This window comes from Pseudomonas sp. AC532 (genome assembly GCF_979258965.1).
The window spans coordinates 2530138-2586465 of record NZ_OZ409888.1 but is presented as its reverse complement, the minus strand read 5'-3'; the positions used below and the strand labels follow the sequence as shown (position 1 = coordinate 2586465).

Here is a 56328-nt window from a genome sequence, read left to right as displayed (position 1 = left end):
CGTCATCGATGCGCAGCACCGCGTGCGGGTTCCCCATGGATACCGCCGCCAGCTCGTGATCCTGGCCGTCGACCTCGACGGCGTAACTCAGGGCCTCGGCCTCGGCCTGGAAAGGGATCTGCTCGGGCACCAGGCGCGGTGCGCCCATGTCCACGGTGATCAGGCCATCGGCGCGCACGTTGAGTTCGATGATGCCGCCCTTGGTTTCCACGCGGATGCTCTTCTTCACCGTCAGGCGCTTGTCCAGCACGAAGCGGGCGAAGCAGCGCGCGCCATTGCCGCACTGTTCCACTTCGCTGCCATCGGAATTGAAGATGCGGTAGCGGAAATCCACGTCCGGGTGCTGTGGCGGCTCGACCAGCAATAACTGGTCGAAGCCCACGCCGGTGTGACGGTCGCCCCACTGCTTGGCGTGCTTGGGCTGAATGTGGGCATGCTGGCTGACCAGGTCGAGGACCATGAAGTCGTTGCCCAGGCCATGCATCTTGGTAAAGCGCAATAACATGGGCATCACTCCGGCAGGCGGCTTTCGCCCGCAAAGAGCTCGTCCAGGGTTTCGCGGCGGCGCACTTCGTACGCCTGGCCGCCGTCGACCATTACCTCGGCGGCGCGACCACGGGTGTTGTAGTTGGAGCTCATCACGAAGCCATAGGCACCGGCCGAGCGCACGGCCAGCAGGTCGCCTTCGGCCAGGGTCAGGTCACGCTCTTTGGCGAGGAAGTCACCGGTTTCGCAGATCGGCCCTACGATGTCGTACTGGCGGCTGGCGCCGTCGCGCGGCTGCACCGGCACCACCTCCATCCAGGCCTGGTAAAGGGCCGGGCGGATCAGGTCGTTCATCGCCGCATCGACGATGGCGAAATCCTTGTGCTCGGTGTGCTTGAGGTATTCGACGCGGGTCAGCAGCACGCCGCCGTTGGCGACGATGAAGCGGCCCGGCTCGAACACCAGGGCCAGGTCGCGACCTTCGATGCGCTGGCGCACGGCTTTGATGTAGTCGCCGGCCAGCGGCGGCTGTTCGTCACGGTACTGCACGCCCAGACCACCGCCGAGATCGAGATGGCGGATGCGAATGCCCTGCTCGGCGAGGCGGTCGACCAAGGCCAGCAGGCGGTCGAGGGCATCGAGGAACGGTGGCAGGCTGGTCAATTGCGAGCCGATGTGGCAATCGACGCCGACCACGCTCAGGTTCGGCAGCGCCGCGGCGCGGGCGTATACCGCCTCGGCGTCGGCGATGGCGATGCCGAACTTGTTTTCCTTCAGGCCGGTGGAAATGTACGGGTGGGTGCCGGCGTCCACGTCCGGGTTGACGCGCAGCGAGATGGCCGCGGTCTTGCCGAGCTCGGCTGCGACCTGCTGCAGGCGCTCCAGCTCGTCGGTCGACTCGACGTTGAAGCAGTGCACGCCTACTTCCAGCGCGCGGCGCATGTCGTCACGGGTCTTGCCGACGCCGGAGAAAACGATCTTGTCCGCAGTGCCACCAGCGGCCAGCACCCGCTCCAGCTCACCGCGCGACACGATGTCGAAGCCCGCACCCAGGCGCGCCAGCACGTTCAGCACGCCGAGATTGGAGTTGGCCTTGACGGCGAAACACACCAGGTGCGGCATACCGGTCAGCGCGTCGGCATAGGCGCGGTACTGCGCTTCGATGTGCGCACGCGAGTAGACGTAGGTGGGCGTGCCGAAGCGCTGGGCAACGGCGGACAACGCCACACCTTCCGCGAACAGCGAGCCGTCGCGGTATTCGAAGGTGTTCATGAGCTGTCCTTATCTGTCTTGCGCGGGCGCGGACTGGGTATCATCCGGCAGGTACAGCGGGCCTTTCTGGCCACAGCCGCTGAGCAGGGTGGTGACCGCGACGAGCGCGATGAGGGCAGTGAACAGCCGCTTCATGGTCAAATCCTTGTAATAAAGCATAATTGCACCGGAGTATACCGACCCCCCGGCATGTTGCCTATGCAGCGCGGTTCCCGTCCGGCGGGGCTTTGCCCTGGTGTGCGAACGGGGCGCGGCGAGCGGTTCTTTTGCGTACGATGGTGCCGAATCTTTCATGAGGTAAGTGCAATGAGTTTGACCGAAGCCCGTTTCCACGACCTGGTCGATACCGTGCAACAGGCGGTGGAAGACATCTTCGACGACAGCGATCTGGATCTCGATCTGGAAAACTCGGCTGGCGTGCTGACGGTGCGCTTCGAAAATGGCTCGCAGCTGATTTTCAGCCGCCAGCCAGCCCTGCGACAGCTTTGGCTGGCTGCCCGCTCCGGCGGTTTCCACTTCGATTACGACGAGGACAACCAACGCTGGATCTGCGACACCAGTGACGAGCTGCTCAGCGAGATGCTCGAACGCATCGTCTCCGAGCAGTCGGGTGCCAGCCTTGAGTTCGATGAGATCTGAGCCTGCCGTCGCTGAGTCGCGCCTGGCTACGGTGCCGGTCGCGTCGCCCTGCAGGCGGCGTTGCTGCCTGAACGAGGCCGACCGGTGCCTGGGCTGCGGGCGCTTGCTGGCGGAAATCCTCGAATGGGGAACTGCCAGCGAGGAGCTCCGCCTGATCATCAGCGCGCTGGCCGAGAGGCGCCTGGCGGTGCCTTGAGCCTGCTCTTGTTTATTTGGGTGGCTGTGTTACGGTCGACTCAACTTCTGCAAAAACCCCGTCGTTTCGATGGGGTTTTGCTTTTTTTGGCGTCCAGCAAAGGAGATATGCCCGCACCATGGCCAGCACACCGTCCATCACCATTACCCGCCTCGACCTGCAGCGCCTGGAGCAGTTGCTCGACAGCCTCGATGACTTTGGCCCGACCGCCGAGGCCCTGCAGGCCGAGCTCGACCGCGCCGAGGTGGTCGGCCACGACCAGGTGCCGGCGGGCGTGGTGACCATGAATTCACGTGTGCATTGCCGTGAAGAGGGCAGTGGCAAGGACTATCACCTGACCCTGGTGTATCCACAGGACGCCGGCGGCGAAGGCAAGGTGTCGATCCTTGCCCCGGTGGGCACGGCCCTGCTGGGTCTGAGCGTGGGTCAGCACATCGACTGGCCGGTACCCGGCGGCAAGCGGCTCAAGCTGACCCTTTTGGCCGTCGAGTATCAGCCCGAAGCCGCTGGCGAGTACGCCCGCTAGTCATCACGTCCCCTGGTTCGGCCATTGCGCGTCGAGTCATCGAGCACCCCCGGGTCGAGCGCAGCGACGCCCGGGAGCCTGTCGGCCGGCAACAGCGTCTGTTTGCCAGCCGTCTTGCCCTGTCCTCACGTCGCCTCTGCCGCTGAGCGCACTCGCGCTGGCGAGGCTGCGCTGATTCTAGCTGCCTGCCAGGCCGCTGTTGCGCAACGATGTCTCCCGCCGGAAGCTAGAGCGCGCGTAGCGCGTTGTTCAGCGCATCTTCCAGGCTGGCCTTGTAGCGCAGGTGGTGCACCACCGAAGGCTGGCGGTCGCCCAGCAGCGCGGAGAGGTCGAGGTCGGTGATGTAGCAGGGGTAGCGTTGCGTCTCGCTGCGTTGCGCGAGGATGTGGCTGGCAACGCTGCTGAACAGCGCGTCGCCGTATTCCAGTTCGGAGAATTCCCGGTGGTTGCAGTACAGGCTGATGCAGGCGCGCTGCCCGTTGCCGGGCTCGACGATGGCCTGGACATCGTAGAACGGCTGGCTGACCGGACTCTGTGGCGCCGGACGTGGTTCCAGGCGTTGCGCACGCAGCGGAGCGGCAGGCTGCAATTGGTGGTAGGTGACGTCCAGCACCGGTTGCGCGCCGTCCAATGCCTGCGTGGCATTGCGTCGATACAGCAGTGACTGCAGGAAACGCTGCAGGGGCGTGAGCAGGCTGGTTTCGTCGTGAAACTGCGCCTGGCTGCGCCACACCGCGCCCAGTTCGTCGAGCACGGTGATCTGCGCCTGGCTCTCGGTTTCGTGCAGGCGATAGAACACCTGGATGCAGCCCGGTTTGCTGGCGCTGAGGATCAGCGCCAGGTCGTCGCCCTCCAGCGCATTGCGATCGAGGCGTATAGGGCTGTACGCGGCGCGGTCCTGAGCAAGGTGTTCGAGCAGTGCGGGCAGGTCGTCCAGGGTCGTGTGCCGGACCTGGCCGGGCATCAGGTCGAGCATGTGATAACGCCGGGTGATCTGCAGCAGGTAGCGCTGCGGCGCGTTGTCGAGACCGGCGAGCAGTTCGCGCAGCAGTTCCTCGACCCGCTCGGCGATGGCCACCGCACGATTGCGGCAAAAGCAACGCACCAGCACGCCGGGCCGCTCGCCGCTGGCAGGCAGCGTGTTGAGCAGATCGGCCAGGCAGTCGAGCAGGGCGTTGGGACCTTCGTAGCGCTCGACCAAGAGTTCGTTCCAGCTGTTGAGGGTAATCCGGTCGAGGGTCAGGATCAGGTTTTCGCGCACGCCTGAATAGCCCAGAGGATCGGTGCGCTCGCTGGTCATGTGCACGTTCATCTGGCTGTGCTGCCTGAGTGGGTCGAGGCCCACGTTGACCAGCAACAGCACCTTGCTCGGTTGCCGGGCGCGCAGCAAGGCTCGTTCCTGCACGCTGCCCAGGGGCATGGGCAGCGTCTGGGCCAGGCAGTTGAGCAGGTGGTTGAGCTCGAATTCGCCGAGGTCGCTGTCGCCGGGGTGCAGCGACAGGCGGGTTGCACTGTCGATGACGCCGTTGCGGTGGCTCCAGGCGAGCAGCTTGATCAGGCTGCGGGCTTGTTTCAGGGGGGCGAAATCCAGCCATTCCTGGGCGCCAAGGCTGCCGTTGAACAGGGCCCAGCGCTCGCCTTTGGGTTTCGGGCAGTAGACCAGGGTCAGGGTGTCTTCGCCGAGATCGGGGGCGATCCCCGGATTGATGAATTCGACCTTGCCGGCGCGCCGCTCGAAGGCCGCGTACAGGCGCCTGCCCAATACCGCCAGCTCGCGGGTATTGGTCGCTGCCTCGCTGGCATGCTCGCGTGCGAACTGGGTCAGAAAGCGGTAGCTGTAGTTGAGTTCGTTGACCAGCGCCTGGCGTTCGGTGCTGACCTGGCGAACCTTCCACTGGCTGCGGCTGTCGAGCATTGCCAATTGCCGTTCGCTCCAGCGCCACTCTGTGGTGAGGCGCTCCAGCAGCAGGCGCTGCCAGCTCTTGGCGCGGTTGCGTGGCGGCTTGCTGACCTTCTTGTTGACCTTCAGGTACAGGCAGCGGCGCATGAGTTCCAGGCGCTGCGGCTCGTCGCGTGCCTGCAGGTATTGCTCCAGGCGACGGTAGATCAGCACGTACGGGTCGAGCTCGTCGAGGTCCAGCTGGCCGTCGTATACCGCCTGCTTGAAGCGCAGCGACAGGCATTCCACGCGCGGATGCTCGCTGGCATAGACCTCGGTGAGCAGCAGCTTGAGGGCTGATTTGTATGGCGACTCGATGCCCTTGAACAGTTGCCACATGCCGGCGCCGATGAATTCCCCGGACGGCACATGGGCGAGGTGGCCCAGGTCGAGGACCTCGTCGTCACGAATGAAACGCTTGCTCAGCAGCGTCGCAGTGAAGCGCTCGTAGCGGTGTTCGTCGAGCGCCGGTACCAGCCACCAGAGGGGCGTGCGCCCGCCAAGCCAGATTGCCGTTCGGTAGAACTCATCGAGCAACAGGAAGTGCTGCGTGGTGCCGCAGTCGTCCGAGGTCAGGCGCGCCTCGCGCTCACCGGTGCGAAATCGCTGGGGGTCGATCAGGAAGAAGTGCGCCTCGGTACCCAGGCTAGCGGCCCAGGCTTGCAGCAGCTCGCACTTGCGGCGCAGTTTGCCGCGCGCGGCGGTGCCGAGTTCGCTGTCGTGACAGACCCAGAAGTCCATGTCGCTCTGCTCGGCCTGAGCCACGGTGCCCAGGCTGCCCATCAGAAACAGGCCGTGAATCGGCGTAGGAGTCGGGCCATGGGCTGGCTTGTAGGCGAACGAGCGGGTCAGCCGCTGGGCTTCGGCGAGCAGCGCGGCGCTGGGCTCGAAGCCGCTGAGGCCGGCGGGTGTCTGCGCACAAACGTAACCGGGCAGCAGGGGATGGTTGACGTGAAACAACAGCGGCAACAGTGTCAGCACCCGCTGCTGACGGCTCGACAGGGCCTGCATGGCGCGCAGCTCACGGCCGTGGTTGACGCGCATGAAACGCGCACGCAACTGGGTCAGCACCTTGCGGTCGATGCCGTCGTCGATATTGGGGCGCAGGGGCAGGTGGCGCGTCATGCTCGGGCTCGACCGGGTGATGAGCAAGACTACAGTCGCGCAGGGCGGCGTCGCAATCGTTGGCTGACGGGGCCTGCCGCCAACCGGGGCGGCAGGCGTGCCGAGGGATCAGGCGGGTTGTTGGGCGCTGAGAATCGCCCGCAGGCTTTGGGCGTGCTCGGCTGCTTCATGACCCAGGCGGGTCAGGTAGCCGCCATCGACTAGGCTGATCAGCCCCTTGTCGTGCAGGCGCGCAGCAGCGGCGACGGCAGTGGGTGCGGCATCGTGGTGGATCTTCAATCCCTCCTGACCATTGCCCAGGTTGAACAGCAAAAGGATTTCCAGTTCGGCGACCAGTTCGGCGGTGAAGGCCATAGTGACTCCTGCCTGTTGTTATCGTGCACGGCGTAGCCGTGGGCTCCGGGGGTGTCTGGCGCCCCGCAGACGGAGTGTAGTCAAGCCGGCGTCAGTTCGCCGAGTGGTGCTGCCACTGTTGGAGAATCCGCTGGTAGCGGCCGTTGCTGTGGATGACCTGCATGCCCTGCTCGAAACGGCCCAGCATCTCGGTGGCATCCGGGTGCCGGCGTGAAAAACTCAGGTACAACGCGGGGCGGTGCAGGGTGGTCACGGAGACGAACTGATCCTGTAGCTCGGGGTGTTCCTCGAACAGCGCCTGGGCGGTGCCGCGGTAGGCGGCGACGAAGTCGACACGGCCATGCTGCAGCATCAGGAACCCGCTGATATCGCGGCGCACTGGCACGCGAATTACCCCTTTGTCGTCATCCAGGAGGGGGCCGTACTCGTAGCCGATGGTCACGGCGACCCTGCGTCCGGCGAGGCGTCCGGGCGGTGGCGTGGCGGTGCTGCGCAACGACCAGAGCAGGATGTCATCACTGAACAGGGGCGAAGGGGGAATCAGGAAGTCGCTATCGATGCGCCTGTCGGGCGAGGTGTTGAAGCAGGCCGCCAGTTGCCCGTCGTGGGCCATCTGCATGCAGCGTGAATAGGGGTAGGGCACCAGTTCGATGGGCGTTTCGCTGACGGCGAAGGCCGCCTTGACGATATCCACCGACATCCCCTGGATCGTGCCGTCGCGGTAAGCGGTGTAGGGGTACCAGTCGTCTTCGGCGCCGATGCGCAAGGCTTCCTGGCTCCGCGCACTGGCGCTCAGCGCGATAAGCAGCGCCAGGCAAAAACGGAGAAAGGTCGAGTGGCGCATCCTTAACTACCCACGACGGATCGTCGCCACACCTTAGCAGCGCACCACGTGTGCGAGAAGGCCGCCGGGCGCTTGGGCGCCGGCTCAGTGTTCCTCAGGCAGCGTTGGCAGCACGCGCAGCGCCCGCTCGTAGCCCTCGGCATCGAAGGGGCGATCTTCGCGCAGCATGGCGTCCACTTCGTGGGCGAGCACCATGGCCATCATCTCCACGATTTCTTCGCGCGCGTAGCCGACCAGGATCAGTTTGTTGAGCACCGACTGGGCGAACGCCGGCTCGCCGGATTCCAACTGGTTCTCGATGGCCTGGACCAGGGTGTTCTCGGTGAAGGCGTCATCATCGTGCTCGTCGGTGGTGCTCATGGTGCAGGTCCGGTGGCGGGAAGGGGCACCAGTTTGCCAGCGGCCGTGGGCGTTGGCCATGCCAAGGTCCTGCAGGTGAGTGGCTCCTATAATATGGGAGTTGGTTTCGCATATTGAGAATTGATAAAAAGCCGATTAGAGTCCGGTGCCAGGAGAGCCCCATGCCCGACAAAACCAACACATCGGCACCCACGGGTGCCCAGGCCCTGTTCAGAGGCCTGGCCGTGATCGACGCCGTTGCCCAGGGTGCCAGCAGCCTGGTCGACATTGGCGCGACCATTGGCTGTACGCGCAGCACCACCCATCGGCTGATCGCCGCCCTGGTGCAGGCCGGCTATCTGCGCGCCATTGGCGGCAGCGCCGGTGGCTATCAGCTTGGCCCCAAGCTCATCGAGCTCGGCTACAAGGCCCGTGCGCAGATGCCTCTGGCCAACGTCGCGCGGCCCCATCTGGAAGCGTTGGCGCGGCTTACCCAGGACACCGTGCACCTCGGCGTGCGCGACGACGGTGATGTGCTCTACATCGAGAAGCTGCCGAGCAGCCGTGGCCTGGAAATGCGTTCGCGAATCGGCCTGCGCATGCCGCTGGCGCTGACCGGTATCGGCAAGTCGCTGATGCTCGACCTGCCTGAAACGCAGTGGCAGGAACTCTACCAGCAAGGCCTGCAGCGCCGCGCCGGGCAGTCTGGCCTGCGCGAGGAATTCACGCCCTGGGCCGATTTTCGCAGCCTGATGAGCGGCTATGCCGACGGCGGTTTCAGCTTCGACCTGGAAGAGAACGAGCTGGGCGTGCGCTGTGTCGCCGCTCCGGTTCGTGATGCCAGCGGGCAGATCGTCGCCGCGCTGAGTGTCGCAAGCGCCATTCCCTATATGCCGGAGGCGCGCTTGCACGAGCTGCGCCCGGACGTCATGGCCTGCGCGCTGGCCATTTCCCGAGAGCTGGGCTGGAGTGCCTCATGACCGAACGTGTTGCCCCGTCGCTGATCGCCCTGGACTGGGGCACCTCATCGCTGCGCGCCTACCTGCTGGGCAACGCCGGCCAGGTATTGGCCACCCAGAGCCGCCCGTGGGGCATCCAGCACACGCCGGACGGCGACTTCGCCCGTGCTTACGAGCAACTGGTCGGTGACTGGTGCCGGCAGTGGCCCGGCCTGCCGGCGCTGGCGTGCGGCATGATCGGCAGCCGCCAGGGCTGGCGCGAAGTGCCGTATGCACAGTGCCCGGCCACGGCACGTGATCTGGTTGCCGGGCTGCTGGCGCTGGATACCACCTGCGGCACGCTGCACCTGGTGCCCGGCGTGCTCGATGCCGGTGCGCTGCCCAATGTGCTTCGCGGCGAGGAAACCCAAGTGTTCGGCGCCCTGCAACTGGCGCCGGCGTTGCGCGACAACGCCCTTCTGGTGCTGCCGGGCACCCACAGCAAATGGGTCACGGTGCGAGACGGGGCGATAAGCCACTTCGCCACCCACATGACCGGCGAACTGTTCGCGGTCCTGCGAGACCATTCAATCCTTGGTCGGCCGGCGCGTGAGCAGGGCAGCGAGCGCAGCGACGAAGCGTTCCATCGCGGGCTCGACGCGGCTCGCCACAGCGCCGCTGAAGGCATCTCTGGCCGGTTATTCAGTACCCGCAGCCTGCTGCTCACCGAGCGCCTGAGCGCAGCGGCGAGCCTGGATTACCTGTCGGGCCTGCTGATCGGCGAGGAGCTGCGCAGCGTGCTGGCCGGCCTTGGTGGGAGCGACTGCCCGCCACTGGTATTGATCGGCGATGCTCAGCTGTGCGAGCGCTACCGGCTGGCGCTGGCGCGTTTCGGTGTCACCGCCGTGCGCACGCTGGAAAACGCCGGAGTCGCCGGCCTCTGGCACCTGGCCTGTGCCGCCGCCCTGATCACCGCAACGCCCACCGCCGTTTCGAGGAGTGCCCAGCATGCCTGATACCTATCTGCAGCACCTGCCGCTGATCGCCATTCTGCGCGGCGTTACCCCCGATGAGATCGTCCCCGTCGGCCTGGCGCTCTACGAGGCCGGTTTTCGCTTGATCGAGATTCCCCTCAATTCCCCCCAGCCGCTGCAGAGCATCAGGCTGCTGGCCGCCGAGCTGGGCGACCGTGCGCTGATCGGTGCCGGCACCGTGCTCAGCATCGCGCAGGTCGAGGACGTGGCCCAGGCCGGCGGGCGGTTGATCGTGTCGCCCAACTGCAACCCCGAGGTGATTCGCGCCACCCGCCGCGCCGGGTTGTTCAGTTCACCTGGGGTCGCCACGCCCAGTGAAGGCTTCGCCGCGCTGGAAGCCGGTGCCCAGGTGCTCAAGCTGTTTCCCGCCGAGCAGTTCAACCCGACCATCGTCAAGGCCTGGCGCGCGGTGTTCTCCCACGATATCGCGCTGCTGCCGGTGGGCGGTATCACGCCCGCTGGCATGGCCGCTTATGTCGAGGCGGGTGCCAGTGGCTTCGGCCTGGGCTCGGCCCTTTACAAGCCAGGCATGAGCGCGGCGGATGTTGGCGACAACGCGGCGGCATTCGTGGCGGCCTGGAGGGCTACACAACAACACTGAATTCGCTGCACCCGATCCCCCTGACAGACGCACTCGACAATAATAAAAGGAGAGCTCGTTATGCTCGTTAACCATGCACCTCGCACGTCGCAGTCATCCACCCTCGGCAAGTTGCTGAGCCGCGCCGGTTGCACACTGGCCGCACTGACCCTGGCGCTCGGCCTGGCCGTGCCAGCGATGGCGGCCGAATGGCCGAGCCGCCCGGTGAGTATCATCGTGCCGGCGGGCGCCGGCGGCGGTTCCGATGGCACGGCGCGGATCCTCTCCAAGTACCTCAAGCAGGAGCTGGGCCAGCAGTTCAACGTCATCAACCTGGGGCAGGGCGGTGGCGTGGTCGGTATCCAGAAGATCATCAGCTCCAAGGCCGACGGCTACACCCTGGGCATCCTGTTCAACTACGCGCACTACAAGGAAATGGGCCAGGCCGACTTCAAGGCCAGCGACTTCACGCCTATCGGTCAGTACAACTTCGACCTGGCCGGTTTCCAGGTCAACACCGACTCGCCTTTCACCAGCCTGCGGCAGGCGCTCGATGCGCTGAAGGCCGACCCTGCCAAGTACACCATTGCCTGCGCGGGCGGTTGTGGCGGCTCCTGGCCAATGGCAGTGGCCGGCTTGCTGGATGCCTGGCAGGTCGACTTGCAGAAAATCCGCATGATTCCCGGTCAGGGCGCCGCAGCGGCGATGCAGGACCTGGCGGCTGGAGGGGTCGACTTCGTGCCGTGCTCGCTGCCCGAGGCCGACGCGCTGCTGCGCTCGAACAAGGTGCGCAGCCTGGCGGTGTTCGGCTCCGAGCGTCAGGCCGCCTACCCGGACGTGCCGACCCTGAAAGAAGAAACCGGACTGGATCTGGAACTGGGCTCGTTCCGTGCCCTGGTGGCGCCTGCCGGCCTGCCGGACGACATCAAGGTCAAGCTCGAAACGACCTTGGAGAAAATCTACAACGACCCCGAGTGGCGCAAGGAAATGGAAGCCCGCGGCTTCCGTCCGCAGTGGCGCAACGCCGAAGCCTTCGCTCAGTACCTGGAGCAGCACACCCGCGACGTCCAGGCCTTGATCGGCAAGCTCAATCCTTAACCGGCGCAGCGCTCGCCCGTCTCTGGCGGGCGGCGTTGCTGATCGACAGGAGCGCACAGCATGAAATTCAGCGACATCACCCTTGGGGTGCTCTTCACCCTGCTTGGGCTGGGCGTTTTGGTGCAAGGCCAGCAGATGAAAACTTCGCCGTTCTTTCAGTATGGCGCCGGCTTTTTTCCTTCGATCATCGGTGGCCTGCTGGCAGTCTGCGGGGCGATTCTGCTGGTCAAGGGCATTCGCCTGGCGCTGGCTCAGCAGGACGGTTTCCGGCTGGTGCAGGCGGGCCCCTGGCTACGTGATCGCGAGCGGCTGATCAATGTCCTGCTGGTGCCAGTGCTGGTGGTGGCATTTATCGCTGCGATCGAAACCATCGGGTTCCCGCTGTGCTGCGTGCTGCTGGTCGGTGTGCTCTGCCAGCGCTTCAGCGGGCGCGCGCTGTTGTCGTGGGTCACCGCCGTGCTGGTCACGCTGTTTCTCTACCTGTTCTTCCAGCAGGTGATGAGCGTGCAGCTGCCCATGGGCTTTCTGACCGATTACCTGGGGGGCTGAGCGTGGACGCGATAATCAATGCATTCGGCATGGTGATGACCTTCGAAGTCCTGGCGGTGATGGTGATCGCCGCGCTGTACGGGTTGTTCGTCGGTGCCATTCCCGGCCTCACTGCCAGCATGGCAGTGGCGCTGATGGTGCCGGTGACCTTCTTCATGGACCCGGTGCCGGCGATTGCCGCCATCGTCACCATGGCCGCCATGGCAATCTTCTCCGGCGACCTGCCCGCCGTGTACATGCGCATGCCCGGTACGCCGGCCTCCGCGGCCTACACCGAGCCCTGCTACGGCCTGGCACAGCGTGGCCTGGGCGAATACGCACTGAGCATGAGCGCGGTGAGCTCGGCCATTGGCGGCTGCGTCGGGGTGTTGGCGCTGATGCTCTGTGCGCCGTTTCTCGCCGAGTTCGCGCTGAATTTCAGTTCGTTCGAATATTTCTGGCTGGCCTGCATGGGGCTGACTGCCGCCATCGCGGTATCCGACAGCTCGCCGGTCAAAGGCGCGGTGTCGCTGCTGCTCGGCTTGCTGGTCGCCAGCGTCGGGCTGGATCCGGTTTCCGGCGAATCGCGGTTCACCTTCGGCAATGCCGATCTGCTGGGTGGCCTGGGCTTCATCCCGGTGATCATCGGCCTGTTCGCCGTCGCCGAGATCCTGCGCTTCTGCACCCGTAACAGCCGCGCCAGCAATTCCCGGCAGGCCGCGTTGGTAGCGCAGAAACCGATGCTGCTGCAGGCGCTGCGCGACATCTTCAAATACAAGGCGGGTGTCGCTCAGGGCTCGTTCGTGGGCGTGCTGGTGGGCATCCTGCCGGGTGCTGGCGCCGATGTGGCGGCATACATTTCCTACGCGATGTCCAAGCGCGCCGCGGCCAGGCGTACCAGCGAAGACGAGATCAACATGGCCAAGGTCGTTCCGGCGACCGCCGCCAACAACGCGGCCGTCGGTGGCAGCTTCATTCCCGCCACGGTGTTCGGCATACCCGGCGATTCGTTGACTGCCATCGTCATCGGCGTGCTGTTCATGAAGGGCCTGAACCCGGGGCCGACGATCTTTACCGAGAACGCCGACATGATCAACGCGGTGTTCCTGGCGTTCCTGCTCGCCAACCTCCTGCTGATTCCCTTCGGTTTCCTTGCCATCAAACTGTTCAAGCGAGTGCTGCAGGTGCCGCAAAGCATCCTCATGCCGGTGATCCTGGCGTTCTCCATCGTCGGTGCCTTCGCCGTGGAAAACACCCTGTTCGCCATCGTCATCATTCTCGCCTTCGGCATCGTCGGCTTCTTCATGGAGGAAAACGGCTTTCCGCTGGCGCCGATGATTCTCGGTGTCGTCCTCGGGCCGATGCTGGAAGAAACCTTCATCACCTCGATGATGCGTGCCCAGGGCGACCTCATGGTGTTCTTCGAACGCCCGGTGTCGCTGGCGCTGGCCATCATCACCCTGTCTCTGTGGATGCTGCCGCTGCTGTTGCGCCTGCTCAAGCGCCGCGCCGGTATCACCCCCGAATCCCCTGCCCATCGTAAAGAGGAATGCACCCAATGACCTTCAACGACCTGCGCGGCAAGCGCGTTCTGATCACCGGCGCCACCCTCGGTATCGGCCTGGCCACTGCCCGCGCCTTCGCCAAGCTGGGCGCCCACGTTGGCATCACCGCACGCAACACGCCGGCCAACCTCGATACGCTGCTCAGCGAGCTGTCGGCCGATGGCGGCCAGGCCGCGTTCTTCGCCGGCGACCTCGGCAAGACCGAGGCCTGTGTGGCCACCGTCGCGGCATTCGTCGAGCGCTTCGGCGGCATCGATGTGCTGATCAACAACGCCGGGGCGCTGCTGGAACGTCGTGGCCTGGAAAGCATCGACGATGCCTTCTTCGACGCCATGACCGACGTCAACCTGCGTTCGGCGCTGATGGTCACTCGCGAGGCCATTCCCCATCTGCGCGCATCGGCCAAGGCCAGCGGGCAGAGCGCCGCGGTGATCACCACCGGCTCGATCGCCGCCCATGGTGGCGGTGGCCCGGGTGCCAGCCTGTACGCGGCGGCCAAGGCCTGGCTGCATAACATCCAGCGCAACTGGGTGCGCGAGTTCACCCCGGCCAACATCCGTTTCAATATCGTCTCACCCGGTACCGTGGACACCGCGTTCCATGCCGACAAGGACGAGGCCGCCCGCGCGGCGGTCAGCACCACCATCCCGATGGGCCGCTTCGGCACCCCGGACGAGATGGCGCCGTCATACCTGTTCCTGGCGTCACACGCCTGCAGCGGCTACATCACCGGCCAGGTGCTCGACGTCAACGGCGGGCAGGCCATGCCATGAGTACGCCTGTCCCGTTGGCCGCCGGCGTGCTGAGCTACGGTACGCCGATTGGCCTGGAGCAGGCGCAGCATGTCGCCGCGGCTGCGCAGCGTGAGGCTCGGGCCAATGGCTGGCCCATGGTGATTGCCGTGGCCGACAGCGGCGGCCATCTGGTGCTGCTGCACAAGCTCGATGAAGCGGCGCTGGGCAGTGTCGAAGTGGCGATCAAGAAGGCCTCCACGGCAGCGCTGTTCAAGCGCTCGACCAAGGGCTTCGAGGAAACCCTGGCCACTGGTGGAGCGGCGTTGCGGCTGCTGTCGATGCACAACGCCATTCTGCTCGAAGGCGGCGTGCCGCTGGTGCAGGACGGCAAGGTCATCGGTGCTATCGGCGTATCGGGCATGCACCCCACCCAGGACGGGCAGGTGGCGCTGGCCGGTGCGGCCGCGCTCGGCTGACGGAGCGCCCGCGCATGCAAGGTGCGCGGGCTTTTTGCTCAGGCGCGGTTGGCGATCTTCTGCAGGTTTTCGTGGATCTTGAACAGCACGATCATCAGCTCGCACCAGATACGTGCGCCGATGGCGCCACCGATCAAGGTGCCGAGGCCGCCGAGAAAACTGCCGTAACCACTGAACATCATGCCAAAACCGCTGACCGCCACGCTGAGCAGCAACAGCCAGTAGACGAAGGTGATGATTTTCGGGGTGAGCATCGCGTCGAAGAAGAACAGGTTCTTCATGGTGTAACTCCAGTCCATGGTAGGGATTCCCGGGCGGTAGAGGCTACCGCATGCGGCGCAGGGAGCGCCCGAGGCGGGCGAGAGTAGCAGCCCAGAGCGGCTGCAGCCAGCTGCCTAGAAGCGTCCATGGCAAAGACCCGTGAATGGCGTTAGCGTGCTCCTCCGGGCGGCGTTTCGCCGGTCTTTTCAGAGGATACCTGTCCATGCTCAGACTCCACGGTTTCGCGGTCAGCAACTACCACAACATGGTCAAACTCGCCTTGCTGGAGAAGGGCGTGCCGTTCGAGGAAGTGCGCACCTACGCTTCGCGTGACGAAGCCTTCCTCGCCATCAGCCCGCGCGGCAAGGTACCCGTGCTGCAGTGCGACGAGGGTTACATCAGCGAGACCTGGGCGATCCTGGAGTACCTGGAAGCGCGGGGACAGGGCCGCCCGCTGCTGCCTGAAGGCCTCTACGAGCAGGCGCGGGTGCGCGAACTGGCCAAGCACATCGAGCTGTACATCGAACTGCCGGCGCGCTCGTGCTACGCCCAGGCGTTCTTCGGCATGTCGCTGGACCCGGCGATTCTCGAGAGGGGCCGCAACGAGTTGCTCGCCGGGATCGACTCGCTCAAGCGGCTGGGGGTATTCGTGCCCTACGTGGCCGGCGACCGCCTGAGCCTGGCCGACCTGTACTTTTTGTACAGCATCGACCTGGCGGCCGCGGTTGCCCACAAGTTGTTCGAGATCGACCTGCTGGCCGATATGCCGAAAGCCCGTGGGCTGCTCGACCAGCTTGCCGCCAACCCCAACGTGCAGCGCATCGCGGCTGACAAGGAGGCGGCGATGGGCCCGTTCATGGCGCACATGCAGGCGAACCTGAAAGGCTGATCAGCCTGCGGCGAAGTCGGTCAGCGCTTCGCCGGCGAGGCGGTAGCCGATCCATTCGTTCTGCGGCTTGGCGCCGATGGAGTCGTAGAACTCGATGGCCGGTGTGTTCCAGTCCAGCACCGACCACTCGAAGCGCCCGCAGCCGCGCGCTACCGCCAGCCTGGCCAGTTGGCGCAGCAGCGCCTTGCCGGCGCCGACGCCGCGCTGCTCCGGGGTGACGTACAGGTCTTCCAGGTACAGGCCGTGCTTGCCCAGCCAGGTCGAGTAGTTGAAGAAATACACGGCGTAGCCGATCGGCTCGCCGTCCAGTTCGCAGATCAGGCCGTGGGCAGTGCTGCCCTCGCCGAACAGGCTGTTCTCGATGCCGGCAACATCGGTCTTCACCTCGTGCTCGGCCTTCTCGTAGATGGCCAGGTCAGTGATGAAGCGCAGGATCAGCGCGGCGTCTTCGCGTACGGCAGGGCGGATGTTCAGGGGCATGAGGTATCTCGTCGCGTTTTTTAGCTGTATGTGACTGTCAGCCACGTCAAGGGCAGGCCCACCAGGCAAAAGAAGCCGAAAGCCGCGACCCATGCACTGCGCGAACCCATTGGGTCGCTTATGCGAAGCGGCAGGTTCGGGTAGTGGCCCAGGGTCAGCAGTCGTAGTGCCAACCAGCCGGTGGTGTAGAAGACGTAGCCGATGATGATTTCAAGTGCGATCTCGGCGAGCAGCATCAAGCCACGCAACAACAGTTCGGGCATGGGAACTCCTTTTCCCGGTTCTCGCTGAGCCGCGTTTAGCGGCTGGCCAGCAGGTTCTGGCCGCGAGCCACCGCTGCACGCACCTGAGCCGGTGCAGTGCCGCCAATATGGTTACGGGCATTCACCGAGCCTTCCAGGGTCAGCACGGCGAACACGTCCTGCTCGATCTGATCGCTGAACTGGCGCAATTCGTCGAGGCTCATCTCGGCCAGGTCCTTGCCGGTGTCCACGCCGTATTTCACCGCATGGCCGACGATCTCGTGGCAGTCGCGAAACGGCAGGCCCTTGCGCACCAGGTAGTCGGCGAGGTCCGTGGCGGTGGAAAAGCCGCGCAGCGCCGCTTCACGCATGATGGCGTGCTTGGGCTTGATGGCCGGGATCATGTCGGCGAAGGCGCGCAGCGAATCGCGCAGCGTGTCGGCGGCGTCGAACAACGGTTCCTTGTCTTCCTGATTGTCCTTGTTGTAGGCCAGCGGCTGGCCTTTCATCAGGGTCAGCAGGCCGGTCAGGGCACCGAACACGCGGCCGGTCTTGCCACGTACCAGTTCGGGCACGTCGGGGTTCTTCTTCTGCGGCATGATCGAGGAGCCGGTGCAAAAACGATCCGGCAGGTCGATGAACTGGAACTGCGCGCTGGTCCACAGCACCAGCTCCTCGGAGAAGCGCGACAGGTGCATCATCGCGATGGAAGCCGCGGCACAGAATTCGATGGCGAAGTCGCGATCCGACACGCCGTCCAGCGAGTTGCCGCCCACGGCGTCGAAGCCGAGCAGTTCAGCGGTGATTTCACGCTGGATCGGGTAGGTGGTGCCGGCCAGTGCAGCGCTGCCCAGGGGCATGCGGTTGGTGCGCTTGCGGCAGTCGAGCAAACGCTCGTGGTCGCGGCTGAGCATTTCGAACCAGGCCAGCAGGTGATGGCCGAAGGTCACCGGTTGGGCAGTCTGCAAATGGGTGAAGCCGGGCATGATGGTCTCGGCTTCACGCTCGGCCTGCTCCAGCAGACCCTGCTGCAGGCGAGTGATTTCGGCGAGGATGACGTCGATCTCGTCGCGCAGCCACAGGCGGATGTCGGTGGCAACCTGATCGTTGCGCGAGCGGCCGGTGTGCAGCTTCTTGCCGGTCACGCCGATGCGGTCGGTCAGGCGCGCCTCGATGTTCATGTGCACGTCTTCCAGGTCGACGCGCCAGTCGAAGGTGCCGGCTTCGATTTCGCCCTGAATCTGGGTAAGGCCGTCGATGATCGTGTCGCGCTCGGCGTCGCTCAGCACACCGGCCTTGGCCAGCATGGTGGCGTGGGCGATGGAGCCCATGATGTCGTGGCGGTACAGGCGCTTGTCGAACTCGACCGAGGCGGTGAAGCGGGCGACGAAGGCATCGACGGGCTCGCTGAAGCGGCCGCCCCAGGACTGATTGGTTTTTTCGTTGCTCATGGATTTGGCTCGGCTGTATGCAGGTGCGGACGGGCCGGAAGCATCCGGCTCGACGGAAAAGTGCGCTGATGATAACAGACGCCGCGCGCCGCGCAGCGGCTAGGGCGAGTGTCGCCTGGATCACAGTTTCACTGCGCTGACCGGCATTTCGGTGGCTTATTTCACCCGCCTGCGAAGGGCTCTCTTGCCGGTTGGCAGGCGCGCGCGGAAACTGCGGCGATGAACGCCAATCGCAACGCCTCGACCCCGACCAAACCCGACGATTTCTTCGTGCCGGAGCTGTGCCAGCCCGAAGCGCTGCTCAGCGCCGTGCTGCTCGCGGAGCTGCTGGTACTGGTGCTGGTGCTCGCCGAGCCGATGCTGCCCGGTTTCGACTGGGTGCGCCTGGCGCTGACGTCCCTGTTCGTGCAGTGGATCGTGCTGCTGTCATCGGCGCTGTTGTGCCGCCTGCGCCCGCTGCTGGCGCGCTTGCAGGCCGTGTGGGCGGGCGCTGCGTGCTGCGCGCTGGTGGTCGGGCTGACCCTGGGTTGCACGGCAGTAGCCGACTACTACGACCTGGGTGGGCCGCTGCCCCACGACGGCGAGGTGAACCTGTACCTGCGCCACGCCCTCATCAGCCTGATCATGTCGGCGCTGCTGCTGCGCTACTTCTACCTGCAGAGCCAGTGGCGGCGCCAGGAGCAGGCGGAGCTGCGCGCGCGCATCGAATCGCTGCAGGCACGGATACGCCCGCATTTCCTGTTCAACAGTTTGAACAGCATCGCCAGCCTGGTTGTCACAGATTCAGTTAGGGCGGAACAGGCCGTACTGGATTTATCCGACCTGTTCCGGGCCAGCCTGGCCAGGCCCGGTAGCCTCGTAAGCTGGAGCGAGGAGCTGGAACTGGCGCAGCGATACCTGTCGATCGAGCACTACCGACTCGGCGAGCGACTACAGTTGCAGTGGGAGGTTGATGATGTCCCCGCTGATTTACCCATTCCCCAGCTGACCCTGCAGCCGCTGTTGGAGAATGCATTGATCTACGGTATCCAGCCACGTATCGAAGGGGGACTGGTGCAGATATCAGCCAATTACATCGACGGGGTATTCAACCTCAGCGTCAGCAATCCATACGAGGACGGCGGCGCGCCTCTGGCGTCACGCGGAACCCATCAGGCGCTGGCCAACATCGATGCGCGTCTTGCGGCGCTTTTCGGGCCGCAAGCCAACCTCAGCGTGGAGCGTCGTGATGGCCGTCACTACACCCGTCTACGCTACCCATGTGCAAGACCCATGCAGGAAGCCAGATCATTATGAATGTCTTGATCGTCGATGACGAACCCCTTGCTCGAGAGCGTTTGAGCCGCATGGTTTCTTCGCTCGAGGGTTATCGTGTTGTCGAGCCCTCTGCGAGCAATGGCGAGGAAGCGCTCGCGCTTGTCGAGAGTCTCAAACCGGATGTAGTGCTGCTCGATATCCGCATGCCAGGCCTCGATGGCCTGCAGGCTGCCGCTCGCCTGTGCGAGCGAGAGGCGCCACCAGCCGTGATCTTCTGCACGGCCCATGATGAATTTGCAGTGGAGGCCTTTCAGGTCAGCGCCGTCGGTTACCTGGTCAAGCCGGTGCGCTCGGAACACCTCGAAGATGCGCTGAAGAAGGCCGAGCGCCTCAATCGCGTGCAGCTTGCTGCGCTCACCCGCCCGGCGGCGGAAAGCGGCGTTGGCCCGCGCAGCCATATCAGTGCGCGCACCCGCAAGGGCATCGAATTGATACCGCTGGATCACGTGATCTACTTCATCGCCGATCACAAGTACGTCACCCTGCGCCATGAGGGCGGTGAAGTGCTGCTGGACGAGCCGCTCAAGGCACTGGAAGACGAGTTCGGTGATCGCTTCGTGCGCATCCACCGCAATGCCCTGGTCTCGCGCGAACGCATCGAGCGATTGCAGCGCACGCCATTGGGGCATTTCCAGCTCTACCTCAAGGGTCTCAATGGCGATGCGCTGGTGGTCAGCCGTCGCCACGTGGCGGGCGTACGCAAGTTGATGAACCACATCTAGCGGCCGGTAACTAGGGCGAAGGGTCGCAGGCCGCGTCCGGCTTGTGACCCTGGAGCCTGTTATCATCGGCGACAGTTCGTTTTCTGGAATTGTCCCATGCCCCGCGAAATACGCATCGCAACCCGCAAGAGTGCCTTGGCCCTATGGCAGGCCGAGTACGTCAAGGCACGCCTCGAACAGGCCCATCCAGGGCTGCAGGTAAGCCTGGTGCCAATGGTCAGCCGCGGGGACAAGCTGCTCGATGCGCCGCTGGCCAAGATCGGCGGCAAGGGGCTGTTCGTCAAGGAACTGGAAACCGCCCTGCTGGAAAATCGTGCCGACATCGCCGTGCACTCCATGAAGGATGTGCCGATGGATTTCCCGGAAGGCCTTGGTCTGTTCTGCATCTGCGAGCGCGAAGACCCGCGTGATGCCTTTGTGTCCAACGATTTCGCCAGCCTGGAGACACTGCCGGCCGGCAGCGTGGTGGGAACCTCCAGCCTGCGTCGTCAGGCACAGTTGCTGGCCCGCCGACCCGACCTGAAAATCCAGTTCTTGCGCGGCAACGTCAACACCCGGCTGGCCAAGCTGGACGCCGGGGAATATGACGCCATCATCCTGGCAGCCGCTGGCTTGATCCGTCTTGGTTTTGAATCGCGCATACGCGCCTCGATCACCGTCGAGCACAGCCTGCCGGCCGGTGGCCAGGGGGCGGTCGGTATCGAATGCCGGGTGGCCGACAGCGAAGTGCAAACCTTGCTCGCCCCCCTCAATCACCCTGAAACCGCCTTGCGGGTAACCGCCGAGCGGGCCCTGAACAGGCACCTCAACGGCGGTTGCCAGGTGCCCATCGCCTGCTATGCGGTGCTCGAAGGTGAGCAGTTGTGGTTGCGCGGCCTGGTCGGTGAGCCCGATGGCGGGCGTTTGCTGCGGGCCGAGCTGCGTGGCGCTGCGACAGACGCCAAGCGCCTTGGGATCGAGGTGGCCGAGGCCTTGCTGGCCCAGGGAGCCGGCGGCATCCTGCAGGCCATCTACCACGAGGATGGCGCCGAGTGAACGGTTGGCGCCTGCTGCTGACGCGGCCCGAGCAGGAATGTCAGGCGCTGGCCGCGACGCTGGCCGATGCCGGGGTGCATGGCGCCTGCCTGCCGCTGCTACGCATCGAGCCTTTGCCGGAAACCCCGCAGCACAGCGCGCTGATCTGCGACTTGCATCGTTACACGGCTGTCATCGTGGTCAGCAAACCGGCGGCTCGCCTGGGCCTGGCGCTACTCGACCGCTACTGGCCACAGCCGCTCGCCGATCAGCCCTGGTTCAGTGTCGGCGCAGGGACCGGGCAGATTCTTGCCGATTACGGGTTGCCGGTATGCTGGCCAGCGAAGGGCGACGACAGCGAGGCGCTGCTCGACCTGCCCGAGCTGCAAAAACCACTGCGCGAGGCACTGTTTCCGCGCGTGCTGATCATTCGCGGCGAGGACGGCCGCGACTTGCTCGCCGAGCGATTGCGCAGCCAGGGCGCAGAAGTGAACTACCTGCCGGTCTACCGCCGCGTGGCGCCAAGCTACCCTGCCGGGACCCTGCAGCGGCTATTACAGGTGGAACGCTTGAATGGGCTGGTGGTCAGCAGTGGGCAGGGCCTGCTGCATCTGCGCGAACTGGCGGCCGATGATTGGCAGCAACTGGCGCAACTACCCGTGTTCGTACCGAGCCCACGCGTTGCCCTGATGGCGCGTGAGCTGGGTGCGGCGAATGTTGTGGACTGCCGTGGTGCTGACACCGCGGCGTTGTTGGCGGCCTTGCGTGCGCAGGCTTCGCCCGACTCTTGAAGCATAGGATGGATACGTGAGCGACGCGACTACCCCGAAAGAGCAGGAGCAGCCTGTACAACCCGCCCTCGAATCTTCTCCGGCCACCGCAGATGCCAGGCCCGCCCCACGGGGTTCTGCCGTGGCGGCGGTGGCGCTGCTGGTCGGCGCGATTGGTGTCGGTGTCGGTGGTTGGAGCGCCTGGCAACTGCGCGCGCTGCAGAGCGATGCGCAGCAGCAGGCGGTGCAGCTCGAACAGGCGCGCAGCCAGTCGGCAGCGCTGTCGCAGCGTACCGAAAGCCTGAGTGGCCGTTTCGAACAACTGCCGAGCGTGCAGGAACTCGAAGAACGGCGCCGCCTGGTGGCCCAGCTGCAAGGCGACCAGCAACTGCTCAACCAGCGGTTGGAGACGGTGCTGGGGGCCAGTCGGCAGGATTGGCGCCTTGCCGAAGCCGAGCACTTGCTACGCCTTGCCAGCCTGCGGCTTTCCGCGCTGCAGGACAGCAACAGCGCCACTGCGCTGGTGCAGGCGGCCGACGAGATACTGCGTGATCAGGATGACCCGGCGGCATTCGCCGCCCGTGAACAGCTGGCGAAAAGCCTGGAAGCCTTGCGCGCCACCGACAACCCGGATCGTACCGGCCTGTTCCTGCAATTGGGCGCCTTGCGTGACCAGGCGGCGCAGCTCAATTCGCTGAACCCCACGTTCGTCGCCGACGGTGGCGTGCTGGGTGAAATCGCCGCGCAGAGTGAGCCCGGCACCTGGTGGGGGCGCAGCCTGCAGACGCTGTCGGAATACTTTCGTCTTGATTTCAATGCCGACCAGAACGTGCGGCCGCTGCTCGCCGGGCAGAGCCTGACCCAGGTGAGGCTGGCCCTGAGCCTGGCACTCGAGCAGGCGCAGTGGGCGGCCCTGCATGGCGAAACCCAGGTCTACCGCCAGGCCTTGCAACAGGCTGGCGAAGTCCTCGATGCCAACTTCAATCGTGATAATCCCGATAGCCGCGCCTTGCGCACCCGTGTCGCGGAACTGGTCGACAAGCCTATCGAAGTCGAGGTGCCCGAGCTCACCGACTCGCTCGATGCCGTGCAGGCCTACATCGAACACAAACAGTCGGCGCGTGAACGCCTGAAGGATGCGCCGCAGGAAGGCACCGGCGATGACCAGGAGCGACGCCCATGAAGCGTGTATACCTGCTGTTGCTCGCCGTGCTGGTGGTCGGGGGGCTGGCACTGCTCGGCCTGGCCATCGCTGAACACAAGGGCTATGTACTGTTCGCCTACCAGGGCTTTCGCTACGAGTCGACGCTGTGGGCGTTCGTGCTGCTGATCGTTGCCGTGTGCCTGGCGATCTGGCTGTTGCGCCTGGCCATTCGCGTACTGCTCACCTCGCTCGGCCTGGTCAATCCCTGGTCGCGCCTGCACCGTGAACGGCGGGTGCGCAGCGCCTCCGAACATGGTTTTCAGGAGCTGATCGAAGGGCGCTGGGCCAAGGCGCAAACGCACCTGAGCCGCATCGCCCGCAATGAGCCACGGCCGCTGATTCACTACCTAGGCGCTGCGCGCGCCGCCAACAACCTTGAGCATTACGAGGAAAGCGACGCGTTGCTGGCCGAGGCACTGGAGCGTCAACCGAATGCCGAGCTGGCCATCGCCCTGACCCATGCCGAGTTGCAACTGGCCCGTGGCGAGGTCGAGAACGCTCAAGAAACACTGCTGGTGATGCAGGATCGCCATCCGCACAACCCTCAGGTGCTGCGCCAGTTGCAGCAGCTGTATGTACTGCGTGGCGACTGGCAGGCGCTGCTCAAGTTGCTGCCGGCCCTGCGCAAGGAAAAAGCCCTGCCGCCTGCCGAGCTGATGATGCTGGAGCGCCGCGCCTGGCGCGAACACCTGACTGGCATCGACCTCAGCGTTGCCGACGAGGGCGCGCTGCCGTCGCTGGCCCAGGCCTGGGAACGGCTGTCCCCCAGCCTGCGCGGCGAGCCCGAGCTGCTGGCCGTTTACGCCGACCGGCTACGTGCGCTGGGTGCCGAACCGGGGGCGGAGGAGTTGCTCAACAAGGCCCTCAATCGTGAATACGACAGCCGCCTGGCGCGTCTCTACGGCTTGTTGCACGGGCGTGACCCAGCCAGGCAACTGCAGGCTGCCGAAAGCTGGCTCAAGCAGCATCCTGATGACGCAGGGCTGCTCTTGACGCTGGGTCGCCTGAGCCTGCACAACCAGTTGTGGGGCAAGGCGCGCGAGTATTTCGAAACCAGCCTGACTTTCGAACGGCATCCGGAAACCTGCGCGGAGCTGGCACGATTGCTCGCCCAGTTGGGCGAAGTGGAACGCAGCAACCGCCTGTTCCAGGAAGGCCTCGGCTTGCTCGATCGCCGCCTGAGTGGCCAGGTCGCCGGCGTGCCGGCGGTATCCAGCGCGGATACCCAGCCTGGGCGCGTGGGCAACTGAACGTTTGCTGCAGCCGCGCGTGGGTCGGCGCCTGCGACGAAGCGCCTTGAAGACGCGTGGCAGCGGGCATAACCTGAGCGCAAATGAGCTCGGACTGTAATGCGAATCATGTTAGTGTCCAGGCTCGGCTGCACGCCCAGGGATCGAGGCGTGACGCGCATCATCGTGGTCGGTGCAAGCGCCGGCTTCACACCAGTAGGACAGCACGGGAACTGCTGCCTGGGGCGATCAGCCAACGTCTTATTCGCGGCAGTGCTGCTGTGCTGAACGATGGTTGTTGCCCGGATGCCCATGTGAAATACGATAAGGGAGATCATCATGCTCGAGAGTTGCCAGAATGCGCAGGAACGATGGGGTGGTGTACACCTGTTGATCGATCGCTGGCTGCAGGAACGTGCCGAATTGATCAAGGCCTACGCGGCCATCGACGACGTGAGCGACAAGCTCGTCATGCAGCGGTTCTGCGAAATCCTCGTCGACTATGTTTCTGCCGGGCATTTCGAGGTTTACCAGCAGCTCACCGAGGAAGCCCGAGCGTTCGGTGACCAACGTGGCCTGGCGCTTGCCAAGCAGATTTACCCGCGCATCGAAGTCATTACCGAAGCTGCGCTGGCCTTCAATGATCGCTGCGATGCCGGCGACTGTGGTGACACCGAGGCGGTGAGTGCCGAGCTCAAACGGCTCGGCCAGATGCTTCACGAGCGCTTCGAGCTCGAAGATTGCTTGATCGAAGTGCTGCATACGGCCCATAAACAGCAGGCGGCCGCTGCCCCGGTATAACCTTCAACGCCGCGATCTTCCGCGGCGTTGTTGTCTCTGCGCTGCCCGCAGATGTGTGCCTGATGTCTGCCACGCAGGTGCTTGCAAAGCGCCACTAGCCGGCGCAGATTCACACGTCTAGTATGGCTCCAACTCATTCGCCAGGAGGCGCGTCATGTCGGCCACGAAAAACGTGAAAAACAAATCGGTCACTACCCCTTTGCACCTGCTTCAACAGTTGTCAGCAAGCCTGCTCGAACACCTCGAAACAGCCTGCTCGCAGGCACTCGTGGATGCCGAAAAGATTCTCGCCAAGCTGGAAAAACAACGTGGTGGTGCGCAGGAAAAACTGCACAAGGCCCGTGGCAAGCTGCAGGCTGCAATAGCGACTGGCAAAGCCAAGGCGCAGTCCAAGGCCCAGGCCGGTGTTGCCGAGCTGGAAGAGGTACTGGACGCACTGCAGGCACGCCAGAGTGAGACGCGCCAGTACATCGTTCAGCTCAAGCGCGATGCCCAGGAAAGCCTCAAGCTCGCGCAGGGCGTTGGCAAAGTTCGCGAAGCGGCCGCCAAGGCTCTTTCCAGCCACTCCGCCAGCGCTGCCAAGCCTGCGGCCAAAGCCGCAGCCAAGCCTGCTGCCAAAGCGGCTGCTAAACCCGCCGCAGCCAAGCCTGCTGCCAAAGCGGCTGCCAAAGCGGCTGCCAAACCCGCCGCAGCCAAGCCTGCTGCCAAAGCGGCTGCTAAACCCGCCGCAGCCAAGCCTGCTGCCAAAGCGGCTGCCAAACCAGCCGCAGCCAAGCCTGCTGCCAAAGCGGCTGCCAAACCAGCCGCAGCCAAGCCTGCTGCCAAAGCGGCTGCCAAACCAGCCGCAGCCAAGCCTGCTGCCAAAGCGGCTGCCAAACCCGCCGCAGCCAAGCCTGCTGCCAAAGCGGTTGCCAAACCAGCCGCAGCCAAGCCTGCTGCCAAAGCGGCTATTAAGCCGGCCGCAGCCAAGCCTGCTACTGCCAAGCCCGCAGCTACCACCGCCAAGCCAGCCAGCACGGCACCTGTTGCGGGAAAACCTGCCAGTGAATCGCCTGCTGTGCCAGCAACCGCTCCCGGCAATGCCAGTGGCGTAACGCCTCCCGGCGTCAGCTGATTGCCAGCATGCCTGCGAATACGCCACTCGTGTGTTCGCAGGCTGCCCGACCCGGCGCAACGCGTAACTCGCGTCCCGTCTTCCCCTATTGAGCGTCAGCCCAGCCTCCTCTCGCCTTCTGTTCCTTTCCCCCCTCCGCTTCCTTGTTGCGGTGCACCAGGCCTGTGCTGCATGGAGCGTCTCCCTGTAGCCCTGAACTACACACCCAGGGCAAATGCAGCTGTGCCGACTGCTTCCGTCTCGCCATCACCGATGCACTGCCTTTATGCCAGGACGCAATGCTCGTCGCGCCCGGAGGCAATCGAAGGCTGATCGGGGTGGCCTGGTTTTCTTCCGAGACCACATACGGATCGGCTACGAAGCGGAACAGCGCGCCAGGAAACAGGTCAATGATCAGGTCGAGGTGGCGAGTGGCCAAACCGACGAAGCCAGAAGCAGAGTGTCCGTTGTGAAGACTAAGGTCGCCGCGCGTATCGAGAAGATCGAGCAGGCCTTCGATTCTCGCGTGGCAGGCGCCCTCGACCGGCTTGGCATTCCCGCTCGGCAGGCCATCCAAATCTGTCTGCTAAGCTGGAGGGGCTGAGCGCGTTGCTTGAGCACGCCGCGCGTACCCATTAAGGAGAGCAGGATGGCTGTCAAAAAGAAATCCGAAAAACAGACCGGCTCGTGGATCGGCGAGGTTGAAAAGTACTCGCGTCAGATCTGGTTGGCGGGCTTGGGCGCGTACTCCAAGGTCAGCAAGGACGGCACCAAGCTGTTCGACACTCTGGTCAAGGATGGCGAGAAGGCCGAAAAGGCTGCCAAGACCGATACCGGCAAGCCGGCCGATGAAATGAAGAGCGCCGGCGATGCATCGGCCAGCACTGCCAAGTCCCGCATGGACGATGTCAAGGACAGGGCCATGGGCAAGTGGGGCGAGTTCGAGGAGGCGTTCGACAAGCGGCTCAATAGCGCCATTTCTCGCCTGGGCGTGCCGAGCCGAAGCGAGGTCAAGTCGCTCAACGACAAGGTCGAGTTGCTGACCCGGCAGTTGGAGGCCCTCACCGGTGTTACCAGCAAGGCAGCCGCCAAGCCTGCAGCGAAAAGCTCCGCTGCGAAAGTCGCGAGCAAGCCTGCCGTCAGCAAGGCGGTGACCAAGCCAGCTGCCAGCAAGGCGACCGCTAGCAAGGCAGCCAGCACGCCCGCGGCGAAGCCGGCAACCAAGGCAGCGGCCGTCAAACGGCCTGTGGCGAAGAAGGCCGTGGCCAGCAAACCGGCCTCGACCGCGAAGCCCGCCGCTGCGGCCAAGAGTCCGGTCAAATCCGCAGCCAAGCCAGCGGCGAAGCCGGTGGCAAAACCTGCAGCCAAAACGGCGCGCAAACCGCCTGCGAAGAAACCGGCAGTGGCCAAGGCTGCGCCGGCTCCAGCGACCAGCACACCCGCACAGGCGGTAACGCCGGGCGCGACCGTGCCACCTGCGCCGGGCAACCAATCCTGAGGTTGTTTGCCATGAGGAAGACGCCCGGCCCCGTGCCGGGCGTTTTCATTTCAGGTTGCGCGCGCCGCCAGAGGGGCGCGCGGCAGTGGATCGTGGTGCGGCTTACAGAGCCTCGTCGGCCCAGCAGACGGCTGTTTTCGAGCGGACGCGCGAGCACACCTTGAAAGAGGGCAGGCGCGGTACGATCAGGGGCTATTCGTTTGCTCGGTGCAGCGCATTTACCCGGGTTCCCTGCCGCCTCAGAGCATCAGGCGAACCACCGATTCGTCGGGGTCACGGGATTGACCGGCAGCGGACAAGGCCTCTAGATAGTCGCGCCACAGGTCATCCTGGCGCAGGGCCAACTGGCGCAGGTAGTCCCAGGTGAATAGCCCGCTGTCGTGGCCGTCATCGAAGGTCAGCTTGAGGGCGTAATTGCCGGCCGGCTCGATGCCGACAAGCGACACGTTGATCTTGCCGGTCTGCAAAATGGGTTTGCCGTGCCCCTGCACCTCGGCCGAGGGCGAATGCACGCGCAGGAATTCTGCTGGCAGCAGGTAGTTGTCGTCGCCGTAGTGCAGTTCCAGTGTGCGTGATGCCTTGTGCAGCTTGATCGAGGTGGGAATGAGCACGGCGGTCTCCACATTGTCCGCAGCCGCAGGGCGCCAGGCTGTTGCCTGAAGCCGCGCGGCTCAACGCCATTTACAGAATATAGCGGGACAGGTCTTCGTCCTCGGCCAGTTCGCCGAGGTGGCTGTTGACGTAGGCTGCGTCGATGCGGATCACCTCGCCATTCTGCTGGCCGGCCAGGTCACCAGCGCTGAAGGACACTTCCTCCAGCAGGCGTTCAAGCAACGTGTGCAGGCGGCGGGCGCCGATATTCTCGGTCTTCTCGTTGACCTGCCAGGCAATCTCTGCGAGGCGCTTGATGCCGTCTGCGGCGAATTCAACGCCGAGGCCTTCGGTCTGCAGCAGCGCCACGTATTGCTCGGTGAGCGAGGCATGAGGCTCGCTGAGGATGCGCTCGAAATCTTCCGGCGACAGTGCCTTCAACTCGACACGGATCGGCAGGCGACCCTGCAGCTCCGGCACCAGGTCACTCGGCTTGCTGAGGTGAAAGGCACCCGAGGCGATGAACAGAATATGGTCGGTCTTGACCATGCCCAGCTTGGTGTTCACCGTACAGCCCTCGATCAGCGGCAGCAGGTCGCGCTGCACGCCTTCGCGAGACACGTCGGCACCACCGGCATTGGCACGCTTGGCCACCTTGTCGATCTCGTCGATGAACACGATGCCATGCTGCTCGACCGCTTCCAGCGCCTTGGCCTTGAGTTCTTCCTCGTTGACCAGGCGGCCGGCCTCTTCCTCGCGCACCAGTTTCAGCGCGTCCTTGACCTTGAGCTTGCGGCTCTTCTGCTTGCCCTTGCCCATGTTGGCGAACAGGTTCTGCAGCTGGCTGGTCATTTCTTCCATGCCGGGCGGGGTCATGATCTCGATACCGGCCGGGCTGTCGGCCACCTCGATTTCGATTTCCTTGTCATCCAGCTGACCCTCGCGCAGGCGCTTGCGGAACAGCTGGCGGGTGTTGGAATCGCTGGGCGCTGCTTCTTCGGCGAAACCGCCGCGAGCCGCTGGCAGCAGGGCATCGAGAATGCGGTCTTCGGCAGCGTCTTCGGCACGATGGCGCACGCGGACGATTTCCTGTTCGCGCAGCATTTTCACCGCGGCATCGGCCAGGTCGCGGATGATCGACTCGACATCGCGGCCCACATAGCCAACCTCGGTGAACTTGGTCGCTTCCACCTTCAGGAACGGTGCATTGGCCAGCTTGGCCAGGCGCCGGGCGATCTCGGTCTTGCCGACGCCGGTCGGGCCAATCATCAGGATGTTCTTTGGCGTGACCTCGGCGCGCAGCTCCAGCGGCAGCTGCATGCGCCGCCAGCGGTTGCGCAGGGCGATGGCCACGGCGCGCTTGGCGTCGTCCTGGCCGATGATGTGGCGGTTGAGTTCGTGGACGATCTCGCGGGGTGTCATGGACATGAGCGGGCTCCGATCCGGACCGGCCTAGATGGCCGAGTCCAGCTCCTCGATGGTCAGGTTCTGATTGGTGAAAACGCAGATGGAACCGGCGATTTTCAACGCAGTTTCGGCAATCTCGCGGGCGTCGAGGTCTTCGCTGCCTTTCTGCAGCAGTGCCAGGGCCGCAGCCTGGGCGAAGCCGCCGCCAGAGCCCATGGCGATCAGGCCGTGCTCTGGCTCGACCACGTCACCGTTGCCGGTGATGATCAGCGAGGCATCCTTGTTGGCCACCGCCAGCATGGCTTCCAGACGGCTCAGGGATCGGTCGGTACGCCAGTCCTTGGCCAGCTCCACCGCGGCGCGCACCAGATGGCCCTGGTGGCGTTCCAGTTGCGATTCGAAGCGTTCGAAAAGGGTGAATGCATCGGCGGTGGCGCCGGCGAAACCGGCGATGACCTGGCCGTGGTACAGGCGGCGAACTTTCTTCGCATTGCCTTTCATCACGGTATTGCCGAGGGAAACCTGGCCGTCGCCACCCATGACGACTTTGCCGTGGCGGCGGACTGAAACGATAGTGGTCAAGGGCATGCTCCTTCGGCAGCTCCGGGGTTGACCTGTTATATGGGGATGGATTGCGCACGGTTCAAGCCGGAAGGCATGAGCGGTCACAAAACGGCTCTGCCTGCGGGCGGCTGGGCTGAGGTGGGAGCAGATACTCACGCCCGTAGGGTGGACAACGCTCTTTTTTGTCCACCAGTGCGATGGTAGTGCGGTGGGCGGATCGGGCCGCGCAGGCAAGCGTCGTCCACCCTACGAGGGGCCACCCCCCGCCACGTTGCTGCCTGCCTACGCTGCAGAGCCGTACGCTGCTTAGCGGCTCTGGCGCTGTTGCAACAAAAGATTGCTGAAGCCGTTGGCAGCCAGTGCCTTTTGCGACTGGGCCAGTTGATCGCGGTTGGCGAACGGGCCGACCAGCACGCGGTGCCAGGTTTCGTCACGCACCGTGCCGGACTCTACGCGTACGTTCTGGCCGAGCAGGGTGATCTGCGCACGCACGCTCTCGGCGTCATCCTTGCGGCGAAATGAGCCGGCCTGCAGAAAGAACTGGGTGGTCAGCGGCGGCTGAATGGCGGCCGAGGGCGCGACCACGGGCGGTGCGGGCGGTGGCGTCTCACCGTTCAAGGCAGCCTGGGCGCGCGCTGCGTCGATCTTCGCGGCTTCTTCCGGTGTAACCGGCTTTTGCTCGGGCGTCGGCGTGGTCGGGGGCGGCACGGCATCCGGCGGCACGATGACTTCCGACTCCGGCAGCAGCGTGTAGAAGTCGTATTTGGGTTTGCCCGGTTCCTGGCTGGTCGCCGACGGCGTCACTTTGGGGGTGTTGCTGGCCCGTTCCGGCTGCGGTTTGTCGCGCTGGATCGCGTCGCTGCCGGGTTGCAGGTTGAACAGCAGCATGGCGAATACGCCGACCACCAGGCCGCAGGCCAGCCAGATCCAGCCCGGTACCGGGCGTTTGCTCGGGGCCTTGTAGCGGCTGGCGCCGCGTTTCGGTGCTGGCTTCTTGCGGGCTGCCACTTACATGCGCTCCAGGGTTTCCAGGCCCAGCAGTTGCAGGCCTTGCTTGAGGGTGCGGCCGGTCAGCGCGGCGAGGCGCAGGCGGCTGGTGCGAGTCGTCTCGTCTTCGGCGCTGAGTACCGGGCAGTGCTCGTAGAAGCTGGAGAACAGCCCGGCCACGTCGTACAGGTAGGCGCACAACAGGTGCGGCGTACCCTTGTCGGCGACGCTGCCGAGCACCTCGCCGAACTGCGCCAGCTTGCCGGCCAGTTCGATTTCCTGAGGCGCCTGAAGTTCGATGCGACCGTCGATCTCGTCGATGCCCTGGCCCAGCTTGCGGAAGATGCTTGCCGTGCGGGTATAGGCGTAGAGCAGGTAAGGGGCCGTATTGCCGTCGAAGCTGAGCATCAGTTCGAAGTTGAAGCTGTAGTCGCTGGTGCGGTGCTTGGACAGGTCGGCGTATTTCACCGAGGCAATGCCCACGATCCGGCCAATTTCACGCAGTTCGGCTTCGTCGAATGGCGTCTCACCCTTGTCGGCACGCTGGTCGTTGCGCTGCTTGACCAGCTCGTAGGCGCGCGACTCCGCTTCATCGAGCAGGTCGATCAGCTTCACGGTGCCGCCATCGCGGGTCTTGAAGGGGCGGCCGTCGGCGCCGTTCATGGTGCCGAAGCCCATGTGTTCGAGCTGCATGCCCTCGTGCACGAAGCCAGCACGGCGCGCCACTTCGAAGGCCATCTGGAAGTGCAGGGCCTGGCGCTGGTCGACGAAGTACAGAGCTCGGTCAGCCTTGAGTACCTGGCTGCGGTAGCGCATGGCAGCGAGGTCGGTGGTCGAATACAGGTAGCCGCCGCCGGCCTTCTGCACGATCACCGGCAGCGGGTTGCCTTCGGCATTCTTGTAGTCGTCGAGGAAAACGCACTGCGCGCCGTTGTCTTCGGTCAGCAGGCCTTTGCTGTGCAGGTCGGCGACCACGTTGGCCAGGTCGGCGTTGTAGGCGCTTTCACCCTTGACGTCGGCCGGGGTCAACTTGACGCCCAGGCGGTCGTAGGCCTTCTGGCAGTGGCTCAGGGAAATGGCGTTGAAGCGCTCCCACAGACGCAGGCATTGCGGCTCGCCAGCCTGTAGCGCCACGACCAGAGCGCGGGCGCGCTCGGCGAATTCGGCAGAGTCGTCGAAGCGTTTCTTGGCGGCGCGGTAGAACCCTTCCAGGTCGGCCAGCTCGCTTTCCGCAGCGGCCGGATTCTCTTCCATGAAGGCCAGCAGCATGCCGAACTGGGTACCCCAGTCGCCAACATGGTTCTGGCGGATCACCTCGTCGCCGAGAAACTCCAGTACCCGTGCCACCGCGTCGCCGATGATGGTCGAGCGCAGGTGGCCGACGTGCATTTCCTTGGCCAGGTTCGGCGAGGACAGGTCGACGACGACCCGCTCGGCGGCGCCGTTCTTGCGTACGCCGAGGCGTTCGTCGGCCAGGGCAGCTTCCAGGCGCTCTGCCAGGGCGGCGCTGTTCTGAAAGAAATTCAGAAAGCCCGGACCCGCGATCTCGACTTTGCTGATCTGCGGGTCGGCGGGCAGGGCGTCGATCAGTTTCTGCGCGATATCGCGCGGTTTCATCGCTGCCGGCTTGGCCAGCATCATGGCGATGTTGCTGGCGAAGTCGCCGTGGGTCTTGTCCTTGGTGTTCTCCACCTGGATCGTCGGGCTCAGGCCTTCGGGCAGCACGCCTTCGGCGGTCAGGCGGGTCAGGGCTTGCTGGATCAGGTGGCGAATACTGTCTTTCATGGTCTGCTCGTTCGGCCGCAGGACGCGGCGCCGCTCGAAAGCGTGGGTTGAAAACCCCGCATTATCGACGGGGCAAGGGCACCGCTTCAAGCCATAACGGCCGCGGGGTGTTTCGAGGGCGAGCACTGTTGCTCAGAAAAGATCGATCGGGTCGACATCCAGCGACCAGCGCACGGCCCGACCGCTGGGCAGGGTCTCGAGTGTCAGCAGCCAGTGGGCGAGCAACTTGTGCAGCGCCGCACGGGCATTACCCTGCAGGAGCAACTGGGCGCGATAGCGGCCGGCGCGACGTTCCATCGGCGCGGGCACCGGCCCCAGCAGCTCGATACCGCTCAGGTTCAGCTCGGCCAGTAGTCGCTCGGCTTCGCTGCACGCTTCATCGAGAAATCCCTCGGCCTGGCCGGGCTTGTGCGCCTCTGCGCGCAGCAGTGCGAGGTGGCAGAAAGGCGGCAGGCCGGCGGCGCGGCGTTCGCTCAATGCCTGGTCGGCGAAAGCAAAGTAGCCTTGCTCGGTGAGTTGCACCAGCAGTGGGTGGTCGGCCAGGTGGCTCTGAATGATCACCTTGCCCGGCTCCTCCGCGCGCCCGGCCCGGCCGGCCACCTGGACGATCAGCTGGGCCATGCGCTCGCTGGCGCGGAAGTCGGCGGAGAACAGGCCGCCATCGGCATCGAGGATCGCCACCAGGGTCACCCGCGGAAAATGGTGACCCTTGGCCAGCATCTGCGTGCCGACCAGGATGCACGGCTCGCCACGCTGTACGGTGTTGAACAGGGTGGTCATGGCCTCCTTGCGCGACGTGCTGTCGCGGTCGACGCGCAGCACCGGTACATCGGGGAACAGGATTTCCAGGCGCTCTTCGGCGCGCTCGGTGCCGGCGCCGACCGGACGCAGGTCAACGTTGTTGCAACTTGGGCAGTTGCCGGGCTGGCGTTCGGCATGGCCGCAGTGGTGGCAGCGCAGTTCGCGGCTGCGCTGATGCACGGTCATGCGAGCATCGCAGCGTGGGCATTCCGATAGCCAGCCGCATTCATGGCACAGCAGGGTCGGTGCGAAGCCGCGGCGGTTGAGAAACACCAGAACCTGCTGGCCGGCGGCCAGGGTCTGGGTGATGGCCTGCTGCAGTGGCGGCGACATGCCGGCATCCAGCGGCCGGCTCTTGATATCCAGGCGCAGGAAGCGCGGCGCTTGAGCACCGCCGGCGCGCTGGTTCATGCGCAGCATCGCGTAGCGGCCGCTGTGCGCGTTATGCAGGCTTTCCAGCGAGGGTGTCGCGGAGCCCAGCACGATCGGCACGTTTTCCTGGTGGGCGCGCACCACGGCCAGGTCGCGGGCGTGGTAGCGCAGGCCCTCTTGCTGTTTATAGGAGGCGTCGTGTTCTTCGTCGATGATGATCAGGCCCGGACGCTTCATCGGCGTGAACAGCGCCGAGCGGGTGCCGATGATGATGTCGGCCTCGCCGTCGCGGGCCGCCAGCCAGGCGTCCAGGCGCTCGCGGTCGTTGACTGCCGAGTGCAGCAGGGCGATGCGTGCGTTGAAGCGGCGCTCGAAGCGCGCCAGGGTTTGCGGCCCCAGGTTGATCTCGGGGATCAGCACCAGCGCCTGCTTGCCGGCCTCCAGCGTTTCGCGGATCAGTTGCAGGTAGACCTCGGTCTTGCCGCTGCCGGTCACCCCGGCGAGCAGAAACGCGTTGAAACTGCCGAAGCCTGCGCGTATCGCCTCGGTCGCCGCACGTTGTTCGGCATTCAGTGGCAGCTCCGGCTGAGCCAGCCAGTTGGCGTGGCGTTCCGGGCTGCTCAGGCGGCGCACTTCGACGCGTACCAGGCCTTTTTCCTGCAGCAGTTGCAGGCTGTCGCGGTTGATCTGCAGCTGGCTGAGCAGTTGGTGGGCGACCCCGTGGGGGTGTTGAGCGATGGTCTTCAGTGCATCGCGCTGGCGCGGCGCGCGGGCCAGGCGCGGGTCGTCCAGGCGGGCATCCTTGGCGATCAACCAGAAGCGCTCCTGGCGCGCTTCGGCCGGCTCGCCCTGGCGCAGCAGCACAGGCAATGCCCAGCTGAGGGTGTCGCCCAGGCTGTGCTGGTAGTACTGCGCCGTCCACTGGCACAGGCGCAGCAGTGCCGGCGGCATGGGCGCCTGCAGATCGAGCAGTCGCAGGGCGGGCTTGAGTTTGTCGGCCGGCACGTCGCTGTGTTCGCTGATCTCGACCAGCACGCCGATCATCTCGCGGCGCCCGAACGGTACTCGCAGGCGCGCGCCGGGGCGCAGGTCGCGCACCGACACGCCAGGCGGGGCAAGGTAGTCGAACAGGCGGCGCAGCGGCGAGGGCAGGGCGAGTCGCAAAATGGCGTCGGGCACGCGGGGGCTCCAGGCAGGCGAGGCGCGATAGTAGCAGGCGGTTGAAAAACTACCTATGCAACTACCGCTGCACCAAATGCCGGCTCCCTTGGCTGCCGGCGGCCGGCGGGCCCGTGTGCGACGGCCGGTAGCGGTAGCCGAGTTGCATCATCGTCACGCTCTGGTATGATCCGCGGCCAACCTACGTGCGGTACCCGACATCCAGTCTGGTGGCGGCACAAGACCCGAGGAAACAATCATGAAAGCCGATATCCATCCGGAATACGTTGCCATCGACGCTACCTGCAGCTGCGGTAACGTCATCAAGACCCGCTCCACCCTGGCCAAGCCGCTGAGCCTGGACGTGTGCTCCGAGTGCCACCCGTTCTACACCGGCAAGCAGAAGGTTCTGGACGCTGGCGGCCGTATCGATCGCTTCAAGCAGCGTTTCGGTGTGTTCGGCGCCAAGTAAGCGGCCGAACGGCGAAGCACGCCCACATGGCTGTGTTCGCACTGATGAAGAAGGCGTCCCTTGTGGGCGCCTTTTTCGTTTCTGTGGTGTGCCTGCCGGCCCAGGCGTATTGCCCGGCGCCGGGCGAGTTGGCTCAGGTCAAGGTGCAGCGCGTGGTGGATGGTGACACCCTGCGCCTGGCGGACGGGCGCAACGTGCGCCTGATCGGCCTCAATAGCCCTGAACTGGCCCGCAGCGGGCAGGCGGCGGAGCCATTCGCGGAAGCCGCGCGCCAGCGCCTGAGCGAGCTGGTGGCCGCCAACGGCGGGCGCGTGGGAGTCGAGCTCGGGGAGCAGGCACGCGATCGTCACGGCCGCACGCTGGCCCACCTCTACAACAGCGCCGGCGACAATCTCGAGGCGCAGATGCTGGCCGAGGGGCTCGGTCAACTGGTGGCCGTGGCACCCAATGCCGCGCTCGTGGCCTGTCATCGCGAAGCCGAGCGCCAGGCGCGTCGCGCGCGGGCCGGGCTCTGGGCGCAGCAGCAACCAGAGCCTGCGCACGCCGTGCGCCGCGGCGGTTTCATCTTGCTGGAAGGCCAGGTGCAGCAGGTCGAGCGCAACCGCGGTGGGGTGTGGATAGAACTGGGTAACTCGGTGGTGCTGCGCATTGCCCCGCAGGTGCTGGATACCTTCGATGCGTCGTTGCTGGACGACCTGCAAGGCAAGCGAATCGAAGCGCGTGGCTGGATGATCGACCGGTCCCGTCGTGGCGGCCTCAAGAGCGGCCAGGCGCGCTGGATGCTGCCGCTGACGCATGGTGCGATGCTGGAGGTGCGGCGGTGACCTGGCGTGCAGTGCTGCTGCTGGCGCTGTTGGCGGCACTGGCAGGATGCGCGGTGAACCCCGCCACCGGGCGCACCGACTTCGTGATGATGAGCGAGGCGCAGGAACTGGCGCTGGGCCGCGACGCACACAAGCAGATACTCCAGCAGTACCCGCGTTATGCCGATGAGGCGCTGCAGGCCTATGTGCAGCGCGTGGGCGAGCGGGTTGCACGGCACAGCCACCGAGGCCAGCTGGACTACCACTTCACGGTCATCGACAGCCCCGACATCAACGCCTTTGCGCTGCCTGGGGGCTACATCTACATTCATCGCGGCCTGATGGCCTATCTCGGCTCTGAGGCCGAGCTGGCCGCGGTGCTTGGCCACGAGGTCGGCCATGTGACGGCGCGCCATGGCGTCCGCCAACAAAGCCAGTCGACGGCCTGGGGCATTCTCGGTCAGGCGGTGGCGATGGGCACCGGCGTCGGCGCTGCAGCGGATGTGACCGGTGCCCTGGGGACTGCGGTGGTACGCGGCTACGGGCGCGACATGGAGTTGGAGGCGGACGGCCTAGGCGCGCAGTACCTGGCACGGGGCGGCTACGACCCGCAGGCGATGATCGAGGTGGTCAAGGTGCTCAAGGCACAGGAGGATTTCGCGCGCGACCAGGCTGCCCGGCGTGGCGAGCAGCAACCAGTGGCTGGCTACCACGGGTTGTTCGATACCCATCCGGATAACGACCGTCGCCTGCAGCAGGTGATCGGCCCGGCGCAGGCGCTGGTGGCTGGCCAGCAGGAGGTCAATCGCGAGGCATTCCTGCAGCGTCTTCAGGGGCTGCCCTTCGGTGACTCGGCCGAGAGTGGCATCCGCCGTGGTGAGCGCTTCTACCACCGTGATCTTGACTTTACCCTGGCTTTCGCCAAGGGCTGGAGCATCGTCAATCAGCCAGAGGTGTTGATCGGTCATTCTCCTGATGAGCAGGCCTTCGTTGCGATGACGCTCGAGGACAACCCCCGCGGCCTCGATGCCGCGAGCCTGCTACGCCAGCGTATCGGTGGTGCGCGCCTGCGCGATGGTGCGCCCTTGCAGCAGGCTGGCCTGCAAGGTTACATGGGGCTGATCGACGGCCCTACGCCGCGCCGGGTAGCGGTTATCCTCAAGGGTAACAAGGCCTATCTGTTCGTTGGCGCGATCAAGGGGCGCGCGGCGAATGCCCAGGACGACGCGCTGTTCGTGGCAGCGATCAACAGTTTCCGTTCATTGCAGCCGGCCGAACACAAGCTGGCCGAGCCGCTGCGGCTGCAATTGGTACGCGTGACGCCTGGGCAAACGCTCAAGTCGCTGGCGGCCGGCAGCGGCCTTGTCGCCGATGCCGAGGTCACCTTGCGCTTGCTCAACAACCTTTATCCACAGGGCGAGCCACGCCCGGGTGACTGGTTCAAGACGGTTCGCTGAGGCATGTTTGCAGGCTGACTGCATAGTCTTGTGCAGGCCCCCGCTCTTTGCGTATCCTCGGCCGCCTGCCAGTCAATAGCCCAATAAAGCGGAATGCCATTATGTCTGATCTGAAAACTGCCGCTCTCGAATACCATGAGAAGCCCCGTCCAGGTAAGTTGAGCGTCGAGCTCACCAAGCCCACCGCCACTGCCCGTGACCTGTCTCTGGCCTACAGCCCGGGTGTTGCCGAGCCAGTGCGCGAGATCGCCCGCGATCCGGAGCTTGCCTACCGCTACACCGGTAAAGGCAACCTGGTAGCAGTCATTTCCGACGGCACCGCGATCCTCGGTCTGGGCGACCTGGGTCCGCTGGCGTCCAAGCCGGTCATGGAAGGCAAGGGCGTGCTGTTCAAGCGTTTTGCCGGTGTCGACGTATTCGACATCGAAGTCGATGCCGAGAGCCCGCAGGCCTTCATCGACACCGTCAAGCGGATCTCCATCACCTTTGGCGGCATCAACCTGGAAGACATCAAGGCACCCGAGTGCTTCGAGATCGAGCGCGCCCTGATCGAGCAGTGCGACATCCCGGTTTTCCACGATGACCAGCACGGCACGGCGATCGTCACTGCCGCCGGCATGCTCAACGCCCTGGAAATCGCCGGCAAGACCCTGCCCGAGGCCAAGATCGTCTGCCTGGGCGCTGGCGCTGCCGCCATCTCCTGCATGAAACTGCTGGTAAGCATGGGCGCCAAGGTCGAGAACATCTTCATGATCGACCGCAAGGGCGTGATCCACGCCGGTCGCGACGACCTGAACCAGTACAAGGCGGTATTCGCCACTGAAACCACCAAGCGCACCCTGGACGACGCACTGACCGGTGCTGACGTATTCGTCGGCCTCTCCGGCCCGGATCTGCTGAGCGCCGAAGGCCTCAAACTGATGGCGCCGAATCCGATCGTGTTTGCCTGCTCCAATCCGGACCCGGAAATTTCCCCTGAATTGGCTCACGCCACCCGCGATGACGTGATCATGGCTACCGGTCGCTCCGATTACCCGAACCAGGTCAACAACGTACTGGGCTTCCCGTTCATCTTCCGTGGTGCGCTTGACGTGCGTGCCACGCGCATCAACGAAGAGATGAAGATCGCCGCTGCCAACGCCCTGCGCGAGTTGGCCAAGCTGCCGGTGCCCCAGGAAGTCTGCGACGCCTATGGCGGCATCGCCCTGACGTTCGGCCGCGAGTACATCATTCCCAAGCCGATGGACGTCCGCCTGATCAACGTGGTGTGCGATGCCGTTGCCAAGGCTGCGATCGAAAGCGGTGTGGCGACCCTGCCGTATCCGAAGCACTACCCCCTGAAATCGGTCGATGACGTGTTCAAAGGCTGATTGCCCAGCAGGCAATGAAAAACCCGCTCCGGCGGGTTTTTTTATGTCGTCATGTCGCGTTTCGGTTAGCTGTGTGTGGCAAGCACGGGGTGCGCCAGGTGAATGCCGAGCCGGCTCGGCAGACAGTGCCAAGCCGCACGCGAGGCGCCGCTGCGCCTCGCGTGCGGTCGTTCAGAACAGATCGATAGGCGCGGCTTCGTCGGCCGGTAATGGGCTGCCTGGAGCGCCCGTTCCCGGGGCGAACTCGCTCATCGGTGGTGGCGAATCTTCGCTCTTGAACAGCTCGAAGTAGGCATCCGGCGTGCCCGGCGCCGCGGCGCGGCCGCTGTGTGGGTCGACGCGCAGAGTGAGGATGCCGTCGGGCTCTGCCGGTGCGTGGTTGGGTTTGTCCTTGAGGGCGGCACCCATGTAGCTCATCCAGATCGGCAGTGCCACGGTGCCGCCATATTCGTTACGGCCCAGGCTTTCCGGCTGGTCGAAGCCCGCCCACACGGTGGTCACGTAGTCGGCGTTGTAGCCGGAGAACCAGCTGTCCTTCGACTCGTTGGTGGTGCCGGTCTTGCCTGCCAGATCGGTTCGCCCCAGGGCCATCGCGCGACGGCCGGTGCCTCGCTTGATCACGTCCTGCAGCATGCTGGTCATGATGTAGGCGGTGCGTTCGTCCAGGATGCGCTCGGCGGTTGCCGGTTCAGGCGCCTCCGGCAGTTGTTCCGGTTTGGCCTCTTCCGGATTCATCACGCCTTCCTCGTTGACCGGCGGTGGTACTTCGGGCTTCGCGGCATCCGGTACGGTGGGCGGGTTGGCGATGAACAGCGGGTCGCCGTGGCGATTGTCGATGCGCTGGATCAGGTAAGGCTGAACCTTGTGCCCGCCATTGGCGAACGCTGTCCAGCCGGTGGCAATCTCCATGGGCGTGAGGTTGGCCGTGCCAAGCGCCAGGGACAAATTGCGCGGCAGGTCCTGGCGATTGAATCCGAAGCGTTCGATGTAGCTCAGGGTCTGCTCGATACCCATGGCTTGCAGCAGGCGAATGGATACCAGGTTGCGCGACTTGTAGAGCGCCTCGCGCAGGCGGATCGGGCCGAGGAAGGTGTTGTTGTCGTTCTTGGGTCGCCAGACCTGGTCCATGTAGTCGTCGACGAACACGATGGGCGCATCATTGAGCAAGCTTGCGGCCGTGTAGCCGTTGTCGAGCGCGGCGCTGTAGATGAATGGCTTGAAACTCGAGCCCGGCTGGCGTTTGGCCTGAACGGCGCGGTTGTAGTTGCTCTGCTCGAAAGAGAAGCCCCCGACCAGGGCGCGAATGGCGCCATTCAACGGGTCCAGCGACACCAGCGCGCTCTGGGCGCTGGGCAGTTGCACGAAGCGCAGGCTGTTGTCTTCCTGGCGCTGCACGCGGATCAGGTCGCCGATCTGCACCACGTCAGCCGGTTGCTGTGGGCGTGGCCCCAGGCTGTTGGTGTTGAGGAAGGGGCGGGCCCATTTCATGCTGTCCCAGGACACCGCTTCCTCGGTTCCCTGGCGTGTCAGCACGAGGATGCCGCTCTTCTCGACCTGGGTGACGATGGCTGGGTCAAGCCCGCCGCGGGTGCCCTGCTTGGCGAGCTCGGCCTGCCAGGTTTCCCGGGTCATGCCCGGCAAGCGGCTTTCCGGGCCGCGGTAGCCGTGGCGCTGGTCGTAGTCTATCAGGCCGTCGCGCAGGGCCTTGTTGGCCATCTGCTGCAGGTCGCTGGGCACCGTGGTCGTGACATTGAAACCCTGGGTATACGCGTCGCTGCCGTAACGCCCGACCATCTCGGCACGGGCCATTTCCGCCACGTAGGGCGCGGGGAGTTCCGGGGTCGCCACGTGATAGCTGGCATCCACCGGCTCGGCGAGGGCTGTCTCGTAGCGGGCCTGATCGATACGGCCGAGGCGGTGCATGCGGCCAAGAATCCAGTCGCGACGCTCCTTGGCGCGGGTCGGGTTGGTCAGCGGATTGAATGCCGAAGGTGCCTTGGGAAGACCGGCTATCGTCGCAAGCTGGGAGAGGCTCAAGTCTCGGATGGATTTGCCGTAATAGACTTGAGCGGCGGCTTCGATCCCGTAGGCCCGGTGGCCCAGGTAAATCTTGTTGACATAGAGCTCGAGAATCTCGTTCTTGCTCAGCTCGCGCTCGATCTGCAGGGCCAGGAGGATTTCGGTGATCTTGCGCGAGAAGCTGCGCTCGCTGGTCAGGAAGAAGTTTTTTGCCACCTGCATGGTGATGGTGCTGCCGCCCGATTGAATTTGCCCCGTTTTCAATAATTGCGTGGCAGCGCGCATCAGGCTCGTAAGATCAACGCCATAATGATTTGCGAAGTTATCGTCTTCCGCGGCAAGCAGGGCGTTGGTGAAGTCGGCCGGAATATCGGCGAATGCGATGGGTGAGCGGCGCATTTCTCCGAATTCGGCGATCAGCTTTCCGTCGCTGCTGTAGACGCGAAGCGGAATCTGCAGCTCTATGCTGCGCAGGGCATCGACAGAGGGTAGAGTCGGGCTCAGGTAGAGGAAGGCACCGCTGAGGCTGAGTACTAGCGCACAAAAAACAGCGATCACGGACCAGCAGAAAAACTTCAGCAAACGCATCAAGATTTTTGGATTTCCAGATAAAAGAATGAGTTAAGCGGAAGACAAGGCGAAAAGGCAAAAACTGATCACATTATAAGCGTTTTTTTTGCTGGGTAGCCATTTGCGCTTCTGTCAAGTCTGCTATTTAATGTGGAAAAACATAAATCATCCGTAAGTTATGGATGTGAATAGGAAATCGGTCGTGCTAGGGCTCTTCAGTAAGAAAGCGAATACGCTTTTGGGGATCGATATAAGTTCGACCTCCGTCAAGCTCCTCGAATTGAGTCGCTCAGGAAGCCGCTACAAGGTAGAGGCTTACGCTGTCGAGCCGCTCCCCGCCAACGCTGTAGTCGAGAAAAACATCGCCGAACTCGAGGGCGTGGGGCAGGCGCTTTCGCGTTTGCTGACCAAGGCGAAGACCAACGTGCGCACGGTGGCGGTGGCCGTTGCCGGTTCGGCGGTGATTACCAAAACCATCGAGATGGAGGCGGGTTTGTCCGACGACGAGCTGGAAAACCAGCTCAAGCTCGAGGCTGACCAGTACATTCCCTATCCGCTGGAAGAAGTGGCGATCGACTTCGAGGTCCAGGGCGTTTCCCTGCGCAACGCCGAGCGCGTCGAAGTGCTGCTGGCGGCGTGCCGCAAGGAAAACGTCGAGGTTCGCGAAGCTGCCCTGGCACTGGCCGGTCTGACCGCCAAGGTCGTGGATGTAGAAGCCTATGCGCTCGAGCGCGCCTACAACCTGCTGGCCGAGCAGCTTGGTGGCGCGCATGAGGAACTGACCGTGGCAGTGGTCGACATCGGCGCGACCATGACCACGCTCAGCGTGCTGCACAACGGGCGCACCATCTACACCCGCGAGCAGTTGTTCGGTGGCCGTCAGTTGACCGAAGAGATTCAGCGCCGCTATGGCCTCTCCGTCGATGAAGCCGGCCTGGCCAAGAAGCAGGGCGGCCTGCCCGACGATTATGAAAGTGAAGTGCTGCAGCCATTCAAGGATGCCCTGGTACAGCAGGTGTCCCGTTCCCTGCAGTTCTTTTTTGCGGCTGGCCAGTACAACGATGTGGACTACATCCTGCTGGCGGGCGGTACTGCCTCGATCCCGGACCTTGATCGCCTGATTCAACAGAAGATCGGTACCCAGACCCTGGTTGCCAACCCATTCGCTGACATGGCCCTGAGTGGCAAGGTCAATGCGGGAGCGCTGGCCAGTGACGCGCCGGCGCTGATGATTGCCTGCGGCCTGGCGATGAGGAGTTTCGACTGATGGCGCGGATTAACCTCCTTCCCTGGCGCGAACAGCTGCGTGAAGAGCGCAAGCAGCGCTTCCTGGTATCCCTGGGCGGCCTGCTGATCGCTTCTGCGGCGCTGATCTTCCTCGGCGACCAGTACCTGAATGGCGAAATCGAGAACCAGCAGGCGCGCAATGATTACGTGCGTAAGGAAATTACTGTGCTGAACACGCGCATCGCGGAAATCAGCGAGCTGCGTACGCGGCGCCAGCAGTTGCTCGAACGGATGAAAATCATCCAGGACCTGCAGGGCAATCGCCCGATCATCGGGCGCGTGTTCGACCAGTTGGTGCGAACCCTGCCCGATGGCGTGTATTTCACTGGTGTGAAAATGACCGGTAAGAGTATTGCAATCGTTGGGGCGGCTGAATCCAACAGCCGGGTTTCCGCTCTGATGCGTGACATGGATGCGTCCGACTGGCTGGCATCGCCCAACCTGACCGAGGTGAAGGCAGTGACCGCCGGTGCCGTCGATCAGGCCAACACCTTCCAGCTGACCGTGCAGCAAGCGCAACCGGTCAAGCAAGGCGCGGAGGTCAAGCCATGAGCCTGAACGATTCCCTGGCGAGCCTGCGCAAGATCGATATCAACGACCTGGACCTCAACAATGTCGGCTCCTGGCCGGCGGCAGCCAAGGTCATTGCCGGTATGCTCGCCGTCATACTGGTACTCGCCCTTGGCTACAACTTTCATTTGAAAGATCTGCAGTCCACCCTGGATCAACAGCGCCTGGACGAGGAAAACCTGAAGCAGGAGTTTTCTTCCAAAGCATTCCAGGCCGCGAACCTCGAAGCCTATCGTGAGCAGATGAAAGAGGCGGAGGTGTCGTTCGGTGCCCTGCTCAAGCAGCTGCCGAGCGATACGGAAGTGCCGGGCCTGCTCGAGGACATTACCCGTATCGGCCTGGACAGCGGTCTGGAGTTCGAGGAAATCAAGTTGTTGCCCGAAGCCACCCAGCCGTTCTATATCGAATTGCCGATCCAGATCCAGGTCGTCGGCGGCTACCACGACCTGGCGACCTTCGTCAGTGGCGTCGCCAGCCAGCCACGCATCGTGACGCTGCACGATTTCGAACTGGTTCCGGCCGAACAGGGCGCGACGTCCAAATTGCGCATGAGCATTCTCGCCAAGACCTATCGCTACAACGACAAGGGGGCACAACCATGAAACGTGTCTTCCTGCCCTGCTTGCTGCTGCTTGGCCTGACTGGCTGTGGCGGCGGTGACTTCAGTGATCTTCAGGCCTACATGGATGAGGTCAGAGCTCGGCCGAAAGGCCAGATCGAGCCTCTTCCCCAGCCTGAACCGTACGAAAGCTTCACTTACAGCGCGGCGGCATTGCGCAGCCCCTTCCAGCCGCCGGTGAAAGTCGACCTGGTCAGCCGGACAAAGGGAAGCAAGGAAATCAAGCCGGACGAAACGCGCGTCAAGCAGTTCCTCGAAGGCTTCAACATCGAGCTTTTCGAGATGGTCGGCACGCTGGCCAATGATAATGGCTCGTTCGCGCTGGTCAGTGGTGTCGGTGGTGTTCATCGCGTCAAGGTTGGGGATTACCTGGGGCGCAATGAAGGCCGGATCGTCGCCATAGACAGTGCAAAAATCGATGTGGTCGAAATCGTCCCCGACGGTGATGGTGGCTGGCTCGAGCGCCCACGAACCCTCACTCTGAAGGAGCGCTCCTGAGGAGCGAGGTGAACCATGAAAAGAAATAACCGGTCTGCCAAACGGAACCCAAGCATGAACAGCTCTCTCTCTCGCCTAAGCATTTCGGTGTTGGTGGCTCTGCTCTCTCCAGTCGCACTGGCCGCCAACCTCCAGGCGCTGGATGTGGCTGCTCTGCCGGGTGACCGCGTAGAGCTGAAATTGTCCTTCGATGAGCCGGTAACGGCGCCCCGTGGCTACACCATCGAACAGCCGGCGCGCATCGCGCTGGACCTGCCGGGCGTATCCAACAAGCTGGGTGTCAAGAACCGCGAGCTGGGTATGGGCAATGCTCGCAGCGTTACCGTGGTCGAGGCCAAGGACCGCACCCGGTTGATCATCAACCTGACCAACCTGGCGCCGTACAACACCCGTACCGAAGGCAACAACCTGTTCGTGCAGGTCGGTACCGGCGTTGCCACTACAGCCCCGGCAACCGCCACGGCTGCGGCGCCGACTGCCGCCCGCGCTGTTACGGCAGCGGCCACGCCCGTCGCAGCACCGGCCGCCCCGAAGGTGTTCGGCGCGATGAACAAGTCGATCAGCAACATCGACTTCCAGCGCGGCGAGCAGGGTGAAGGCAACATCGTCATCGATTTGTCCGATGCTTCGGTCAGCCCGGACATCCAGGAGCGCGGCGGCAAGATCGTCCTCAATTTCAATCGCACTCAACTGCCGGAAGCGCTGCGCGTGCGCCTGGATGTGAAGGATTTCGCGACCCCGGTGCAGTTCGTCAGCGCCAGCGGCACGGGTGATGACGCGAGCATCGTCATCGAACCGGTCGGCGCCTACGACTACCTGGCCTACCAGACCGAGAACAAGCTGACGCTCAGCGTCAAGCCACTGACCGAGGAAGACGCCGAGAAGCGTCAGGCCGAGCGTTTCGCCTACACCGGCGAGAAGCTGTCGCTGAACTTCCAGGACATCGACGTGCGTTCGGTGCTGCAGCTGATTGCCGACTTCACCGACCTCAACCTGGTCGCCAGTGACACCGTGGCCGGCAATATCACCCTGCGCCTGCAGAACGTGCCATGGGACCAGGCGCTGGACCTGGTTCTGAAAACCAAGGGCCTGGACAAGCGTCAGGTTGGCAACGTGCTGCTGGTGGCGCCCGCAGAAGAAATCGCGGCCCGTGAACGTCAGGAGCTAGAATCGCAAAAGCAGATCGCCGAACTGGCGCCGCTGCGTCGCGAGCTGATCCAGGTCAACTACGCCAAGGCCGAGGACATGGCCAAGCTGTTCCAGTCAGTGACCAGTGCCAACGGTGGCGTGGCCGATGACCGTGGTTCGATCACCGTCGACGAGCGTACCAACAGCATCATTGCCTATCAGACCCAGGAACGCCTCGACGAGCTGCGCCGCATCGTGGCCCAGCTGGATGTGGCGGTGCGTCAGGTGATGATCGAGGCGCGTATCGTTGAAGCCAACGTCAACTACGGCAAGTCCCTTGGCGTCAGGTGGGGCGGCGCTGCAACGGGCGGCAACTTCAGCCTTTATGGCAAGGATGGCGCCACGACCTTCGAGGATGGTCAGGCGTTCCTGCCAGGTACCAGCACCATTGGTAACTTCGAGGCCGAAGACGGCACCGCGCCTGTCCCGTTCGTGGACATGGGCGTGGCCAACAGCACATCCGGTATCGGCATCGGCTTCCTGACCAACAACATCGTGCTGGATCTGCAGCTTTCCGCCATGGAGAGTTCCGGTAACGGTGAAATCGTTTCCCAGCCCAAGGTCGTAACCTCGGACAAGGAGACGGCGAAAATCCTCAGAGGTCAGGAAATCCCCTATCAGGAAGCCAGTTCGAGTGGTGCCACCTCCACCTCGTTCAAGGAAGCAGCGTTGTCCCTGGAGGTGACCCCACAGATCACTCCAGACAATCGCATCATCATGGAAGTGAAGGTGAACAAGGACTCGGCTGACTACGAACGTGCAATCGCAGGCGGCGCGCCGCCCATCAACAAGAACGAGGTCAACGCCAAGGTTCTGGTCTCCGATGGCGAGACCATCGTGATCGGCGGTGTGTTCGAAAACGCCCAGAGTAAAGCCGTCTCCAAGGTGCCATTCCTCGGGGATGTCCCCTACCTGGGTCGCCTGTTCCGCCGCGACATCGTTACCGACAACAAGACCGAGTTGCTGATTTTCATCACGCCGCGCATCATGAACAGTCAAGCGGTGGCCGTGAGTCGGTAATTAGTGCGTAATCTGATCCTTGTTGGCCCGATGGGCGCTGGAAAAAGCACCATCGGGCGCTTGCTTGCCAAAGAGTTGCGGTTGCCATTCAAGGACTCCGACAAGGAGATCGAACAGCGTACCGGCGCAGATATTCCCTGGATTTTCGATGTCGAGGGCGAGCAGGGTTTCCGCGAGCGTGAGCAGGCGGTCATCTGCTCGCTGTGCGAAGCGGATGGGCTGGTCCTGGCGACGGGCGGCGGTGCGGTCTTGAGGCCGCAAAACCGCCTGGCGCTAAGGGCGGGCGGCAGGGTCATCTACCTGCATGCATCGGTTGAGCAGCAGATCGACCGCACCGCGCGTGACCGTAATCGTCCACTGCTGCGCACACCTAACCCCGGTCAGGTGCTCGCCGATCTGCTGGCGATTCGCGATCCGCTGTACCGGGAAATCGCCGATGTGATCATCGAAACCGACGAGCGTCCGCCTCGCATGGTCGTTCAGGAAATTCTCGAACGGCTGGAAGCGCTGGCGCCGCGTTAATGCCAGGGCCGAACTGCGTTATCCTAGAGCCCTTTTCAAACGGGGGCTCCATGCAAACACTTCATGTCGATCTCGCTGAGCGCAGCTACCCCATCCACATAGGCGCGGGCCTGTTGGGGCGTGCTGATCTGCTTACGCCGCATATCGTGGGTCGTCAGGTGGCCATCGTCACTAACGAAACCGTCGCCCCGCTGTACCTGGCCGAGCTGGAGGCGACTCTGGCAGATTATCGGGTCACCTCGATCGTGTTGCCCGATGGTGAGGCGTTCAAGAACTGGGAAACCCTGCAACGAATCTTCGATGGTTTGCTCGGTGCCCGCCATGATCGCCGCACGACGGTGATCGCATTGGGCGGCGGGGTAATTGGCGACATGGCCGGCTTCGCCGCGGCCTGCTATCAGCGCGGCGTGAACTTCATTCAGATGCCCACCACATTGCTGTCGCAAGTCGACTCGTCGGTGGGGGGCAAGACCGGCATCAACCACCCGCTGGGCAAGAACATGGTGGGCGCCTTCTACCAGCCCCAGGCTGTGCTGATCGATACCCGCAGCCTGGAGACGTTGCCGCAGCGCGAGCTATCGGCAGGGCTGGCGGAAGTGATCAAGTATGGTCTGATCTGCGACGAGCCCTTCCTCGGTTGGCTGGAAGACAACATGGCGGCGTTGCGCGGCCTGGACCAACTGGCGCTGACCAAGGCCATCGAGCGCTCCTGTGTCGCCAAGGCGCGTGTTGTAGGTGCCGACGAACGCGAAACCGGAGTGCGTGCCACGCTGAACCTGGGGCATACCTTCGGGCACGCCATCGAGACCCACATGGGCTATGGAGTCTGGCTGCATGGTGAAGCGGTAGCCGCCGGAACGGTGATGGCGTTGGAGATGTCTCACCGCCTGGGCTGGATCAACGCTGATGAGCGCGACCGCGGTGTGCGTCTGTTCATCGCCGCCGGCCTGCCTGTCGTGCCCCCGCAGGAAATGACCCCTGCGGATTTTCTCGAGCATATGGCGGTCGACAAGAAGGTGCTGGATGGCCAGTTGCGCCTGGTGTTGCTTCGCGCGATGGGCGAGGCGGTCGTGACCAGTGATTACCCGCGGGACATCTTGAGTGCCACCCTGGCTGCCGATTACCCGGCGTTGGTGGCTCGGCTTAACAATCAGTGAGTATTCAATGACCAGTCTGCACGCCGACGAAGCGTTTCTCGACCATTACCAGTTCACCCATGATCCCTTTGCGGCGCGGGTGCCCGGCTTCAAATTCTTCCCTGCGCAGCGCAAGCCGGTGCTGGGCCAGCTGCATCACCTGGCGCGCTACAGCAAGCTGGTGCTGGTGGTTGCCGGCCCCGAGGGCAGTGGCAAGACCCTGCTGCGCCAGGCGCTGGTCGCCAGCACCAACAAGCAGGCCGTGCACAACGTGGTGGTTTCCGCCCAGGGCGCTGCCGACCCGGCGACGCTGATGCGGCATATCGCCCAGGGCCTCAACACCCAGCAGACGGACCGCGCGGCGTTGCTCGCACAGGTTGGCCAACTGTCGCTGACCGGGCAGGAAGTCTATCTGCTGATCGACGATGCCGAGGAGCTCAGCGAAGCGGCGCTGGAGGCATTGCTGGTGCTGGCCCAGGGCAATGCTGACGGTCGTCCCCATGTGTTCCTGTTTGCCGATACCGACCTGATCGGACGCCTGGATGCCCTGGCCGGTGCCGAAGAAGCGTTTCACATCATCGAATTGCAGCCTTATGCCGAAGATGAAACCCGTGAGTACCTGGCGCAGCGTCTCGATGGCGCGGCGCAAGGTATCGAGTTGCTCTCCGATGACCAGATCGAACTGATTCACGATCGTTCAGGCGGCTGGCCGGGTGAGATCAATCGTGTGGCGCGTGACGTGCTGATCGATGCCATGGCGTCGCGTCGCGGCGCGGCGAAGGGCGCTGGCTTTTCCTTCAGCCTGCCGAAGAAGCACCTGCTGGCGCTCGGCGTGGTGGGCATCGGCGTGGTCGCTGCGTTACTGATGCAGGGGCGCTCGGACTCCACGGACGCTCCGGCCCCCCAGGCGCAGCTGCCGCTCGATGCGGTCGAGCAGCCGCAACAGCAGCCGAATGCACCGGCGCAGCCACCTGAGGCCGAAGTCGGCGCTGATGGCCGACCCGCCATCGAATTCGCTGGCAATAATCAGCCATTGCCGCTGCCGCTGGTGGGCCAGTCGCAGCCGGTCATACGTCAGCCGCTGGCCCAGGCGGCGGGGGAGACCGATGGCGAAGCCAATGTCGAGTTGCCCGACCCGGTGACGAGCACGCCGGTGACCGTTCCGCCGACTGCTGCACAACCCGCGCCTGCACCCGCTACGCCGGCCCCGACACCCGCTCCGGCCGCCACGCCAACGCCGCAGCCATCGGCGCCCATTGCCCAGCAGCCCAAACCGGTCGAGCAACCCAGGCCGGCGCCGGCACCCGTGCCAACCACCCGGCCAGCACCGGCGCAAGCCCCCGCAACCGCGGATGCCACCCAGGCCAACAGCTGGTACGCGACGCAGTCCAAGAGCCACTACACCCTGCAGGTGCTTGGCACCAGTACGGAAAGCGCTGCGCGTGCCTTCGTCAGCCAGAACGGCGCGCAGTATCGATATTTCAAGAAGATGCACCAGGGCAAGCCGCTTTTCGTCATCACTTATGGTAGCTTTGCCAGCCGTGACGCCGCCCAGGCAGCCGTGAAGACCCTGCCCGCCAAGGTCCAGGCCGGCAAGCCGTGGCCGAAAACGTTCGCCAGCGTTACCCAGGAGATGGCGCGCTAGGAGAGAGGTCAGGCCCGTCATGCCCATGCAGTCCCTGCATGCGTGACGGGCGATCTTTCATTTTTGCGACATTTTATTCCTGTTTTTCGTCACATTGTTCTTTGTGACGCTTATCTCGCTATGTACAATGACCTCCGTTTGCCTGCGCAAAGCTGGGCGCCCCGACCTGCGCGCGGGGTAATTGATTTGATTAGAAAGAAAAATGCCGAGTAAGGCAGTCTGGTGAGAGTCCCCTATGAAAGCAGGTTTGTACCGTCCTGATGAGTTCAAGGATAACTGCGGCTTCGGCCTGATCGCGCACATGCAGGGTGAGGCCAGCCATCACCTGTTGCAGACGGCGATAGAAGCACTGACCTGCATGACCCACCGTGGCGGTATCAACGCCGACGGCAAGACGGGTGACGGTTGCGGTTTGCTGATTCAAAAGCCCGATCTGTTTCTGCGCGCAGTCGCCCGCGACACCTTTGGCGTCGAATTGCCCAGGCAGTATGCCGTTGGCATGGTGTTCCTCAATCAGGATGACACCAGGGCCGATGCTGCCCGCGACAACATGAACCGCGAAATCGAGGCGGCCGGCCTGACCCTGGTCGGCTGGCGCAAGGTGCCGATCGACACCAGCGTACTTGGCCGCCTGGCCCTGGAACGTCTGCCGCAGATCGAGCAGGTGTTCATCAGCGCCGATGGCCTGAGCGATCAGGACTTCGCCATCAAACTGTTCTGCGCCCGTCGCCGTTCCTCGGTGGCCAATGCCGCGGACAGCGAGCACTACATCTGCAGCTTCTCGCACAAGACCATCATCTACAAAGGCCTGATGATGCCGGCCGACCTGCAGCAGTTCTACCCGGACCTGGGTGACGAGCGCCTGCAGACCGCCATTTGCGTTTTCCACCAGCGTTTCTCCACCAATACCCTGCCGAAGTGGCCGCTTGCCCAGCCGTTCCGTTTTCTGGCCCACAATGGCGAGATCAACACCATCACCGGCAACCGCAACTGGGCCCAGGCACGCCGCACCAAGTTCGAGAACGGGCAGATCCCCGCCCTCGATGAGCTCGGCCCGCTGGTCAACCGCGTGGGCTCCGACTCCTCGAGCATGGACAACATGCTCGAGCTGATGGTCACCGGCGGTATCGACCTGTTCCGTGGCGTGCGCATGATCATTCCGCCAGCCTGGCAGAACGTCGAAACCATGGACGCCGACCTGCGCGCGTTCTACGAATACAACTCCATGCACATGGAACCCTGGGATGGCCCGGCTGGCGTGGTGCTGACCGATGGCCGCCACGCCGTGTGCCTGCTCGACCGCAACGGTTTGCGTCCGGCGCGCTGGGTGACCACCACCAATGGTTACATCACCCTGGCGTCGGAAATCGGCGTGTGGAATTACCAGCCCCAGGACGTCGTCGCCAAGGGCCGTGTAGGGCCGGGGCAGATCCTCGCCGTCGATACCGAAACCGGTCAGGTGCTCACCACCGACGACATCGACAATCGCCTCAAGTCCCGCCACCCTTACAAGCAGTGGCTGCGCAAGAGCGCGTTGCGTATCCAGGCGACCATGGAAGACAACGACCATGGTTCGGCCTTCTACGAGGCCGATCAGCTCAAGCAGTACATGAAGATGTTCCAGGTCACCTTCGAGGAGCGTGACCAGGTGCTGCGCCCGCTCGCCGAGCAGGGCCAGGAAGCGGTCGGCTCGATGGGCGACGACACACCGATGGCGGTGCTGAGCCAGCGCGTGCGCTCGCCGTACGACTACTTCCGTCAGCAGTTCGCGCAGGTCACCAACCCGCCGATCGACCCGCTGCGTGAAGCCATCGTCATGTCGCTGGAGATCTGCCTCGGTGCCGAGCGCAACATCTTCGAGGAGTCGCCGGAACATGCCTCGCGGGTGATCCTCAGCTCGCCGGTGATCTCGCCGGCCAAGTGGCGCACGCTGATGAACCTGGAACGCCCGGGTTTCGAGCGGCAGATCATCGACCTCAACTACGACGAGTCGATTGGCCTGGAAGCGGCCGTGCGCAACATGGCCGACCAGGCCGAAGAAGCGGTTCGCGCCGGCAAGGTGCTGCTGGTTCTGACCGACCGTCACATCGCGCCCGGCAAACTGCCGGCGCATGCCGCGTTGGTCACTGGCGCGGTGCACCATCGCCTGACCGAGACCGGCCTGCGTTGCGACTGCAACATCCTGGTGGAAACCGCCACTGCCCGCGACCCGCACCACTACGCGGTGCTGATCGGTTTCGGTGCGTCGGCGGTCTATCCATTCCTGGCCTATGAAGTGCTGGGCGACCTGATTCGCACCGGTGAAGTGCTGGGCGACCTGTACGAAGTGTTCAAGTATTACCGCAAGGGCATTTCCAAGGGGCTATTGAAGATCCTTTCGAAGATGGGTATTTCCACCGTCGGTTCCTACCGCGGCGCCCAGCTGTTCGAGGCCGTCGGCCTGGCCGACGAAGTCACCGAGCTGTGCTTCCGTGGTGTGCCGAGCCGCCTCCAGGGCGCGCGTTTCGTCGACCTGGAAGCCGAGCAGAAAGCCCTGGCGGGCGAAGCCTGGAACAACCGCAAGGCCATTCAGCAGGGCGGCTTGCTGAAGTTCGTCTATGGCGGCGAGTACCACGCCTACAACCCGGACGTGGTCAACACCCTGCAGGCAGCGGTCAAGCAGGGCAGCTACGAGACCTTCAAGGAATACACCAAACTGGTGGACACCCGCCCGGTGTCGATGCTGCGTGACCTGTTGCAGGTCAAGCTCGCCGACCAGCCGCTGAGCCTGGATGAGATCGAGCCGCTGGAGTCGATCTTCAAGCGTTTCGACGCCGCCGGTATCTCCCTGGGCGCGCTGTCGCCAGAGGCGCATGAAGCCCTGGCCGAGGCGATGAACCGCCTTGGTGCGCGTTCCAACTCCGGCGAAGGCGGTGAAGACCCGGCGCGCTACGGCACCATCAAGAGCTCGAAGATCAAGCAGATCGCCACGGGCCGCTTTGGCGTGACCCCGGAATACCTGGTCAATGCCGAAGTGCTGCAGATCAAAGTCGCCCAGGGTGCCAAGCCGGGCGAAGGCGGCCAGCTGCCAGGTGGCAAGGTGAACGGTCTGATCGCCAAGCTGCGCTATGCGGTGCCAGGTGTGACGCTGATCTCGCCGCCGCCGCACCACGACATCTACTCGATCGAAGACCTGGCGCAGCTGATCTATGACCTCAAGCAGGTCAACCCCAGCGCGCTGGTGTCGGTCAAGCTGGTGTCCGAAGCGGGCGTCGGCACCATTGCCGCCGGTGTGGCCAAGGCCTACGCCGACCTGATCACCATTTCCGGTTACGACGGCGGCACCGGCGCTTCACCGCTGAGTTCGATCAAATATGCGGGTTCGCCGTGGGAACTGGGCCTGGCGGAAACCCACCAGACCCTGCGCGGCAACGACCTGCGCGGCAAGGTACGGGTGCAGACCGACGGCGGCCTGAAAACCGGCCTCGACGTGATCAAGGCCGCCATCCTCGGTGCCGAGAGCTTCGGCTTCGGCACCGCGCCGATGGTCGCCCTGGGCTGCAAGTACCTGCGCATCTGCCACCTGAACAACTGCGCCACCGGCGTGGCGACCCAGAACGACAAGCTGCGCAAGGATCACTTCATCGGCACCGTCGACATGGTGGTGAACTTCTTCACCTTCGTTGCCGAGGAAACCCGCGAGTGGCTGGCCAAGCTGGGCGTGCGCAGCCTGGGCGAGCTGATCGGCCGCACCGACCTGCTGGACGTGCTGCCGGGCGAAACCGCCAAGCAGAACAACCTGGACCTGACCCCGCTGCTCGGCAGTGATCACATTCCGGCGGACAAGCCGCAGTTCTGTGAGGTTGACCGCAACCCGCCGTTCGACCAGGGCCTGCTGGCCGAGGAAATGCTGGCGATGGCCAAGTCGGCGATCGACAGTGCCAGTGGCGGCGACTACGCGCTGGATATCTGCAACTGCGACCGCTCCATCGGTGCCCGCGTCTCCGGCGAAATCGCCCGGGTGCATGGCAACCAGGGCATGGTCAAGGCGCCGATCACCTTCCGCTTCAAAGGCACTGCCGGGCAGAGCTTCGGGGTGTGGAACGCCGGCGGCCTGAACCTGTACCTCGAAGGCGACGCCAACGACTACGTCGGCAAGGGCATGACCGCTGGCAAGCTGGTGATCGTGCCGCCGAAGGGCAGCCCGTTCAAAACCCAGGACAGCGCCATCATCGGCAACACCTGCCTGTACGGTGCCACCGGCGGCAAGTTGTTCGCTGCCGGCACCGCGGGCGAGCGTTTCGCGGTGCGCAACTCCGGCGCCCATGCGGTCGTGGAAGGCGTGGGCGACCACTGCTGCGAATACATGACCGGCGGTTTCGTCTGCGTGCTGGGCAAGACCGGCTACAACTTCGGTTCCGGCATGACCGGCGGCTTCGCTTACGTGCTCGACCTGGACAACAGCTTCTACGACCGGGTCAACCACGAACTGGTGGAGATCCAGCGCATCAACAACGAGTCCATGGAGGCCTATCGTAGCCACCTGGAGCGTGCGCTGGCCGAGTATGTCGAAGAGACGTCGAGTGAATGGGGTCGCAACCTGCTGGATAACCTGGACGATTACCTGCGCAAGTTCTGGCTGGTGAAACCCAAGGCTGCGAACCTCAAGTCGCTGCTCTCCAGCATCCGCGCAAACCCCCAATAAAGCAGCTTCAAGCGGCGAGCCCTGACAGCAGGGTTGGTCGCTCAATGTGATTGTCTTGCAGCTTGCCGGCCATGGCCGGCGGCTGCTGCTAAGAGGTTTATGACATGGCTGAACGTCTGAATAACGACTTCCAGTTCATCGAAGTCGGGCGCAAAGACCCGAAGAAGAAGCTGCTGCGTCAGCGCAAGAAAGAATTCGTCGAGATCTACGACACCTTCAAACCGGCTCAGGCCGGCGAGCAGTCGCACCGCTGCCTGGGCTGCGGCAACCCGTACTGCGAATGGAAGTGCCCGGTGCACAATTTCATTCCCAACTGGTTGAAGCTGGTTTCCGAGGGCAACATCCTGGCGGCCGCCGAACTCAGCCACCAGACCAACACCCTGCCGGAGGTCTGCGGCCGCGTGTGCCCGCAGGATCGTCTCTGCGAAGGTGCCTGCACCCTCAACGACGGTTTCGGGGCGGTGACCATCGGCTCGGTGGAGAAGTACATCACCGACACCGCCTTCGCCATGGGCTGGCGCCCGGACATGTCCAAGGTCAAACCGACCGGCAAGCGTGTCGCGGTGATCGGTGCCGGCCCGGCCGGTCTGGGCTGTGCCGACGTGCTGGTGCGCAATGGCGTGGCCCCGGTGGTGTTCGACAAGAACCCGGAAATCGGTGGCCTGCTGACGTTCGGCATTCCCGAGTTCAAGCTGGAAAAGAGCGTGTTGAGCAATCGCCGCGAAGTCTTCACCGGCATGGGCATCGAATTTCGCCTGAATACCGAGATCGGCAAGGACATCACCCTGCAGCAGTTGCTGGATGAGTACGATGCCGTGTTCATGGGCATGGGCACCTACACCTACATGAAGGGTGGCTTCCCGGGTGAAGACCTGCCAGGTGTCCATGATGCACTGGATTTCCTGATCGCCAACGTCAACCGCAACCTTGGTTTCGAGAAGGCGCCGGAAGATTTCGTCGACCTCAAGGGCAAGCGCATCGTCGTCCTCGGCGGTGGTGACACCGCGATGGACTGCAACCGCACCTCGATCCGCCAGGGTGCCAAGGCGGTGACCTGCGCCTATCGTCGCGACGAAGCGAACATGCCGGGCTCGCGCAAGGAAGTGAAGAACGCCAAGGAAGAGGGCGTGAAGTTCCTCTTCAACCGCCAGCCCATCGC

General features: G+C 64.0%; 54 protein-coding genes (2 of these 54 cut by a window edge). 36 read left to right on the top strand and 18 right to left on the bottom strand.

The window, feature by feature from the left end; all coding sequences use genetic code 11:
- The 3 genes in view from dapF to lptM are tightly spaced (at most 9 nt apart) and all read right to left on the bottom strand, a layout consistent with a single transcriptional unit that may run on beyond the window.
- A protein-coding gene (dapF, locus tag ACZ0AV_RS12245; protein ID WP_499151275.1) for a diaminopimelate epimerase crosses the window boundary here: on the bottom strand, nucleotides 1-505 show its 5' portion. 326 nt of this gene lie to the left of the window's left edge; only the first 505 of its 831 coding nucleotides appear in the window; the start codon lies at nucleotides 503-505; its stop codon lies beyond the left edge, outside the window.
- 5 nt (nucleotides 506-510) lie between these two features.
- On the bottom strand, nucleotides 511-1758 hold the full coding sequence (gene lysA, locus ACZ0AV_RS12240) for a diaminopimelate decarboxylase (RefSeq protein ID WP_499151274.1): 1248 nt from the start codon (nucleotides 1756-1758) through the stop codon (nucleotides 511-513).
- 9 nt (nucleotides 1759-1767) lie between these two features.
- Nucleotides 1768-1893, bottom strand: a complete 126-nt coding sequence (gene lptM, locus ACZ0AV_RS12235) for an LPS translocon maturation chaperone LptM (RefSeq protein ID WP_082045717.1) — start codon at nucleotides 1891-1893, stop codon at nucleotides 1768-1770.
- A 171-nt stretch (nucleotides 1894-2064) separates the two neighbouring features.
- Between lptM and cyaY the strand changes: the two genes are divergently transcribed.
- From cyaY to rnk, 3 genes are all read left to right on the top strand, one after another.
- Nucleotides 2065-2397 (top strand): iron donor protein CyaY, encoded by a 333-nt coding sequence (gene cyaY, locus ACZ0AV_RS12230; protein WP_499151273.1) that lies wholly within the window; start codon nucleotides 2065-2067, stop codon nucleotides 2395-2397.
- A complete protein-coding gene (locus ACZ0AV_RS12225) occupies nucleotides 2387-2593 on the top strand; it encodes a DUF1289 domain-containing protein (RefSeq protein WP_499151272.1) in 207 nt (68 codons plus the stop codon). Before cyaY ends, ACZ0AV_RS12225 begins: the two co-directional genes overlap by 11 nt.
- A gap of 118 nt (nucleotides 2594-2711) precedes the next feature.
- The gene (gene rnk / locus ACZ0AV_RS12220; protein WP_499151271.1) at nucleotides 2712-3119 is read left to right on the top strand and encodes a nucleoside diphosphate kinase regulator; all 408 of its coding nucleotides are present in this window, start codon (nucleotides 2712-2714) and stop codon (nucleotides 3117-3119) included.
- Between the two features lie 226 nt (nucleotides 3120-3345).
- Here rnk and ACZ0AV_RS12215 read toward each other — a convergent pair whose 3' ends face one another.
- From ACZ0AV_RS12215 to ACZ0AV_RS12200, 4 genes are all read right to left on the bottom strand, one after another.
- The gene (locus ACZ0AV_RS12215) at nucleotides 3346-6183 is read right to left on the bottom strand and encodes a class I adenylate cyclase (protein WP_499151270.1); all 2838 of its coding nucleotides are present in this window, start codon (nucleotides 6181-6183) and stop codon (nucleotides 3346-3348) included.
- A gap of 108 nt (nucleotides 6184-6291) precedes the next feature.
- Complete coding sequence (locus ACZ0AV_RS12210) at nucleotides 6292-6537, bottom strand: TIGR02647 family protein (protein ID WP_499151269.1); 246 nt, start codon at nucleotides 6535-6537, stop codon at nucleotides 6292-6294.
- A gap of 91 nt (nucleotides 6538-6628) precedes the next feature.
- A complete protein-coding gene (locus ACZ0AV_RS12205) occupies nucleotides 6629-7381 on the bottom strand; it encodes a substrate-binding periplasmic protein (RefSeq protein ID WP_499151268.1) in 753 nt (250 codons plus the stop codon).
- A gap of 84 nt (nucleotides 7382-7465) precedes the next feature.
- Nucleotides 7466-7741, bottom strand: coding sequence for a hypothetical protein (locus tag ACZ0AV_RS12200; protein WP_499151267.1), 276 nt, complete (start codon nucleotides 7739-7741; stop codon nucleotides 7466-7468).
- 161 nt (nucleotides 7742-7902) lie between these two features.
- Between ACZ0AV_RS12200 and ACZ0AV_RS12195 the strand changes: the two genes are divergently transcribed.
- Genes ACZ0AV_RS12195 through ACZ0AV_RS12160 form a run of 8 tightly spaced genes read left to right on the top strand, consistent with a single transcriptional unit; the run spans nucleotide 7903 to nucleotide 14673 of the window.
- On the top strand, nucleotides 7903-8700 hold the full coding sequence (locus ACZ0AV_RS12195; RefSeq protein ID WP_499151266.1) for an IclR family transcriptional regulator: 798 nt from the start codon (nucleotides 7903-7905) through the stop codon (nucleotides 8698-8700).
- Nucleotides 8697-9674 carry a 2-dehydro-3-deoxygalactonokinase gene (locus ACZ0AV_RS12190; RefSeq protein ID WP_499151265.1) on the top strand — a complete coding sequence of 326 codons (978 nt, stop codon included), beginning with the start codon at nucleotides 8697-8699 and terminating at the stop codon, nucleotides 9672-9674. Before ACZ0AV_RS12195 ends, ACZ0AV_RS12190 begins: the two co-directional genes overlap by 4 nt.
- Nucleotides 9667-10293 (top strand): 2-dehydro-3-deoxy-6-phosphogalactonate aldolase, encoded by a 627-nt coding sequence (locus ACZ0AV_RS12185; protein WP_499151264.1) that lies wholly within the window; start codon nucleotides 9667-9669, stop codon nucleotides 10291-10293. The genes ACZ0AV_RS12190 and ACZ0AV_RS12185 overlap by 8 nt, the downstream gene beginning before the upstream one ends.
- Before the next feature lie 60 nt (nucleotides 10294-10353).
- Nucleotides 10354-11370: a Bug family tripartite tricarboxylate transporter substrate binding protein gene (locus ACZ0AV_RS12180; RefSeq protein WP_499151263.1), complete on the top strand. Its 1017-nt coding sequence runs from the start codon at nucleotides 10354-10356 to the stop codon at nucleotides 11368-11370.
- A 60-nt stretch (nucleotides 11371-11430) separates the two neighbouring features.
- Entirely contained in the window at nucleotides 11431-11919 is a 489-nt protein-coding gene (locus ACZ0AV_RS12175) for a tripartite tricarboxylate transporter TctB family protein (protein WP_499151262.1), read from the top strand.
- Between the two features lie 2 nt (nucleotides 11920-11921).
- Nucleotides 11922-13460 carry a tripartite tricarboxylate transporter permease gene (locus ACZ0AV_RS12170; RefSeq protein ID WP_499151261.1) on the top strand — a complete coding sequence of 513 codons (1539 nt, stop codon included), beginning with the start codon at nucleotides 11922-11924 and terminating at the stop codon, nucleotides 13458-13460.
- Nucleotides 13457-14236 (top strand): SDR family NAD(P)-dependent oxidoreductase, encoded by a 780-nt coding sequence (locus ACZ0AV_RS12165; protein WP_499151260.1) that lies wholly within the window; start codon nucleotides 13457-13459, stop codon nucleotides 14234-14236. Before ACZ0AV_RS12170 ends, ACZ0AV_RS12165 begins: the two co-directional genes overlap by 4 nt.
- Nucleotides 14233-14673: a GlcG/HbpS family heme-binding protein gene (locus ACZ0AV_RS12160; protein ID WP_499151259.1), complete on the top strand. Its 441-nt coding sequence runs from the start codon at nucleotides 14233-14235 to the stop codon at nucleotides 14671-14673. Before ACZ0AV_RS12165 ends, ACZ0AV_RS12160 begins: the two co-directional genes overlap by 4 nt.
- Nucleotides 14674-14711: 38 nt before the next feature.
- On the opposite strand, the gene ACZ0AV_RS12155 is transcribed toward ACZ0AV_RS12160, so the two are convergent.
- On the bottom strand, nucleotides 14712-14972 hold the full coding sequence (locus ACZ0AV_RS12155; RefSeq protein WP_499151258.1) for a DUF4282 domain-containing protein: 261 nt from the start codon (nucleotides 14970-14972) through the stop codon (nucleotides 14712-14714).
- Between the two features lie 185 nt (nucleotides 14973-15157).
- On the opposite strand from ACZ0AV_RS12155, the gene ACZ0AV_RS12150 reads away from it, so the two are divergent.
- Nucleotides 15158-15823 carry a glutathione S-transferase family protein gene (locus tag ACZ0AV_RS12150; RefSeq protein ID WP_499151257.1) on the top strand — a complete coding sequence of 222 codons (666 nt, stop codon included), beginning with the start codon at nucleotides 15158-15160 and terminating at the stop codon, nucleotides 15821-15823.
- Here ACZ0AV_RS12150 and ACZ0AV_RS12145 read toward each other — a convergent pair whose 3' ends face one another.
- From ACZ0AV_RS12145 to argH, 3 genes are read right to left on the bottom strand one after another with little or no spacing between them, the layout of a single operon-like run.
- The gene (locus ACZ0AV_RS12145; protein WP_499151256.1) at nucleotides 15824-16303 is read right to left on the bottom strand and encodes a GNAT family N-acetyltransferase; all 480 of its coding nucleotides are present in this window, start codon (nucleotides 16301-16303) and stop codon (nucleotides 15824-15826) included. It abuts the gene before it with no gap.
- Between the two features lie 20 nt (nucleotides 16304-16323).
- Nucleotides 16324-16566 (bottom strand): hypothetical protein, encoded by a 243-nt coding sequence (locus ACZ0AV_RS12140; RefSeq protein ID WP_499151255.1) that lies wholly within the window; start codon nucleotides 16564-16566, stop codon nucleotides 16324-16326.
- A gap of 35 nt (nucleotides 16567-16601) precedes the next feature.
- Nucleotides 16602-17996: an argininosuccinate lyase gene (argH, locus tag ACZ0AV_RS12135; protein ID WP_499151254.1), complete on the bottom strand. Its 1395-nt coding sequence runs from the start codon at nucleotides 17994-17996 to the stop codon at nucleotides 16602-16604.
- A gap of 219 nt (nucleotides 17997-18215) precedes the next feature.
- Here argH and ACZ0AV_RS12130 point away from each other — a divergent pair, with 219 nt between their 5' ends.
- From ACZ0AV_RS12130 to ACZ0AV_RS12085, 10 genes are all read left to right on the top strand, one after another.
- Nucleotides 18216-19292: a sensor histidine kinase gene (locus ACZ0AV_RS12130; protein ID WP_499151253.1), complete on the top strand. Its 1077-nt coding sequence runs from the start codon at nucleotides 18216-18218 to the stop codon at nucleotides 19290-19292.
- Nucleotides 19289-20035, top strand: coding sequence for a LytR/AlgR family response regulator transcription factor (locus tag ACZ0AV_RS12125; RefSeq protein ID WP_499151252.1), 747 nt, complete (start codon nucleotides 19289-19291; stop codon nucleotides 20033-20035). Before ACZ0AV_RS12130 ends, ACZ0AV_RS12125 begins: the two co-directional genes overlap by 4 nt.
- 96 nt (nucleotides 20036-20131) lie before the next feature.
- A complete protein-coding gene (hemC, locus tag ACZ0AV_RS12120) occupies nucleotides 20132-21070 on the top strand; it encodes a hydroxymethylbilane synthase (RefSeq protein ID WP_499151251.1) in 939 nt (312 codons plus the stop codon).
- Nucleotides 21067-21840, top strand: a complete 774-nt coding sequence (locus tag ACZ0AV_RS12115; protein ID WP_499151250.1) for a uroporphyrinogen-III synthase — start codon at nucleotides 21067-21069, stop codon at nucleotides 21838-21840. The genes hemC and ACZ0AV_RS12115 overlap by 4 nt, the downstream gene beginning before the upstream one ends.
- Before the next feature lie 16 nt (nucleotides 21841-21856).
- Nucleotides 21857-23002: a uroporphyrinogen-III C-methyltransferase gene (locus tag ACZ0AV_RS12110; RefSeq protein ID WP_499151249.1), complete on the top strand. Its 1146-nt coding sequence runs from the start codon at nucleotides 21857-21859 to the stop codon at nucleotides 23000-23002.
- On the top strand, nucleotides 22999-24273 hold the full coding sequence (locus tag ACZ0AV_RS12105) for a heme biosynthesis HemY N-terminal domain-containing protein (protein WP_499151248.1): 1275 nt from the start codon (nucleotides 22999-23001) through the stop codon (nucleotides 24271-24273). Before ACZ0AV_RS12110 ends, ACZ0AV_RS12105 begins: the two co-directional genes overlap by 4 nt.
- A gap of 318 nt (nucleotides 24274-24591) precedes the next feature.
- Complete coding sequence (gene rsd / locus ACZ0AV_RS12100) at nucleotides 24592-25053, top strand: sigma D regulator (RefSeq protein WP_499151247.1); 462 nt, start codon at nucleotides 24592-24594, stop codon at nucleotides 25051-25053.
- 154 nt (nucleotides 25054-25207) lie between these two features.
- Nucleotides 25208-26167, top strand: coding sequence for an AlgP family protein (locus ACZ0AV_RS12095; RefSeq protein WP_499151246.1), 960 nt, complete (start codon nucleotides 25208-25210; stop codon nucleotides 26165-26167).
- Between the two features lie 214 nt (nucleotides 26168-26381).
- Nucleotides 26382-26750, top strand: coding sequence for a phasin family protein (locus tag ACZ0AV_RS12090; protein WP_499151245.1), 369 nt, complete (start codon nucleotides 26382-26384; stop codon nucleotides 26748-26750).
- A gap of 45 nt (nucleotides 26751-26795) precedes the next feature.
- Complete coding sequence (locus ACZ0AV_RS12085; RefSeq protein ID WP_499153350.1) at nucleotides 26796-27644, top strand: phasin family protein; 849 nt, start codon at nucleotides 26796-26798, stop codon at nucleotides 27642-27644.
- Nucleotides 27645-27883: 239 nt separating this feature from the next.
- Here ACZ0AV_RS12085 and ACZ0AV_RS12080 read toward each other — a convergent pair whose 3' ends face one another.
- From ACZ0AV_RS12080 to ACZ0AV_RS12055, 6 genes are all read right to left on the bottom strand, one after another.
- A complete protein-coding gene (locus tag ACZ0AV_RS12080; protein ID WP_499151244.1) occupies nucleotides 27884-28255 on the bottom strand; it encodes a gamma-butyrobetaine hydroxylase family protein in 372 nt (123 codons plus the stop codon).
- A gap of 70 nt (nucleotides 28256-28325) precedes the next feature.
- On the bottom strand, nucleotides 28326-29663 hold the full coding sequence (hslU, locus tag ACZ0AV_RS12075; RefSeq protein ID WP_499151243.1) for an ATP-dependent protease ATPase subunit HslU: 1338 nt from the start codon (nucleotides 29661-29663) through the stop codon (nucleotides 28326-28328).
- A 24-nt stretch (nucleotides 29664-29687) separates the two neighbouring features.
- Entirely contained in the window at nucleotides 29688-30224 is a 537-nt protein-coding gene (gene hslV, locus ACZ0AV_RS12070; RefSeq protein WP_042552357.1) for an ATP-dependent protease subunit HslV, read from the bottom strand.
- Between the two features lie 288 nt (nucleotides 30225-30512).
- On the bottom strand, nucleotides 30513-31214 hold the full coding sequence (locus ACZ0AV_RS12065; RefSeq protein ID WP_499151242.1) for an SPOR domain-containing protein: 702 nt from the start codon (nucleotides 31212-31214) through the stop codon (nucleotides 30513-30515).
- Nucleotides 31215-32978 (bottom strand): arginine--tRNA ligase, encoded by a 1764-nt coding sequence (argS, locus tag ACZ0AV_RS12060; RefSeq protein ID WP_499151241.1) that lies wholly within the window; start codon nucleotides 32976-32978, stop codon nucleotides 31215-31217.
- 132 nt (nucleotides 32979-33110) lie between these two features.
- Nucleotides 33111-35330, bottom strand: a complete 2220-nt coding sequence (locus ACZ0AV_RS12055; protein WP_499151240.1) for a primosomal protein N' — start codon at nucleotides 35328-35330, stop codon at nucleotides 33111-33113.
- A gap of 238 nt (nucleotides 35331-35568) precedes the next feature.
- On the opposite strand from ACZ0AV_RS12055, the gene rpmE reads away from it, so the two are divergent.
- From rpmE to ACZ0AV_RS12035, 4 genes are all read left to right on the top strand, one after another.
- Nucleotides 35569-35781, top strand: a complete 213-nt coding sequence (gene rpmE / locus ACZ0AV_RS12050) for a 50S ribosomal protein L31 (RefSeq protein WP_042552353.1) — start codon at nucleotides 35569-35571, stop codon at nucleotides 35779-35781.
- A 26-nt stretch (nucleotides 35782-35807) separates the two neighbouring features.
- Nucleotides 35808-36605 (top strand): thermonuclease family protein, encoded by a 798-nt coding sequence (locus ACZ0AV_RS12045; RefSeq protein WP_499151239.1) that lies wholly within the window; start codon nucleotides 35808-35810, stop codon nucleotides 36603-36605.
- Nucleotides 36602-38041, top strand: a complete 1440-nt coding sequence (locus ACZ0AV_RS12040; RefSeq protein WP_499151238.1) for a M48 family metalloprotease — start codon at nucleotides 36602-36604, stop codon at nucleotides 38039-38041. Before ACZ0AV_RS12045 ends, ACZ0AV_RS12040 begins: the two co-directional genes overlap by 4 nt.
- Before the next feature lie 101 nt (nucleotides 38042-38142).
- On the top strand, nucleotides 38143-39411 hold the full coding sequence (locus ACZ0AV_RS12035) for a malic enzyme-like NAD(P)-binding protein (RefSeq protein WP_499151237.1): 1269 nt from the start codon (nucleotides 38143-38145) through the stop codon (nucleotides 39409-39411).
- Nucleotides 39412-39582: 171 nt separating this feature from the next.
- On the opposite strand, the gene ACZ0AV_RS12030 is transcribed toward ACZ0AV_RS12035, so the two are convergent.
- Nucleotides 39583-42018 carry a penicillin-binding protein 1A gene (locus ACZ0AV_RS12030; protein ID WP_499151236.1) on the bottom strand — a complete coding sequence of 812 codons (2436 nt, stop codon included), beginning with the start codon at nucleotides 42016-42018 and terminating at the stop codon, nucleotides 39583-39585.
- A gap of 184 nt (nucleotides 42019-42202) precedes the next feature.
- On the opposite strand from ACZ0AV_RS12030, the gene ACZ0AV_RS12025 reads away from it, so the two are divergent.
- The 10 genes from ACZ0AV_RS12025 to ACZ0AV_RS11980 all read left to right on the top strand — a co-directional run.
- The gene (locus tag ACZ0AV_RS12025) at nucleotides 42203-43267 is read left to right on the top strand and encodes a pilus assembly protein PilM (RefSeq protein ID WP_499151235.1); all 1065 of its coding nucleotides are present in this window, start codon (nucleotides 42203-42205) and stop codon (nucleotides 43265-43267) included.
- Entirely contained in the window at nucleotides 43267-43839 is a 573-nt protein-coding gene (locus tag ACZ0AV_RS12020) for a PilN domain-containing protein (protein ID WP_499151234.1), read from the top strand. Before ACZ0AV_RS12025 ends, ACZ0AV_RS12020 begins: the two co-directional genes overlap by 1 nt.
- Nucleotides 43836-44459 (top strand): type 4a pilus biogenesis protein PilO, encoded by a 624-nt coding sequence (gene pilO / locus ACZ0AV_RS12015; RefSeq protein ID WP_499151233.1) that lies wholly within the window; start codon nucleotides 43836-43838, stop codon nucleotides 44457-44459. The genes ACZ0AV_RS12020 and pilO overlap by 4 nt, the downstream gene beginning before the upstream one ends.
- Nucleotides 44456-44974, top strand: coding sequence for a type 4a pilus biogenesis lipoprotein PilP (gene pilP, locus ACZ0AV_RS12010; protein WP_499151232.1), 519 nt, complete (start codon nucleotides 44456-44458; stop codon nucleotides 44972-44974). The genes pilO and pilP overlap by 4 nt, the downstream gene beginning before the upstream one ends.
- Before the next feature lie 54 nt (nucleotides 44975-45028).
- A complete protein-coding gene (locus tag ACZ0AV_RS12005) occupies nucleotides 45029-47182 on the top strand; it encodes a type IV pilus secretin PilQ (protein ID WP_499151231.1) in 2154 nt (717 codons plus the stop codon).
- Between the two features lie 3 nt (nucleotides 47183-47185).
- Nucleotides 47186-47704, top strand: coding sequence for a shikimate kinase AroK (aroK, locus tag ACZ0AV_RS12000; protein WP_499151230.1), 519 nt, complete (start codon nucleotides 47186-47188; stop codon nucleotides 47702-47704).
- Between the two features lie 50 nt (nucleotides 47705-47754).
- On the top strand, nucleotides 47755-48861 hold the full coding sequence (gene aroB, locus ACZ0AV_RS11995) for a 3-dehydroquinate synthase (RefSeq protein ID WP_499151229.1): 1107 nt from the start codon (nucleotides 47755-47757) through the stop codon (nucleotides 48859-48861).
- A 7-nt stretch (nucleotides 48862-48868) separates the two neighbouring features.
- The gene (locus ACZ0AV_RS11990) at nucleotides 48869-50485 is read left to right on the top strand and encodes an SPOR domain-containing protein (protein ID WP_499151228.1); all 1617 of its coding nucleotides are present in this window, start codon (nucleotides 48869-48871) and stop codon (nucleotides 50483-50485) included.
- Nucleotides 50486-50720: 235 nt separating this feature from the next.
- Nucleotides 50721-55169 carry a glutamate synthase large subunit gene (gene gltB / locus ACZ0AV_RS11985; protein ID WP_499151227.1) on the top strand — a complete coding sequence of 1483 codons (4449 nt, stop codon included), beginning with the start codon at nucleotides 50721-50723 and terminating at the stop codon, nucleotides 55167-55169.
- Between the two features lie 104 nt (nucleotides 55170-55273).
- A protein-coding gene (locus ACZ0AV_RS11980; RefSeq protein WP_499151226.1) for an FAD-dependent oxidoreductase crosses the window boundary here: on the top strand, nucleotides 55274-56328 show its 5' portion. Its footprint extends 364 nt past the window's final position; 1055 of the gene's 1419 nt are visible here — the first part of the coding sequence; it begins with the start codon at nucleotides 55274-55276; the stop codon falls past the right edge of the window.

Coding starts and splice junctions, on each gene's coding strand:
- lysA (WP_499151274.1), bottom strand. CDS start 1,758: ATGAACACCTTCGAATACCGCGACGGCTCGCTGTTCGCGGAAGGTGTG.
- lptM (WP_082045717.1), bottom strand. CDS start 1,893: ATGAAGCGGCTGTTCACTGCCCTCATCGCGCTCGTCGCGGTCACCACC.
- cyaY (WP_499151273.1), top strand. CDS start 2,065: ATGAGTTTGACCGAAGCCCGTTTCCACGACCTGGTCGATACCGTGCAA.
- ACZ0AV_RS12225 (WP_499151272.1), top strand. CDS start 2,387: ATGAGATCTGAGCCTGCCGTCGCTGAGTCGCGCCTGGCTACGGTGCCG.
- rnk (WP_499151271.1), top strand. CDS start 2,712: ATGGCCAGCACACCGTCCATCACCATTACCCGCCTCGACCTGCAGCGC.
- ACZ0AV_RS12215 (WP_499151270.1), bottom strand. CDS start 6,183: ATGACGCGCCACCTGCCCCTGCGCCCCAATATCGACGACGGCATCGAC.
- ACZ0AV_RS12210 (WP_499151269.1), bottom strand. CDS start 6,537: ATGGCCTTCACCGCCGAACTGGTCGCCGAACTGGAAATCCTTTTGCTG.
- ACZ0AV_RS12205 (WP_499151268.1), bottom strand. CDS start 7,381: ATGCGCCACTCGACCTTTCTCCGTTTTTGCCTGGCGCTGCTTATCGCG.
- ACZ0AV_RS12200 (WP_499151267.1), bottom strand. CDS start 7,741: ATGAGCACCACCGACGAGCACGATGATGACGCCTTCACCGAGAACACC.
- ACZ0AV_RS12195 (WP_499151266.1), top strand. CDS start 7,903: ATGCCCGACAAAACCAACACATCGGCACCCACGGGTGCCCAGGCCCTG.
- ACZ0AV_RS12190 (WP_499151265.1), top strand. CDS start 8,697: ATGACCGAACGTGTTGCCCCGTCGCTGATCGCCCTGGACTGGGGCACC.
- ACZ0AV_RS12185 (WP_499151264.1), top strand. CDS start 9,667: ATGCCTGATACCTATCTGCAGCACCTGCCGCTGATCGCCATTCTGCGC.
- ACZ0AV_RS12180 (WP_499151263.1), top strand. CDS start 10,354: ATGCTCGTTAACCATGCACCTCGCACGTCGCAGTCATCCACCCTCGGC.
- ACZ0AV_RS12175 (WP_499151262.1), top strand. CDS start 11,431: ATGAAATTCAGCGACATCACCCTTGGGGTGCTCTTCACCCTGCTTGGG.
- ACZ0AV_RS12165 (WP_499151260.1), top strand. CDS start 13,457: ATGACCTTCAACGACCTGCGCGGCAAGCGCGTTCTGATCACCGGCGCC.
- ACZ0AV_RS12160 (WP_499151259.1), top strand. CDS start 14,233: ATGAGTACGCCTGTCCCGTTGGCCGCCGGCGTGCTGAGCTACGGTACG.
- ACZ0AV_RS12155 (WP_499151258.1), bottom strand. CDS start 14,972: ATGGACTGGAGTTACACCATGAAGAACCTGTTCTTCTTCGACGCGATG.
- ACZ0AV_RS12150 (WP_499151257.1), top strand. CDS start 15,158: ATGCTCAGACTCCACGGTTTCGCGGTCAGCAACTACCACAACATGGTC.
- ACZ0AV_RS12145 (WP_499151256.1), bottom strand. CDS start 16,303: ATGCCCCTGAACATCCGCCCTGCCGTACGCGAAGACGCCGCGCTGATC.
- ACZ0AV_RS12140 (WP_499151255.1), bottom strand. CDS start 16,566: ATGCCCGAACTGTTGTTGCGTGGCTTGATGCTGCTCGCCGAGATCGCA.
- argH (WP_499151254.1), bottom strand. CDS start 17,996: ATGAGCAACGAAAAAACCAATCAGTCCTGGGGCGGCCGCTTCAGCGAG.
- ACZ0AV_RS12130 (WP_499151253.1), top strand. CDS start 18,216: ATGAACGCCAATCGCAACGCCTCGACCCCGACCAAACCCGACGATTTC.
- ACZ0AV_RS12125 (WP_499151252.1), top strand. CDS start 19,289: ATGAATGTCTTGATCGTCGATGACGAACCCCTTGCTCGAGAGCGTTTG.
- hemC (WP_499151251.1), top strand. CDS start 20,132: ATGCCCCGCGAAATACGCATCGCAACCCGCAAGAGTGCCTTGGCCCTA.
- ACZ0AV_RS12105 (WP_499151248.1), top strand. CDS start 22,999: ATGAAGCGTGTATACCTGCTGTTGCTCGCCGTGCTGGTGGTCGGGGGG.
- rsd (WP_499151247.1), top strand. CDS start 24,592: ATGCTCGAGAGTTGCCAGAATGCGCAGGAACGATGGGGTGGTGTACAC.
- ACZ0AV_RS12095 (WP_499151246.1), top strand. CDS start 25,208: ATGTCGGCCACGAAAAACGTGAAAAACAAATCGGTCACTACCCCTTTG.
- ACZ0AV_RS12090 (WP_499151245.1), top strand. CDS start 26,382: ATGCAGCTGTGCCGACTGCTTCCGTCTCGCCATCACCGATGCACTGCC.
- ACZ0AV_RS12085 (WP_499153350.1), top strand. CDS start 26,796: ATGGCTGTCAAAAAGAAATCCGAAAAACAGACCGGCTCGTGGATCGGC.
- hslU (WP_499151243.1), bottom strand. CDS start 29,663: ATGTCCATGACACCCCGCGAGATCGTCCACGAACTCAACCGCCACATC.
- argS (WP_499151241.1), bottom strand. CDS start 32,978: ATGAAAGACAGTATTCGCCACCTGATCCAGCAAGCCCTGACCCGCCTG.
- rpmE (WP_042552353.1), top strand. CDS start 35,569: ATGAAAGCCGATATCCATCCGGAATACGTTGCCATCGACGCTACCTGC.
- ACZ0AV_RS12045 (WP_499151239.1), top strand. CDS start 35,808: ATGGCTGTGTTCGCACTGATGAAGAAGGCGTCCCTTGTGGGCGCCTTT.
- ACZ0AV_RS12035 (WP_499151237.1), top strand. CDS start 38,143: ATGTCTGATCTGAAAACTGCCGCTCTCGAATACCATGAGAAGCCCCGT.
- ACZ0AV_RS12030 (WP_499151236.1), bottom strand. CDS start 42,018: ATGCGTTTGCTGAAGTTTTTCTGCTGGTCCGTGATCGCTGTTTTTTGT.
- ACZ0AV_RS12020 (WP_499151234.1), top strand. CDS start 43,267: ATGGCGCGGATTAACCTCCTTCCCTGGCGCGAACAGCTGCGTGAAGAG.
- pilO (WP_499151233.1), top strand. CDS start 43,836: ATGAGCCTGAACGATTCCCTGGCGAGCCTGCGCAAGATCGATATCAAC.
- pilP (WP_499151232.1), top strand. CDS start 44,456: ATGAAACGTGTCTTCCTGCCCTGCTTGCTGCTGCTTGGCCTGACTGGC.
- ACZ0AV_RS12005 (WP_499151231.1), top strand. CDS start 45,029: ATGAACAGCTCTCTCTCTCGCCTAAGCATTTCGGTGTTGGTGGCTCTG.
- aroB (WP_499151229.1), top strand. CDS start 47,755: ATGCAAACACTTCATGTCGATCTCGCTGAGCGCAGCTACCCCATCCAC.
- ACZ0AV_RS11990 (WP_499151228.1), top strand. CDS start 48,869: ATGACCAGTCTGCACGCCGACGAAGCGTTTCTCGACCATTACCAGTTC.
- gltB (WP_499151227.1), top strand. CDS start 50,721: ATGAAAGCAGGTTTGTACCGTCCTGATGAGTTCAAGGATAACTGCGGC.